This is a genomic window from Nocardia suismassiliense (genome assembly GCF_900269665.1).
GTDB classification, from domain to species: Bacteria; Actinomycetota; Actinomycetes; order Mycobacteriales; family Mycobacteriaceae; genus Nocardia; species Nocardia suismassiliense.
Map to the genome: position 1 here is coordinate 1 of NZ_LT985364.1, position 44,107 is coordinate 44,107.

The window sequence follows — 44,107 nt, forward strand, 5'->3', positions numbered from 1 at the left end:
GTGGCCAGCAGCTGCTCGAGCTGGGCCTGTGCCTGGGTGGTGTTGGCGGCGAGCACCGCGATCCGGGTATCGAAATGACGGCGGCCGGTCGCCGCCGAGAAGCAGATGTCGGCCCACGCGTCGCCGGTGACCGCGAGGTGCTCGGCGTAGCGCTCGATGCCGGCGCGCAACGCTTCAGAGCTGCGCGCCGAGATCGGCAGCAGATGCCGGGCCCGCTCGAGGATCGCCGGGGTGGGCGGTGTGGGTGGTTCTTCGAGTACGAGATGGCAGTTGGTGCCGCCTATTCCCAGGGCGGTGACTCCGGCGCGGCGCGGCTGGTCCCCGTGGGCGGGCCAGGCGCGTAGTGCGGTGTTGACTTCGAACGGGCTGTTCTCCAGTGCGGCGGCGGGGTTCGGGGTGCGAAAGTGCAGGCTCGGTACGAGCCGGCGGTGATAGAGGCTCAGCGCGGTCTTGATCAGGCCAATGACGCCGGCCGCTTCGTCGAGGTGGCCGATATTGGTTTTCACCGACCCGATCGCACACCAGCTCCCCTGCCGGCCGGTGCTGGCACGAAACGCCTGCGTCAGGCCCGCGATCTCGATCGGATCGCCCAATATTGTTGCGGTGCCGTGTGTTTCGACATAGGTGATATCGGCGGCAGTGACGCGAGCATCCTGATGGGCGCGGGCGATCACCTGGGCTTGAGCGTCGATGTTGGGGCCGGTGTAGTCGACCTTGTCGGCGCCGTCGTTGTTGACCGCTGACCCGGTGATCACCGCGTAGACGTGGTCGCCATCGGCCAGTGCGGCGGCAAGTGGCTTGAGCACGACCACACCGAGGCCGTTGCCGAAAACCGTACCCGCGGCCTCGGCGTCGAAGGCGCGGCAGTGCCCGTCCGGGGAGACCATCATTCCTTCACGCCACAGGTAGCCGGTGCGCTGCGGGGTGATGATCGAAACCCCGCCCGCGACAGCGATATCGCAGTCACCGTTCAGCAGTGCCCGCCGGGCCAGGTGGACCGCGACCAGGCTGGTCGAGCACGTCGATTGGACATTGACGCTGGGCCCGCGCAAGCCCAGCTTGTAGGACACACGCATCGGCAGATGGTCACCGGCGTTGCCTTGCTCGACCCGCGCCGCAGTACTGTCGTCGAACTGCCGATGGCTCAGATACGTTCCCGGCGCCTTGGCGGGCAGCACGTTGTTGATCAGATAGGTGCTGGTCGAGGATCCCGCGAAGACACCGACCTCATGGCAAGCGGGATCGACTCCGGCGTTTTCGATTGCCTCCCAGGCGGATTCGAGGAACAACCGCTGCTGAGGGTCGATCATCGCCGCATCGGCGGGACTGTAGCCGAAGAATCCGGCGTCGAATTGGTCGATGCCTTCTATCGCCGCCGCGGCACCGACGAAATCTGGGTCGCTGGTGGGGTCGGGTTCGCACCGATCCAAGGCGGCCAGCGTGATCGGTGCGATCGACTCCACTCCGCGGCACAGGTTCGCCCAGAATTCATCCAAGGTGTCGGCCCCGGGGACGCGGCATGCCATGCCGATGATGGCGACATCGCCGGATCGCTCCGCGTCCCGGCCACCGAGGTCAGCGACAACGCGCTGTTCGGACGGCTCCTCGCCGTGGTCGAGAAAGTGTGCCAGGGTCGCGATGGTCGGGTAGCGGAACAGCGTCTCGGCGGCCAACTCCCGTCCGAAGGCGGCACCGATGCGCTGGTGGGCGGTGACCAGCATCACCGAATCCGCGCCCAGCTCGGCGAAGCCGGTATGCAGGTCGACGCGCGCCACCTCCAGCAGCTCACACCAGATCTCGCACAGCCGCGCCTGCGCCGGCTCCCCCGCCGCGTCACGATCGTGGGCACTCGCAGCGGGTTCGGTCGCGGCAAGGGCGCTGCGGTCCAGCTTGCCGCTCGGTGTCATCGGCAGCGTGTCGACGAAGCTCACCTTCGCGGGGACCATGTGCTGCGGCAGGCGGGCCGCCACGGCGGCGTGCAACTGGTGCGGAAGTTCCTCGGTGTGGTGTCCGGCCGTCGCGACGACGAACGCATGTAACCGGGTGCCACCATGGGTGCTTGGTTCGGCGATCACGGCGCATTCGGCCACCGCCGCGTGCTCGGCGAGGACCGCTTCGATCTCGCCGGGTTCGACTCGGACGCCGCGGATCTTGACCTGGGCGTCGGCGCGGCCGAGGCATTCGATGGTGCCATCAGCTCGCCGCCGGCCGAGGTCACCGAGACGGTACAACCGTGAACCGCAGGTCGGGAACAGGTTCGCGACGAACCGGGCGGCGGTCAATCCGGGGCGGCCGTGATAGCAGCGCGCCAGGCTCTCGCCCTCGGCGTAGATCTCCCCCACGACGCCCTCGGCCACCGGCCGCAGCCAGGAATCGAGGATGTAGAGGTTCATGTTCGACACGTTCGCGAGCCCGATCGGCACGACGGCAGGCCAGCCGCCCGGATCCCCGGAAAGGGTATGTGTCGCAACATCTATACATTCGGTGGAGCCGTAGTGGTTGCGAATCACGCATCCGGTGCGGCGCGCGAACTCCCGCACCGCCGGGGTAGCTCGCAGCACCTCTCCACCGACGATCACCTCCCGCAACCGCCCCGGCACGGCTGCGGTCAGTGCTGCTTGCGCGACCTGCTGCAAGGTGACGAACGGCATGTACCACTTGTGCACGTCGTGCTCGCGTGCGAACTCCAGCAATGCCATCGGATTGATGCGGGTCGCTTCGGGGACCTGGACCAGCGTCGCGCCGGTACTCAGCCCGGCGATGATCTCGTGGAACGCGACGTCGAAACTGATCGGTGAGAACAACAATGTCCGAGTGCCGGGCTCGGCAAGCCACGTATCGCCGTGCCAGGCAACAATATTGGCCAACGCCGCATGCTCGACCACGACCGCTTTGGGCCGGCCGGTCGAGCCGGAGGTGTAGATGCAGTAGGCGGCGCTCTCGCCCGGCAGGTCCCCGTCGAGATCGCTATCGGCGAACCGCCCCACCGATTCCGCGATAGCGTCGAGCCGGATCGCGGTGCGCCGGGTCGACAACTGGTCGGCCACCTCGACGGCACCCCCGGTGAGCACAGCGCGTGCACCGGAGTCCGAGAGCATGAATTCCAGCCGGTCGGCCGGATAGGCCGGATCCAGCGGAACCACGGTGGCCCCGGTTTTGAGGATCGCCAGCACTGACACGATCAGCTCGATCGAGCGGTCCAGACACAGACCGACCAGCTCGCCTGGGGTGATTCCGATCGAGATGAGGTGCCGGGCAAGCTGATTGGCGCGCCGATTCAGCTGGGCGTAGGTCACCTGCTCGCCGATGAATTCCACCGCGACCGTGTCCGGATTCGCCGCGACGCTGGCCTCTACCAGCCGATGCACGCACACGCGCCGCCACGGGCTGAGCCGGGTGCTCGCGTCGGCGGCCGCACAGTGTCCCGGCGCCGGATCCACCTGTGGCTCCGGATCGGGGTCGATCGTGGAATCGGTCGTGTTCGTCATCTGTGCCCTCCTCGTCGGCGAGGGCACCCACCCCGAGGGCGGTGCAAGCGGTCTCGGGGTGTATCCGAGAAGGGGGTGCAGCCCCACATCTCCTCCGAGTCGCCCGCTCGTCGCATTCAGCCGGCGGGGGAGGCGGCTTCACGGGCTCGGTTGCGGGTGCCGAACTCAGAATCGGTGCGAATCCGCTGGAAAGGCAGGTAAGAACTGGCAGTTCGGTCCTAGAGTTCTGGTAATCGACACGCCGATATGCAGGGGTGGGGATCCGATGATCAGGTGGACCGGGATCGAAGTAGCCGCGCTGCGCGCCGTGCACGGGCTCTCGCAAGTCGAGTTCGCCGCCAAAGCCGGGATCGCCGATCGTACGGTGGGTTACTGGGAGCAAGGCAAGGCGGCTGCTGTCCTGAGCCCTCGCTTCGCCGACATGATGGAGACGTTGCTCGACTGGCTCGATGAGGAACCGCGGCAACGGTTCTATCGAGCCATCGGGTTCCGCAGTGACGGCAAACCGATGCCACTCGACCAGGACACGGTGAACTGCGCCGCCGACTCGGTCGCCTTCGCCGAGTGGGTCGCCAACGACGATCCCGGCCTCATCGTCACCAACCTGGCCGACCAACTCGCCAGTATCGCCCAACGCTTCGTGTACTCCGCGCCCCAACCACTGCTGCAGGAACTGGCCACATTGCGCGACCGGGTCAAAAAGGCTCTGTGCACCCAGCCGTCCCTGTACAGAAAACGCGAGCTGCTCTTCCTCGCCGGCGTCTCGATCGAACTGCTGGCCCAGGTCACCGACAATCTCGGCGACGCCACCTCGGCCCTGGAACACGCCATGGCCGCCGAACTGCTTGCCCGCAAGGCCGGACACGACGGGCTACGCTCCTGGTCGGCAGGCACCCGAGCACTCATCGCCGAATGGAACAACAACCCCTGCGCTGCAATGCAATTCGCGCGCGAAGCCTCCACCTGGGCGCCACCCGGCCAACACCAGGTCCGCTTGGCCGCGCTCGAAGCACGCTGCTGCGCACGCCTTGGCCGCACCTTCGAAGCCCGGGCCGCCATCAACCGCGCCGAACGAGCGGCCGACAACGCCGACACCACCGACGAACTCGCCGCATTCGGCGGCAGCATGCGCTTTCCCGCCACCAAACTGGCCTACTACATCGGCAGCACCTACCGGCTCATCCAGGACTATCCCAAAGCCGAACAATGGGCGCTCGACGCGATCACCGGCTACACCAGCGGACCCGAGGAATCGCGCTCCTACGGCGACGAAGCCATCGCACGCACCGACGTCGCCATCGCTCGGATCCTCACCGGCGCCGTCGACGGAGCCTGCGAAATCCTGGTGCCGGTCTTCACGCTGCAACCCGATCAGCGCATCTACCCCATCGTCGATGGTATGAACGCTGTTGAGGGCGCGCTGCGCATTACACGCGATGTCAACACCTCGATAGCCCGAAACCTCAGCCAGGAGATCGCCATGTTCACCGCCAACGAACTACCAGCGCTCCGATGAGCACACCAACCGGCACCAGCCACGCCCTCCACACCGCATGCCGCCAGGTAGATCTCGATTCCCGCGACGCGCAGCTACTCCACGAACGCTCCAACACCGTCTACCTGCTACCGCACGCGAACGTCATCGCCCGGATCAGCCACAACGAACACCACGGCCTCCAAGCACGTGCATCAGTCGCCATCACGAAATGGCTCGCCGAGCAAAACATTCCCGTCACCGAACCGGTCATCGACCACGCCGTCGACATCGACCACGACACAGTGACCTTTTGGCAGTACTACCCACAACACGGACGCGGCGAACCGCCCTCACACGAACTCGCCACGATCCTTCGCCAGCTCCATGCCCTGCCCGGCCCATTTCCGTTCGAGCTCCCGACCTACCTCCCGCTGGCCGGGCTCACGCAAGCACTGGCCGACCCGCACGCCAGCAGCGCACTCGATTCCGGTGACCGGCAATGGCTCACCGACCAAGCCTGCGAACTCGTCGACAGCTACCACAACCTCGACTCACACCTCGGCCGCGGCCTAGTGCACGGCGACGCCTACAGCGGTAACACCCTCTGGGGCCCCGACCGCGTCCTTCTCGGCGATTGGGACGAAATCAGCATCGCGCCAAGAGAACTCGACCTAATACACACATTCCAAAGCACACGATTTGGCCTCACCGACACCGAACTCACCGACTTCAGCACCGCCTACGGCTGGGACATCCGCGACTGGAACGGCTACACCACTCTGCTGGCCATGCGCGACCTGCACACCCTGATCAGCTACATCCGACGAGCAAGCAACCACGACCAACTCGCCCAACACGAACTCGACCGCCGAATCCGCAGCCTGCGCAACCCGAATTTTGCCGACACCCAATGGCGCGCGATCAGCTGATCGCGCAACGTTGGCTGCCCCAAGGCAACCCGCTAGCGCAACCCGCGCAATGAGGCGCAAACCGCACCGTCCGCAGGCGACGGACACGGGGCTTCCCCCTACTCAGCAAACGTCACATGACGCCTCTACGAGACCGGTCGGCCAATTGGTTTCAGTTCTCACCGTCACCAACGTCTCTATCCGGCAATCGAATCAGCGCAGCCAACACCCGAGCATATTGTTGCGGTGAACCACTCACCGCAACCTCATCGGACGCCCGTATGCCCCGACGATGAATGGGTGCCGCGCCCCCCGACTGGCGCGGTCCCCCCAACGGCCGCCGTCCCCCCGGCGGGAGCGACCCCCGCCGATGGATGTCCGCCCGGGGGCCGTGTAGCTATGGGCTAATCCCCTACCCTGCTGTCGGCGGGTCGAACTGAGGGAATGCAGTCCAAGGCTCCGCGCGAGGGTCGTTCACGGCTTCGATGTGGCGGGCGTCGTTGTGCCGAACGAGTGCCCACCGCGACCACGGCGACACCAGCGGACGCTGCTCCCATTCGGTGATCGCGGTATTGGCGACGTCGAGGGTGACATGTGCCAGGGTTGGTGGGGCCTGGCTGAAGTGCTGGGCCATCGCTATGACCGCTTCGCGATGGGTGACGAGAACCAGCGTTTGGCCGCGATGCTGTTCGGTGAGCTGGTCGATGTGGAGACCGACGCGACGCACCCACGTGGTCCATGACTCGGCGCCGAGGGCAAGAGGCACGTCCGGCGTCAGGGCCAACGGTGGGTTGTGCCGACCCAAAACGATGCGCCACGGTTGATTCACCGCACCCCCGTAGTCTGGAGCAGGCAAGTTCGACTCAACTCCGATGCCCAATGCCCACGCGATATGTGTCGCAGTTTGTGCTGCACGCTTGATCGGCGACGAGAACACCGCAGCGATGTCATCATGCTCGGCGGCCAGCCGCTGCGCGACCGCCCGTGCTTGAAGGTGCCCCAGCTCGGTTAGCCCACGGCATTCATCGACACCCGCGACAACGTCTTCGTCGTTGCACCATGCCCGCCCGTGCCGGATGACCAGCAACCGTGTCCGCAGCCGGGCGGCTCGATCGCGGCGGGCTGCTGGCTTAGTCACGGCGGCGTAGGTCATATCGTGTCCCCTGTCTGTGATGAAAACGGTTGTGAATCAGTGGTTTCAGAGCAGTTCGGCAAGCTTGTTACGTTGAGATTCGAACGCGTCGGCCACGGCCTGCCATGCCGTGGATACGGCCTGCAGCTGTGGGTCGGTCTCGGGACCGTGCGCCTTCGAGCTGTCGTCGACGTCCGCCTCGGCGAGTCGGCACTGGCCCTGGAGGAGGGCGTTGACCACGGGAGGCATCGCGGTGCCGACTCGGTCGAGCGGGTAGCCGTGGCTTCTGGTCCAGGCATCGACCTCGGCGACGGGCCGCGCGCAGTCGACTGTGGGGTCGGTGGCGCGACCATCACGGTCGCGATAGATCTGGGCGATCGCGGCCGCGGCCAACAGCACCGGGTGGTCCTCGCTGTCGTCGGCGCCGGCCCACACCACCGATTTCAAGCGCTGCCAGTCCGGTAGGACCGGGTGCCGCTCGTGGGCCGATGGTTGCATTCGAGGTGTGTGCATGGTCTGGTCTCTTTCATCTCGACGCGGTCATGATCTGTGCGGGCTCGCGGCCAGAGGGGCGAGTCATCGCTGTGGAGCGGCCTTTCGAGGCGATGGCGCGTATGCCGCGCACCACGGCAAGGTTTTGGTCGGGCGAAAGGGATACCGCTGCGGCCCACACCTGAGCTGTGACGATGTCGGCTCTGAGGTGGCTGAGCCAGGTATCGATCGTCTGCTGTCCATCGAGAGTGTCGTTCTGCCACGATGTCGGCCCCCGCTCGGAAGCATGGATGTAACCGGCAGAGCAGAATTTGCGTCCACGTGCGTCGAAAATGGTTGCTGCGCAGAGCAAATCGGCGAGGGGTCGCACTCGCAGCCGGTCTGTGTTGACTTCGCGCAGCAGATCGTCGGGAATGGATTTGGCGTCGTGTAGCAACTCCCCCATTGCGCAGAAGGCCAGGCCGAATCCCCAGGCACGGCTGCGGATTCGGGCGCTCAGCTGTGCGGTCATCTCCCAAATCGCTGACCGCTCGGTGTCTCCGGTGAAGTCGGCAGGGGTGTGAGCGATGTGAAGCGCGGATTCCTGATCACGGCCGAAACACCAGAGGTGAACAGTCTTCGATGCCGGTCGCTCGTGGGAAAAGCTTGCCCGGCGGACGGCCATCATCTCCGCCAACTGGGCGTCGATCTCCAAGGGGTCCGGGTAAGGGATCGGAGCTACGGATATGGCAGACGCTGCACGTGGAGGCTGCGTCACGACCGCGCCTCCTCATCAGCTCCGGACGGTGCCGACAGGTTGCCGCTGCGGTCGTTGGCCCAGTCGTCGTAGGAGGGCAGACCTCCCGGGCCGATCCCGCAGTCCAGCGGAAACGACCGCTCGATCACACGGCGCACTGCCCCTGCCAGCGCCGGGCCGACGCGAAGAGTTAGGAGGAAAACTGTTGCGCTCGTAAGCATCACGGCGGCCGGTAAGGATCGGCCACGGTGTCGGCGCACTGGGTCAGCGATCGTTGGTTGAGACATGTGGGCTTCCCTACTGTGCTGGTCGAATTTGCGGAGGGGTCGTCCGTGATGTGGTGCTGCGCCGAGTCGCGAGCGGCGAGCGGACAGAATGGCGATCGTGTTCATCGGATTTGTCCGACGGCGGCGTAGCAGCAGATTTCGGTGGCCATTGGCACCGCCCATAAGGCCAGACCTGGCAGGTGGTCAATGTCGGGTCGCCACCGATGTGGTGCGACCAAGCCTGGATCAACCAGCCTGGCTCCGGCGAGGATTGAGGTGACCTCTGCGCGGCTGCGCGGCCGGAACCTGATGCCGGCGTTATGAAAGATGTCCGCTGCACGGTGGACCACCGCCGGTTCGATGTCGGCGGTGATGTGACTCAGTGCTAGATACGAACCTGCCGCCGTTTCCGCAGACAAGGCGTCGATGATGCCGCGTGGGTCGTCGACGAATTCCGCGACGAAGCTCAAGCACAGCAAGACGGGCACATCGACCGCCATTCGCTTCCTGAACTCACCGAGGACGGCATCGACGTCGGTGATGTCGGCCTGCACGAAACTTGAGTGCACGAAATCTGCCAGCAGCGCCCGCCCGTGCGCGGCCACGATCGGGTCGTTGTCCAGATACAGGGTTCGGACACCCTCGGCTGCCGCCTCTGCGACCTCGTGCGGGTTCGGCGAGCATGGATAGCCGCTTCCGAGCTCCACGATCTGGCGCACACCACACTCGGCGACCACGTGATGGATCGCGCGCAACAGGAATCCGCGGGATGCACGTGCCGCGGTCTGGATGGCACGTGCATTGGCGAGCAACAGCTCACCTACGTCGGCATCGTGCGGGTAGGTGTCTTTACCGGTACCGATCAGGTGGTCGTGGATCCGTCCGCTTTGCGGCCGAGACTGGCTGGCCTGCAGGCTCGGACCAGATGATTCGGCCATGTCCTCGCCCATCACGTCGCGGGCTTGAACCAAGGACGGTCGGCTACGACACCGCAGTCTGCGACCGCGTCCAGCACCTCCGTGCCGCAAGGCCGATACGCATCCATCGGCATCCGCAGCCAGCGACGGAACCCGTCGTGCCGTCTGGTCGGGGCAGGCAAGGCGATCTGAGTGCCAGTGCGGGTCACCGAGATCTGAGCGCGGAACAGCTGCGCGTAGATCACCGGGTCGTCCGGGATATCCGGATTGACCAGGAACGTCCATCGGAAGGCGTGACGATGAGACAGGATCGGGCCTATCCGGAGGCCTCGTTCGACCATTTGGGCTTTCACGCGCACAGCGAGTTCGCCGGGCATCGCGATCGCACCGAGCGAGCTGCTCGCGACAGCCATGATGCCTTGCAGCTGCGGTTGCGGAAACGCCCTGAGCCCGCAGGTCTCTCGGTAGTAGGCACACCTGGACTCAAGATCATCGACCGGGATTTTCGGCACCAACGTGGTGATGTCGAGACCAGACTCGATGCGGCGGGCCTGGCGAGCCCGGCACGATCTGGCTCGCAGGTCCGGTCTCGGTGGAAACGAAACCACGCCCGATGGGACTACCAGCGCCTCCGGCGCGGACGCCGGCATCCTGATCGGCTTGCGCACGGACGCCGACGTGACTGCACTGCTCTCAGCAGCACTGGCCACCGCGCTCGATAGCTCCTGCTGGCTGCAGGCGGACTCACCCATGGGTGTCTCATCTCCGATGTATTGAGGGAACAGCAGATTCAGAAGTGGGCGGCTTGGTCAGAGCTCCGGTGATCGCCTCGCACTGCGGTACGCACTGATCGCCTCGATCACCGTCTTGGCCGACGGCCGGTGGCGAGTCGTGGGCACGCCGTTGAGCCACCGGGGTTGGGCCGCACCAGGCGCGGGCAACTGAACTTCCGTGCCCGGTAGCAGGATTCGCGCATCGAGGGCGCACAGCATCGCGAAGACCGCGTAGTCCGAGAGGAATTCGTCCGCCCCAGCGCCGGTGAGCAGCGTCCACTGGGTTCGTCGGCCCTCGCCCTGGTTGACAAGAACGGGACTGCGACCTACACGCCCGACGACAACTTCTCCAAGACGCGGAGACACCATGACCGCGCCGAACGCACCGACCCGCGCAAATATTTGAGCGCTTCCTTGGCGGACGAAGGATTCCAAGCCGCATAGGTGCCGGTAGTCGTCGCTCCGGGCGATCGCGGAATCCATTCGCCGCGAGATCGACTCCGCAGACCGAGCAAGACTGACCACCGCGCACCGACCAACGTCGCCTCGATGACCTCGCGCATCGTCGGCAGGAACGACCCGTGCGGCTCGACAAGCCAATGCCAACAGCCATCAGGCTCGTCAACAGGCGAGGGCAACGGGATGCATGCCGCAGCAGAACTCACATTCAGGTGTAGCAACGCCCGTGCCATCACCGACTCAAGGCCGTCTGGCGGTCCGGTCAGAATCGTCGTGCGACTTGATCGCCGGTTCTCAACGATCGGCCCCAACCGGCCGTGAGCAATGTGCCGACGAACCGCTCCCAGACGGCTCGACGACATCGTGACGCCACTGATAGTGCCCGAGTGCAGGAAGAGTCGACCTGACTCGGGCCTGAACGCCACAGAACAACCGAGTGTTGCGGAGTACTGCCTACGGCGACGATCTACCTCGTCGGCGCGCACCTCTTCGCATGTCGTATGGCCGGCGCGGACGCCGAACTGAAAGCTCTCACCTGGCATTTCGCACCCCGTCGGTCACCCGACCGGCCCATGTCTTTGCGGGCCGGAGCTGTGATCTTAGTCAAACATGCCACTGTCCAAACTGCAACATGTCAGATGTAAACTTGTCACTTAGACACATGCCATCATGATCATCGTTCATGTCAGAATGAGCGATGGGTACATGTCAAAATGACTGGTAGTCTCTGAGCTGAGACCCATGGGAGGGCACCGAAGATGGCCGAAAGCGTCGAGAACAACGACTCCACCGTCGCGAGGCGACAGCTTGGGCGCCACCTTCGCAAGCTTCGAGAAGACGCGGGCATGACAAGGGAACAGTCGGCGCCGGAGCTTGAGATATCCGTCTCCACGCTGATCCGGATCGAGACCGGCAAGACAGGGCTGAAGACGAGCGACGTCGACACCATGTGTCGCCTGTACAAACAGCCGGAGATGGCAGATGCGCTTAAGGCGTACGCTCGGGCAGCAAAGACGAAATCCTGGTATCGCCAATACAAAGATGTCATTCCCGAGTGGTTTGACGTCTACATCGGACTTGAGCAGATTGCCGCCAAGTTTCGCTGGCACGAGGGCATTTTGGTGCCCGGCATACTGCAAACCAAGGACTATGCCGCGACCGTCATCCGCGCACACAACCCCGACGTGTCAGACGACGAAATCGACCGCCGGGTGCAATTGCGCTTGCAGCGACAGGCCGTTCTGACACGTCCCGTAAGTCCACCGGAGTGGCACATCGTGCTCAACGAGGCGGTGTTGCGGCGTCAAATCGGCGGCCCTCTGGTCATGCATGAACAACTCGACCGGTTGCTCGAAGTCACCGCGCTGCCAAATGTCACTCTCGGGATAATTCCACTGGACGCTGACGTCGATTATGGAGTTCTATCCGGACCATTTCTGATTCTTGACTTTCCAACCAACGGGAACGGGCAGTCGACAGAACCCACAACCGTGTACGTCGAAGGGTTCATCGGCGCGCTGTACACCGATGACGAAGAAGAGGTCAACCGGTACCGCACTGCTTTTACCGGCATCAGTAGTGCGGCGCTAAGTCCCGGTGACTCCAAAGCCTCAATTGCGAAAGTAGCTAAGGAGATGAAGAGGAAATGACCGATGATCCTGGAATCCCAAATGATTGGCGGACATCCAGTAAGAGCAACGGGCAGGGTAACTGCGTTGAAGTAGGCTTCCTTGATAATGGAAATGTTGTCGTTCGTGATACGAAGGACCTTGGCATCGGTCCGACTCTGACCTTCACCCCAGCCGAGTGGGATGCCTTCCTCGATGGGGCACTCCAAGGCGAGTTCAACAGGCCCTGAAAGCGGCGCGACACTCCATCAACGTCCCAGCGAACCCGGCCCGGTTCGCTGGGACGTTCGTCTTCCCGCACTCTCAACTCAACCATCGAGAATACACATTACTCGCTGCGACGTTCACCAATTGGCAGTCGGTCTCTATGAGCACGCCACGCCTTACGGTGTCCATTTCAGCTTCAACTGATCATCCTTCGGACGACTCCCGTTCAGTAAGCAATTGCCTCTGAGCCACGCTTGCGACGCTGCCCGACGGAGGGACGGCATTAGTTGAGGGCACAGAGGGTTGAAACCGCATCGCGGTAGTAACAGTCTGAGTGACTGTGAACATTGGGGGTTCCGGCGGGCCGCTACCCCGCCACCAGGGACCGTGAGTGGCGGATAAGCGGTATTCCAAGCGTGCGGGATTCCAAGCGTGCAATCCTCGCAGCTCTTGGGATGTGCTGTGCCCCGTTCACGGGCCACACTACGATCAGGTGGAATCGAGTCGCGCGGCCATGGCTCATGAAAGCCCAAGTCGGTCCCTCAGCTCCGGGCCGTGATACACCAGATCTGTGTTGCCCGGCAGCGATTTGAAGTCGGTCGCGACAAGTCGGCGCCCGATGGCCTTCTCGAAACAACGGAAGCAGACCCAACCGGAGAGTCCTGAGCTCGCCCACAAATCATCGTGGACCATGTAGACATCCGCGTCGGTGCTCGAGCATTTGTCGCAGGGCGTGTACATCCGCGCGGGCGGCGCTGAAACGATTGCACTTGACCAGGGAACGGCCACGTCGGTCGCGGTCTTGGCCGAGCCACCGGGCTGGATACGGAAGTTCATCGAGAAGGATCTCCGGTCATGGGGAAATTCTCGACCAATACCCGCCGGAGGTCAATGATCCTGTTGAGAGCCGACTAGGCGGGCGGCGGAGTTGCATCAGATTCGTCATTGTTGCGTTGGAAGTGCCGCGCAGCGTTCGAACCGATGGGCAGTCTTGAATCGGCGCAGTTCAACGCGGGCGCTACCAGTCGGGTTCCGGCACTTTGACCTGGCTTGGCTCGATATCGGTTCGGATCCCTCGGAAACTCGGGTGGCGAAGGATGCCCGACGCTGTTACCTCGCGGTACTCGATGCTGGCGACGAGCACGGGGTGCACCCAGGTCGCCGTAATGAGTTCGCGAGGAACAGTCGGCCCAAGCGGGCTGCCTGGTTGAGTGATCTGGTCGAGGGCGGATCGGATTTCGCGGCGGGCGGCGTTGGTGAATCCAGTTCCAACGCAACCGATCCATCTCATGGTTCGCTGCTCCGTGTAGGCGCCGAGTATCAGTGAGCCGAAGGTCGTGGCGTGAGGACCTCGGCCGGCGAGGTGGCCGATAACGATTCCCTCGGTCTGGAGGCGCACGACCGTCTTAATCCAGGAGCGGGAGCGGCCGGGCGTGTAGCTGGAGCTGAGACGTTTGCTGAGCAGCCCTTCCCCTCCTTTCTCCTCGATGGCGGCCAGCAGCTGTTCGGGATCGACGTCGTCGGATGTCCAGAACGGAGGGATTTGGAGCCGCGGGCTTTCCAGTCCGAGGTTGCCGAGGAGCTGTCGGCGTTCGACATAGGTGCGCCCCGTGACTGGCATGCCGTCGATTTCGGTTACGTCGAAGATGATGTAGGTGACGGGGAGCTCTTGCTGGAGCTGCGCCGAGGGGCGCGGCCTGTGCAGTCGGCGCGCCAACGCGGCAAAATCCGGGATGCCGGTAGCGGGACTGAGGACGACCAGCTCACCGTCGACAACGAATTCGTGGCCGCTGCGGGCGGCGGCGCTCAACAGCCCGTCGATCACCTCGGGAAATGAAGTGGACATGTTTCGACCGCTTCTGGAATACAGGCGGCAACCTTTGGTCGTGCAGCGTGCGGCGCATCTCGCGCCATCCCATTTGACCTCGTAAGCCCAGCCATCGGTAGGCGGTCTCCCGGGGACCGCCAGCATCGGTTCTGGGACCGCGCCCACCCATGCAGCGTACTCGCAGCAACTTCCGACCGTATGGTTCCAATAGGTCGGGTTCGACGACGTCGACCGTCCCCGCCGCCGGGGCAGTGACGCGTGCATCATGGTGGTTGTCAGCGTGTGCGTCGACCTCGCCAGCCTGGGGCGTCCGGGCGGTCATATTTCTTCGGCGGCATACCAGCGACTGTTGCTGTACCCCTCAGTCCTTCGCCGTTGGTAGATCATCGCCAGCTCCCTTGAGGACCGCCGGCACCAAGGGCGAGGTCCGGAAGGCCATCGCGACTGCGACGAGCCAGCGGAGCTCGTCGGTGAACGCGAGTTGTTCGGGTTGGTGGAAGACCTCACCGCAGTCGATGCCTTCCGCGTCGTGGCGGTAGGCGCTCAGGGCAGCGGCGATCCGGGCGGCTTCGATCGCGGCGGGGCGTTTGTCGCTCGGGATGCGCAGTTCGGTTGCGAGGCGTTCAGCGCGTGCGGTGGTTGTCGGGCGAAGGTGATGTTGGAGCAGCAGCAGCGCATCGCGGATTTCGATGACACGCCGATATACCCGTGCGCGGCTGGCTCGACGCGCGGGCGGCGCCGTGCGAGCAAGATCTGGGATCGTTTGGGTCAGGGCCGACCACATCGGACGTAAACGATATAGGGCCCAACGGCTTTCGACTCCGCTGGCGGCCTGCGGTATCACCGAGGGGCATAGGTATCCGATCAGCATGATCGCCGCACCGAGGCTGGCGAACGCCGGCGCGATGGTGACGTTGAGGGTTTGTGTCGAGATTCCTGCCCACGCCCCAATCAGGGCGATCGTCTTTCCGATGCTGTAACCGATTGCGATGGTCGCCCCCGCCGACAGCAAGGCAAGGCCGCGGCGCAACCAGATCTGCTCTCGCACTTGCGGAATCCACTGGCGGCACAGCACCACCAGCCGCACTAGCCCGAAGGTGTAGGCGCAGAAGTAGACACCCAGGAAAGCGGCAACGATGCCGATGGTCCCGTAGTGGTGATCGAAATCCGTCGCGCGTGGTTGATCATGTACCGGTGAGAGGAAGAACAGGAGCACCATCGCTGCGACGACCGCGATGTTCGCCGCAGCTACCCTGCGTGGACTGAACACCGAAGTGTCCGAGGCTGATTCATGCGGTGCCACCAGGACAGTGGTCCACACGAAAGTGCCCATTACGGCGGTGGTGATGGCGGTGTAGACGATGAGGCTGGCGAGGTTGGGGATTCCGCTTGTTCTGCCGATCCACAGATAGATGTGGGGAACGGCGGCTTCGAAGCCGATTGCCGAGCATGCGATCGCGATCGCGAGAGCCCATCGTGCTGGAGAGTTCGGATTTCGTATGGCGATGATCAGCCGCCAGATGAATCCGACGATAGCCAACGCGCCGATGCTGCCATAGGTGATCGCGAACTGCACTGCTACCAGTCCCCTGTTCCCAGTGCGGCTAGCAGGCTTTGGATTTCGGCCTCGGTTGTCATGACCCATTCTTCGTGGCTAGCGGAGATGATGTGGTGCGACATGAGCAGATCGGCAATGTTTTCAGCTTCGATTTCTTCCTCGGTCAACGAGCAGCTGCGCTTGAGTATTCGTTGGACGACCGAGGGGTCGATGTTTGGTGCGATCAATCGCAGAGCGTCTGCTCCGGTGACGACGTGGGGTTGGTGTCCGGCGATCAAATGACCGAACTCATGGCAGACGATGTGATCCTGATGAATTTTGCTGGTGAGACTCTGGTAGGCGATGAAGTCGATCTCGCGGGTAACCAGTAGCCCGCCTGAGAGTCCGGCAACAGGAAATGCCGCCGACCGCAGCCGCAATGGCCGCCCACGCTTGCTGGCGAGCGCTTCGGCGAGTTGATTGACCGAGAAGCGGTTCGGCAGCCCTAGTGCGTTCAGCGTGCCGCGCAGCGTCCGGTGATTCATGAGTGGCCGCCCATCCAAGGGGCTGGTCCAGACTGCGATCCGCATGGCTCAGATCTGATCATCGGCATGGGGACGCTGCTCGGCTTCGATACGGCTTAACACGTCGTGCATCGCTGCGACGACTTCCGGCCGCACGCCCTCCCCGTGAGCCAAACGGTCGCGCAGCACCAGCTCCAGCACGGCGGTGTCGTCGGCGGTCCTCAGCCTGTGCACCAGCGCCAGTTCGGTGGCAATCCCCTCGGCGAGGACAGGGTCGGTCAGCGGATCCAGGCTTTTCAAGCCGAAGTACTTTCGCAGAGTCTCGAGCGTCTCCAGGGTCGGATTCGTTGTCTGGCCGGTTCGCAGTTTCCACACAGCGTTACCTGACAGGGTCGCGCCAGTGGCGTTGTTGATCTCCTTTGCCAGCGGCCGGTTGGGGAATTCCTCCCATTGCCCGTCGCGCAGCGTGGGCGGATGCATGGCGTTGATGAGCGTGTTGATCGCACGGGTCACCGGATGTCGCTGCGGCTCATCCATTCCAACCATCCCCCACAGGTGAAATATTCGTTAGCACTGACTGTAACGCTGCGCTCACGCGACGGCTGTCCCCCGACAAGGGTGGTCTTGACCCGATCATGCGGGTTTCACCGGCAGGGTGAGCGGACCTCGGTGGCGGAATCCTGACCGCCATGGAATCTGTTCGTCGTCGAGGACTCGTAGCCGGGGCCACTGGCTGTAGAGCTTGCCGATCATCGCTGTTGCGATCGGCCGGATCAGCGCCGTGCCGACGCAGGCGTGCGTCCCATAGCCCAGAGCCAAGTGTGGTGGCGAGTTCCGATTGATGTCGAATTCGTCGGGTCGATCGAACTTCTGGGGGTCGTGATTGGCCGAGGCCAGGCACGGCAGCACTGTTTGACCGGCGGCGATCGGCTGCCCGTCTATCTCGAGGTCGGTGACCGCGAACCGCGGGCCGGCGAGGACCTGTGGGGACAGGTATCGCAACAGTTCGTCGACAGCGCTGCTGAGGTCCGGGCGTGTGAGCAACTCGGCGAGCTGAGCTGGTCTGGTCGACAACGTGAGTACTGTTCCTGCGAGCAGGTCGATCAGCACTTCGTACCAGACGAAAAGCATGTAGAAGACCACTCCCGCGAGCTCGGCGGTGCTCAAGTTGCCAGGTCGTGCCAGCCGGGTGAGCATCGTTTGGTCCTCGCTCTGGTGGCTGTGGTCGATCACCGCTCTGATGATCTGCTGCATGCTGGCCAAGGTGTCTCTTGCACGCGGGGTCGCGGCGGGGCGCATTGTCGAGTTCGCCCAGGCGAGAAGCTGATCGCGTGCATTGGGAGGTAAGCCGAGCAGCTCGCTCAGCACCAGAGCTGGGAGCGGGACGGCGACGCGGTCGACGAAGTCGAATTCGCGGATGCCGTCGAGTTGACGCAGAGTCGGCTCGATCAGCTGGGCAGCCCGGCCGCCCCACTCGCCGACGTGTCGGGGCGCGAGTTCGGTCACGAGCACGCGGCGTAGCCGGGCGATATCGCCGGGGTCGCTGGTCTGAAACACATCGAGCGGGGCCGGGACGGGAAATCCTCGGTAGTCGCTGCCGTTCGCGAACTTCACGTTGGTGGATAGATTTTCATCGATCAGGCACTGGCGGACGGTGTCGAAACGGGTCACCAGCCACGCGGGTGGGCCATCGGGTGTGGCGACTCGGTGCACGCCTGGGTCGGCCTCGCGCAGGGAGCGCAGGACTGGCCAAGGGTTTCTGGCGAAGTCTCCGCTGAAGATATCAGGCACAATGCCATCCTCACCCGAGCCCGACACTGCACTGCTGAGTGTCGGCGTGGTGGAGTGTTCGGGAAGTACTCCGCCCGTTCGAAGGTGTTGCGCGCCAGGGCTATCCGCGACATCCTCGCGGGGAGGGGTTGTGGCGTCTCCGTCGGCATTCATGTCGGAATCTCCGCCCGGACATCATCCGGCGTCGCGACGATCTCGAAGTCCCCGCGCGGGTGGCTGGGGAACCAGCTGCGCAGGATCTTGTTTGAGGCCGCTCGACGGCCGGTGAGGTCTCGGACTCTTATCCTGTTGCTGTCGAAGCCGTGGGCAGGTGGATCGTTCTTCCACATGTAGTCGAAGTCTGGATTCTGTTGGCAGGTCAACATGATTTCTGCAAATCGTGTCGGCGACATGCCTCGCGACCAGAATCGCATCATGTACACCATCTGGTGCGCGATGACCGGCCAATCAGCGAAGATGACGCGTGACCGATCATCTGTCATCATTCGCTCGATCATGTTCGCGGGCCGCGGCGAGTCCGGCGGCGCAGGGGCGAACATCGGATAGACCTCCAGACAGGTCTGGTTAGCGTAGATGATTTCGTATTCTGGCAGTTTTCGGTATAGCGCGGGAAACGGTAGAGCCTCGATGACAGTTATGTCTTCGTCGGTAATTTTAGGCGGCCATTTTCCCATCTCTACGCGGTAGGGACTTTCGGACGCGAGCGCCATCATCTTTCGGGTTTTCCAGTCCTCTACTTCTAGCGCCCTGCACAAGGTCAAGAGATTCTCCGGAAGCGGTCGCCGCCTCCCCTCCTCCCATTTCGAATAGGCGGAAACTGACACTCCAGCCAGCTCCGCCGCCTGGACCTGAGTCAGTGTGGTTCCGCATGATGACCGTCGTGATCGCCGCAGCTCTTGGATCATGGCACCGAGCACCAACATTGGCTGCCAATTGGAACCCGCCGCTGTTGTTCCCCCGAACATAAGCCCTCCTCACTACTCCAGCCGCCACGCCGACCCGAGACTGCCAGTACCCCACGTCACTGGCAGTCTCGGTGCGCTCCTGACATCCTTTTGTGGCCGCGCCGCCGATAATCCGTCCCCTGTCCCGCGGTTTTGCGGGCCGAAGATCCCTATGGTCTACCGGTGTCACCTGGAGGTGTCAACAAAAACAAGATTCACACTTCATGTGTGATTTTTACGCCGTATGGGTGGGCGTTTTTTTTCGGATCGGGCGTGCTCCCCTAGAGAGGCTGATCACGCGGGGTTTCCGGTACCGCCGTAGGGCACAGATGGACGGTCGAGAGTGTCCGAAAACCGCCAGAGCGCCCGCAAGGCGACGGAATACTAGCGGAAATTAGTCATATGCAAGTGCATTTGCAAATTCAAATGGCCTCGAATGATCTCCAAACGGAGATCGCTCCGCCACTTTCAGCCGCCGTGAACTGCCCGTTCGCTTGAGGTGACAGGCTTCGGGCGATCCAACTGCGCAACCCGACGGATCGCCAGCCGAGCGCTTTCCCCGAAGCGATGGCTAGCAAACATGCGGCTTGGCTATCGATACCCTGTCGACAATTGATCGGTCTACGGTCCATAGCGCCAATCGCACACGCTGCACTATCGTCGACCGACGCCCATACTGAAGAGGTCCAGTGCAGCAACCACCACATCGCCGACGACACCGCATTCGACCGTGCTGGCAGAACCTTCCAGCAAACCCCAACGTTCGGCTCCCGAAGGACTCAGCGATCCCCCGCAGATCATCCCCGACCCGGCATTCCGCACACAATCAGCGCCCTTACGTCACTGCTATAGCCGCTCATCAGCAAAGGAGCCGAATGACCGCCATACCTGCGGCAGTCCAACCCGGTTTCTGCCCTGTCAAATGGTGCTACACCTGCACACCCTCTGATGACCCGGAAGACACTCCGCACCGCCACGACGATCGCGCGATCGAGTTCGAAGTCTCGAGCCCAAGACAACCGCGTCGGTTACGCGAGGTGATGCATCCGTCCAGCCCGCTTCGCCCGCCGCCACTGATCATTCAGCGATCGTGTTTGGCATACGGCGATGGAACGTGCCTGACCACAGTCGATATCGTGCGCGATGACCTGCAAGGAATTGGTGTCGGGCCAGAAGACGCCCTTGAGCTGGCCGAGGTATTACGCCGCCCAGAGCTGCACTTCGGACGCCCTGTCTTCATAGAGCTGCACGAAGCTCCCATTCAGCCCCTGCTCGTCTGGACCGAGTCGGATGAAGCTCTAGATCCCCGCGACTACACGCTGCATTTGGCCCAATTCGACGGCGGGCGGAACTATCTCGACTACTTCATCTTCACGCCCGCCGAGGCACAACAGCTCGGCCAAATCCTGAGTAAGTTCAGCTACGACGGACCGTGAGGAGCACTCCGCGCCCGAGTGACACAGCTCGGCGAGCCGGGCATCACCCCGCGACTCCTCATACAGGCGCGAACCGCGGGCTACAGTCCGACCCTGGGATCGAAACCCTGCCCACCCAAATCGGTGGAACTGCAATAACTTCCGAAGCATCATCCCGGTTGCGGTCCACCACAAGCCCCCGTTATCGGATGCCGCTCGACGGGCCGGGCGCCGCTCCCATACCGCTGCGCGGAGGGTCGTCGAGCAAATCAGCTCGACGATCTCACCGCACCCCACGGCCAGGTCGGCGCTCTAGTCCTTCGCCAGTCAGCCGGCGGCCTGACCATTCACCGAGAGCAATGGCTGCGACAATGAAGACCTCTCGGCCACAGCGAGTTTTCGCGGCGGCAGGATAGCCCGGGGGCCGCACGCCAGGAGGAATGACAAAAGATGTGGAGTACCGCGGTACCTAGGTGAAAGGCCACATGGCCGCGCGAGTATGGATGGACTCACCCCTGCTCCCCCGCTCCGCTATTTCTCGACACCGCCGAAGGCGGCGCCGGCCACAGGCCGTTCCGCCAGCGCCGCATGAGCTCGCTCGGTAGGCTCGGCGCTCGATCGCTTGCAGACAATGAGGGGGCACGACAGTGCTGGCACCGGGTGATGAGTTCGCCGGCTACCGGATCGAGCGGCAACTCGGGCAGGGCGGAATGGGGTCGGTGTATCTGGCCCACCATCCCCGACTACCGAGACAGATCGCATTGAAGCTGCTGAACCCGGGGATGTTCACCGACACCGCGATCCGCCTACGGTTCGAACGCGAAGCCGACCTGGTCGCAAAGCTCGACCATCCGAACATCGTGACCGTCTACGATCGCGGCACCGAGGGCGATCAGCCATGGATCAGCATGCCCTACATCGACGGCGCCGACCTCTCCGCGCTGGACCCATCCACGATCACCGTCGAGCGGACCGCCCGCATCATCGCCAGCGTCGCCGCGGCACTGGACTACGCACACGCCAAAGACATCCTGCACCGTGACGTGAAGCCGGCCAACATCATGGTCCAGCCCGCCGCACCTGGTCGTGACGAACAGGTGCTGCTCACCGATTTCGGGATCGCCCGCCTGCGACAGGACACAGCAGGACTCACCGCTACCGGAACCTTCACTGCCACAATCGCCTTCGCTTCGCCCGAACAGCTCTCCAGCGGTGCGCTCGGTCCAGAGTCCGACCAGTACTCGCTGGCGTGCACCTTGTATCGGTTGTTGACCGGCACCGGACCCTTCGACGCCGCGAATCCCGCCGCTGTGGTGGCCGGGCATCTTCATTCGCCTGCACCGCCAATCAGCGCCCGGCGCGACGGACTACCTACCGCGCTCGACGCCGTTCTGGCCCGCGCGCTGGCCAAACAACCCGCCGCCCGCTTCGCTTCCTGCGGGGACTTCGCGTTGGCAGTGGCTGACATCGCCGACGGGTCCTCAACCATGGCGCGCCGGAGGGCCATCACGGAGCGAAGAGGCCGCTCTGATGTCCGCGGCCAGCTCGGTCATACCAGAGCCCTCGCCCACTCAGACGCGAGCGCAGCTCAGCCCGGCGGACAGCGACCCGCACCGTCATCGGTTCTCACCTCGCCCCGTCCCGCCGGCGCGCGTTCGGCGTCACACCGCCGAAGGCGCTCCGCGCGCTGGCTGCTGGGCACCGCAGCGGTAGTGATCGTGCTCGGCGTCGCCGCGACGATCGCGATCACTACGCGCGATTCCGATGCCCCAGCAAAGGGTCCAGTTCCATCCTCCGTGCCGTCGGATCCCGAGCAGGTCGCGATGCGAAATGCCTTCGCGAATCTGGTGCCCGAACCCGATGGCACCGACCACGGCCGGATCGGCACGAACGACTGTTCATGGCGCACGCCGGGCCAAGATCTGCGGACCAACAGCGGCAACGCAGTGTGGTCGAACAATCAGTGGGTCGCGGCGGCGGACTGCGTCAGCGGCGACGCCGGTCAAACACCCACCGGCTACGTCGTTTTCGCCTACCCCTCGCCAGAAGCTGCGGCCGCCGCGATTGATCGGTTGCCGCCGAACACCCAAGCCACCGAGATCGCCGGTGGCCGCGGCTATACCACTCACCGCTGGATTGCCCCTTTCGATCCAGCATGGAATCAGGTCGGCGTGCTTGCCGGTTTTCAGGGTCAGCCCGAACGTGCCCGATACCTGCTCTACGGATACCGCGGCGCGCGCATCGACAGCTCGACCTCCTCGGCTGAGCAGGCCTCTCTGGTCTGGTTCGCCAGCCTGCCGCTGTAGCCCTGGCTGTCCGCCGGCCGCGTTGCATCGCCAGGTAGTCCGGCGCGGCCGAAACCGCTCGGATCGATGTCCGCCGCGCTGGACTGCGACGGCACAATCGAGTCGGTTCGGGTCGCGGCATCGCTACGCTCGCTCGGTGGGCATAGTGAAGGGGATCGAGATGGAGCAGGACGATCAGGGATGGAACTTCAGCACCCAGTTCGTCTGCACTGGTTGTGTCTCCGACTATGCGCTCGAGGCGGCGATTGCCGACGAGGCATCGGCCGATGAGGTTTGCGACTTCTGCGGCGGTGGTCCAGCCGCGTCGATGGATGTGCTCCTCGGAGCCTTCTTCGCGGGCTTGAGGAACGAGTACGGTCGCGCTGATGACGAGGGTGTGATCTGGGACGGTCGCGAGGGTGGCTACCAAATGGCCGCGACGCGGGACACCTGGGATCTCATTGGGGAGTTCAGCGATGTGCTTTCGGGCGACGGGCTGGTCGATGCCGTTCGGCTGCTCGCGCACGACACGATGTGGGTCGAACGGAACTTCGCCTGGCGCCGGCGCGACGAGGTGCTCGACGACGCCTGGGCGAGGTTCTGCCGGACGGTGAAATATGAGACCCGCTACGTCATTTGGCTGAACGAGCAGACCAGCTCGGAAGAAGCCGCGATGACCGGAGAGATCCCGCCGGCGCGGATTCTGCACGACATCGGCGACCTGCTGACGCGATTGCGCCTCGGAGTACGAGTTCTGGATGCGGGCTACTCGCTCTGGCGAGCCCGGACCCATGACGGTCCCGGCAAGACATTCGACGCCGGCGGACTGGGCACCGTGCCCGCGGATAAGGCCAAGCAACCCAACCGTATGAGCCCAGCCGGAATTCCGCTGTTCTACGGAGCTGAGGAGATGGACACCGCGATCCAAGAGGTGTCGGACGGCACCACTCAGTGTGTCACTGCTGGTCGATTCCAGACGTCCCAGCCGTGCACCGTCGTCGATTTCACCGCCCTGCCCGAGGTGCCGAGCATGTTCGATCCCGAGCTCGGCGCCGACTGGCGCTACCTGAGTTTTCTGCACCGATTCGCCGCCGAGGTGAGCAAGCCGATCGATCCCGGCGACAGCAATATCGACTATGTGCCCACCCAGATCTTGACGGAGTTCTTCCTGCGGATCTTCAACTCCGCCGGGGTGGACGGCATCCTGTACGACTCGGCGACCGTGCCCGGCACCGTATGTGCCGCCCTCGATGTGCCGAACGATCGGTGCGTCGAGCAAACAACGGGGTGGGACAGCAGCGGCGAGCTTCGATTGGGCCTGGTCGCTGGTTCGATCACCATGCAAAAGCTGCCAGGAGCAAGCCCGTAGATCCGCACTCCCTGCGGCGTGGCAAGCCGGGTTCGATGTGTCGGTTCTGGTACGAACCTGCACATGAGGAAACGCAGCCCTGGGAAGAAAGCACGGCGGCAGGCTCGTCTGAATAGCAGGACTCCCTCGCAAGCGAGGCCACGGAACGCGGATCCGGGATCGGGGAGCTTTTCTCCGAACTTCCCGGCGCCGAGCGTCATTCCGCTTATTACGGATTGGAAAGACCCGAGTAATGTTCGAGAGGCGCTGCTCGACGATCTCCCGGCCGATGAGTTTCCTGCCGATACCCAGCAGCTCGTCGCCGATGGCGAGGCACTCGACGCGCGTCTTCACGCTCGCGGCTGGGAATTCGACGGCACTGCCTGCGGCGAGGGCCAATCCCTGGCGTGGCGCTTCCCGCCGAGTGAACACGACCCGGACCACGATCTCGCCGAACCACGCACCTGGTTCTTCATCAGTTTGCCCGAGATGGGCCGATACACGCTGGCGGAGTTACCGATCGAGGTTTACCTCGCGGGCCACGGGGTCGAGGTCGGGGCCTGGCGCGCGGCGAACATCGAGACCTTGTTCGAACAGATCGAGGCTATCGAGAGCTACCGTGCCGGTGCGGACACCAACGGATTCCCGCTGCCGTACGTGCCAGGCTCGTGCTATCACGACGAAGACAGCGAGTACGACGGGTTGCCACGTCCAGCGGCCCTGATTCACTGAATCAAAGTCGCCCAATCGAATTCAAGCTCACTGCCGACTTATCGACGGGTTCGCACGGCGGAGGCTCGGCATTGCCGCGCGGCGCTGACCGAGTCGGCGGTAGGCGCGCGGGTCAGGGCGAGTCCGGCCCTGCCGCATCGAGATCAGGAGCGTGGAGCGCTGCGTCATTTGCTGGTGAGGCCTCACTCATCTCGATGGTGTGAGCTGGGTGTGGTGAGGGTGGCCGGCGACTCTGAACTGCAGCTGCCAGGCCGTCGCCGGTTCGGGTGGGTAGAGGCGCCGCGTACTCTTCGCGGAGGTCGGCGGCAGCGATCAGCGCAGGATGCGGAGGTGTCGCATCCATCCCCATGCGGTGTTCGCGGTCCGCGGTGCCGGAGGCGAAGCCTTCGCCCAGCAAGTCCTCGACAACTGCTCGAAGGCGCTGTGCAGGCACGTCCACCTGTCGGGTGAGGATGCCATTGGTACCGGTGCTGTGGTCGGCGAGCCATACCTCGACCTGATACTGGTCGTCGCCGGCGATCGTGAACGTGGTGCTGAAATTCGGATGCTCAGCGGTGAATGAAATCCCGTCGTGGGCTGTTTCGGTATATCGGGCGCCGATTGATTGAAGGCTGAGCAGTGCCGCGTTCGGGTGCGAGTTGCCGGTCATCGTCTCCAAGAGGCGGGAACGGCCATCGTCGAGATCAGCGGGTCTCACCAGTTCCGGTGAGTGTTCGGCGTCCGGTGTCCAGTACGGGTAAACGGCTGCCCATTCTGGCTCCGGATGGAGGCCTCGCATCCGCACGCGTTGTCGCGGCGGTGACTCTGGATCAGTGTCGTGGCCTGCCGCAGCGAAACTGAGGTTGTTCGACAGCCACATCATCGCGTCGATATCGGGGTGCTCGATCTCGATGCAACCGAGGATCTTGCCCCGCCGGTCCACAATGTCGATCGGACCTCGCACGACCACCTTGGAGTCGTCGGGGTCTGTGCCCATCAACCACGAGCTCACCTCGAGCGCGCGCTCATTGAACTGAGACAGAAGATCGTGTGCAGTGGCGGCGGTGGTGTAGCTGCCGCTGTCCAATGAATCCGCCGCAGCATGGATGCGGCTGGCGAGTTCGGTCATGTCTCGTCGAGCCAACATCTCGGTGTGCGCACTCAGCAACGCGCGCACGGTTTCCGCTCTAGACATCTTTGACCTCCGCCGTTCCGGTGTCGGAAAGCGTAGGCGCGGTGGTAGGCAACGCCTTGCCGCTCTCGCACTCCGTGTGGGCAATCGGAGTTGGCGACTATCTGCCGAGGTGGTGCCGGGCGGCCGCCTTTCGATACCACCCGGGGTGCTCAGCTCTCGCTGGAGTGGACCGGACGCACGGCGTCTGCCGGTATCCATTGGAAGAACTGGCGGCGTTCTGCGCTGTTGCGTGTTTCGTAGCGGATCTCCACTAGTCCGTACCAGCGCACCGCCCCGCCGCCCCAATACCATCGGGACCACTGGTGCAGGACGCCGTGGATCCACTCGTCGAGGATCTGCGGATCAAAGCTGTGGGCGACCACGCCCAGGCTTGGGCGGTCGCGATCCTCTCGCGGTCCTGGCGGTGGCGGCAGCAGTACCCGTGTCGAGCGGACCCATACCGGCACAGGCCCTCCGCTGCGCGGCAGTCTGATCGGAGATTGGTCGTCGTTCATGGCCGTGTCATCCGGCCAGGTGCAGGCGCGGCGGCACGATCGCTTCGTCGGGTTTCCACTGCGTCCATTGCGTGCCACCACCGCATCCGGCGAGCACCAGGCGGCCGCTGCGTGTTCGCTCATCGCGGGTGCGGACGGTGACAACTTGGTGCGCTGCTCGCAGGCGTCCGCGGCCCCGGCCGATCCCGATGTACTGCACCCGCCGGGTCGTGATACGTAACTCGGTGCGGGCCCAGCCTCGGTTCGTAGTGATCACTACGGCCCCGGATTTGCGGATCTGGCCCATGATCACCCGCGCCCTGGCCGGTGCGACGGTGAGTTCATCGAGGTCGACAACGACGACCGGGATCCCCTCGAGGCAGACGCTGACAATCTCTAAGGGGTCGGTTCCTGGCTGTGGAATCAGTGCGATCTTGTTGAGGTCTGCGCCGAGCTCGACGGCCGACAACAGCCCGATCCGCGTGCCGCCGATGATGACGGTCGCCAGGCCTGCACCGCTGGCGGCGGCGATCAGGGCATTCAGCAGCGCGCCGCGCGGGCAGGCGGTCACGGTGCCGCGGCCCAGACCGCCGCCAGGCAGCAACTCTCCCAGTGCGCCGGGTACCGCGACACCGTCGATGCGGCGAGTGCCGCCCGCGGCGTTGGTGCCCGATCGCGAGGGAACAGCATCGATCCTGGCCTGCAGCTCCTGCACACGTTCCCGTTTGGACAATGAGGCCAAGCGGGTGCGCTCGTCAGCGGACGGCGTGGCACCCATCAGCAAACCTTTCGCACATCGAACGTATGTGCTAAATAATTGCACATTCTGCGCTCCGCGTGCATCGCACGGGACGAAACAGTGGTCACGATCTCGCGACCGTCCAGGCCGCCACCCGGCATGGCGGCCCGTCGCCAGCCGAGGCCCACAACGTGTGTGACCTGGCACGCTGCACACACCGATCGGGATCTACCCTCAGCGCACCGAGCCACGGCTTCCATGTCACCGAAGGGCCACCGCACACATGTCCTACCTCTGTATCGTTGTCCCCCAACATGGTTGGCCAAAGTTTCGCGCCGCCGAACCCGTCCCCGTTTCGCACCATTCAGCAACCTCCGCCGCTCCCGGGCAGGGCCGGTGAACGCACTCGGACCAAACGCCGTGCCGCGCCCAACCGGGCTCGTGACGCCGCAAGGCGGTGCGGGCGGCGTTACGGTGGCGCGAGCGGTGGAGATGGTGACCGATGGCACGATGGCGCTGCGGATCACCGCGTTCGACGGCTCAGCAACCGGTCCGGTCGACGCCGTCGTGGGGTTGCACCTGCGCTCGCGGCGCGGACTGCGCTATCTACTCACCGCGCCCGGCGAGCTCGGGCTGGCCCGCGCCTATATCTCCGGGGAACTGGAGCTGATCGGCGCCCATCCTGGCGATCCGTATCCGGTGCTGGCCGAGCTGGCCGCCGGCCTGGCGTTTCACCGGCCGCCCACCGCTGATCTGGTGCGGATACTGCGCGGCATCGGGTGGCAGTCGCTGATGCCGATCCCACCACCCCCGCAGGAAGTCGCTCCGCGCTGGCGCCGACTTGCCGCAGGTCTGTCACATTCGCGCGCTCGTGACGCCGCAGCGGTCGGGCATCACTACGACGTGTCCGCCCGATTCTATCGAAATGTGTTGGGCCCCAGCATGGTCTACACGTGTGCGGCCTATCCTTCTGTGGACTCCAGCCTCGAGGTAGCGCAGGAGAACAAGATGCGGCTGGTTTTCGAGAAGCTGCGCCTGCGGCCCGGCGACCGGCTGCTCGATCTCGGGTGCGGGTGGGGACCGTTCGTCCTGTACGCCGCACGCCGCGGGGTGCGCGCGGTGGGTGTGACCTTGGCCGCCGAGCAGGCCCGGTTCGGGCAGCGAGCTATCGCCGAGGCAGGCCTGGACGATCTGGCCGAGATACGCCACGGCGACTATCGCGACCACACCGAAACCGGATTTGACGCAGTCTCGTCGATGGGGATGACCGAACACATCGGAATCGCCCAGTACCCCACCTACTTCGCGATCATGCATGCAGCGCTGCGTCCCGGTGGGTTGATGCTCAACCACTGCGTGACCCGCCGCGACGGTCACGCCCGCACCAGAGCCGGTGCGACCGCGGATCGCTACATCTGGCCCGACGGGCAGCTGGCCAGCGTGGGCCGCATCGTCAGCGCGATCCACGACGCAGGATTCGAGGTGCTGCACACCGAAAACCTGCGCGAGCACTACGCGCTCACTCTGGCGCACTGGTCGGCCAATCTGGTCGAGCACTGGGACGATGCCGTCGCCGAGATCGGAGCCGAACGCGCGCGGATCTGGGGGCTGTTCATGGCCGCGGGTCGTCTGCGGATGCGCCGCGGCCGGCTACAACTTCATCAGGTGCTCGCGACCAAGCCCGACCATGCTGCTCACCCAGTACCGCTGGGACCGTGGTGGCAACGGTGATGACATCGCTCGAGCCGGATTCCCTACTGCCCCTGCGGGATCTCGATGTCAGCGTAGAAACTCCGTGAGGCCGACGGCAGTGAGAGGCTCCGCGCACAAACCGATGCAGATTGCGAAGCTCTAGGCCAATCCCTCTGCAGTCCAAAGGGACTGGCCGAATCAGCAATTCGCCGACTACACCGGTGCCGACGACATCTGCCGATGGGTTGATCCGGTTACGTTTCGTCCCAGGCGGCTAAAAGGGCCGGTACACCACGGGCGACTTCGATCGAGCGTCTGCGGAATCTCCCACCGGGTGTGGGACCTCGCCGCCTACCGTCGCGTTGCGCCGACAGCATTGCTGCCATGCCGAGTTCATTGCGCCCCCGACGATTCCGCGTCGAATCCTCTGCGTTGTCGACCGCCCGAGTGATCGTCGGCGTTCTCGCCTCGGCGCTGACGATCACCGCGCCTGTAATCGGCCCAGCGTCCGTGGCGTCCGCAGCGCCCGCGTGCACGTCCGGAGTCGAACTGGTCGTCGCGCGGGGAACGCGGGAGCCCGGCTATCTCGGTGCCGAGATCGGCGATCCGCTCGCTCTGGCACTGCCGAGGATGGTGGACATCCCGGTCACCACCTACCCGGTGGCCTATCCCGCCGAACTCCTCGATCCCTCCTCGATCAGCCGAGGTACCGCCGATCTGGTGCAACATCTGACCGAGGTGTCCGCCGCTTGCCCCGAGATGCGCATCGTCGTCGCCGGCTACTCCCAAGGCGCGGCGGTCGTGCACTCCGCGCTCGGCGACGGTCTCGCCGCCGCGATTCCCGGAACAGTCCGCATTCCGCCGTGGGTAGCACCCCGGATTCAGGCAGTGCTGTTATTCGGTGATCCGCTGCGCCTGGTCGGCAGCCCGGGCCTGCCCGGCCCGTGGCGCACCGGAAGCTGGTGTGTCGCTGGCGATCCGGTATGCCAGATCGGCGGGCTGCAGCCACTTGCGCACGTGGCCTACGGCGATGACACCATCCAAGCTGCCGCCATGTTCGCTGCCAGCGCGCTGTGACGGCGGTCGGCGCGAGCACGAAGGCGACATCGCTCAGGATCTTCTGCCAGCGACGGCGATCCACTACCCCGATTCGGATTCCTCGGCGTCGGTGTCGCCACCGTCAACGTCAGGCGTCGACTCCTTGTCGGCAGATCTCTTGTCATGCCGCGAGTTAGACTGCACACCCGATGTTTTCGGTCCATCGGCAGTCTTTGAGACTTGGGATCCCTGACCTATCCCGAGCCTTAGACTGCTCGGCTGCGATTTCAGGATGTCGCCGAAGATCCGATTGAGGGCGCCGCTCCGCTGCATCTCGTCGAGAATCGGGTTACGAATGTCGTCAAAGATCCGGTTGAAAACGCCGCTCGTACGGATCTGGTCCATGGCCGGATTAAACACGCCACTCACATGGAGCTGGTCCATTGCGGGATTGAAGACGCCGCTCATACGCATCTGGTCCATGGCGGGGCTGAAGATGTCGCTCATACGCACCCGGTCGAAAACCGGGCCCCAGACAGAAGTCTGGTCGAGCAGGAACGAGGCGGACGAGCTGGCGCGGCGCCGTCGATTCTCCCATCGCACACGCATCGCATCGTCCGGCAGAGCCTCCGCCGACGTCACGACCAAGTCCCGAACCGCCCCGTCTGACGCGACCGCGACATCACCGAACAGCCGGAGCGGTTTCGTGATCTCGCTGACGGTCTGATCCACCCCGAACATCGACAGATCGACTTCGGATTCCACGCTGAATCGCGCAGTCCAGCCTGCCTGACCACGCCGGGCACCTTCACTGAACTGCCACCCGCCTTCTGCCTCCCGCACGCCAGCGATCTGGGCCCCGACGATCTGGAATGGAAGCGCTGCCAACTCGGGATCAACCACGAGTTGCGTGGCCGACTCCCCCAGGTGACGCAGGAGTTCGTCCATCTCGATCTGGTTGGCCAAGTCGCCAAGGGCAGCATCGGTGATCGGCGCATACTGCGCGGCGAGGTGCTGTTCCAACCGCTTCACGCTGATCACATAGCGCACACGCTCGGTCAGCTCGTCGCGGTCGAGGTCCTCGACCAAGTGCTGATGGAACGGGATCGAACAGTCGTCGAGTTCATCTGTGTTGGGGTTTCCCCCTCGACCGAAGTCGGTGTGGTTGTCGCTGGCGAACCATACTTGCTCGTCGGGGTTCTCGCGGGCGACAGCCATCGCGGTGAGCCAGATCAGAGTGTCGCGAAAGCCGTCCTTCTTCGCCGACTCGTTGTACGGGGCGCGCACCTCGGACGCTCGACGCGCGAGTTCCATCAAATCAGTGGGTGGCGGAGGTTCGATGGTTACATCGTGCTCACGGAGGAAGTCGCACAGCCATTGCTCATATTCTTCCCAAGCCTTCCTGATCTCGGCGAGCATCGAATCGCGCTGCTCGTCCAAGCCGAACTCTCCAAGTTTGACCTTGAGCAGGCTCCCGATCTCGGTCTGCCAGCGACGTCGGACGACGTTCACCGTCTCGAGGAACACGACCTCGGGCACCACGAGTCGCACATCCCAGTCGTCCTTGTTCTCGAGCAGGGACTCCCACTCCTTGCTCCGCAGCCTCGGCGAGTTGACGAGCATGTTGGTGTCGACGACGATAATTGCCACGCTTCATATTGTCGCCCCACGCACCGACGTACACTGCGATACAGCAACATCGCGGCCACGATATCGGCACCTTCTACCTGCGCGAATATCGCAATGCGCGTCGCGTTGGCTATTACGACCGGCTGCTAGCCAAGCGAATGCTGTGGTCGCCGGATCGACACTCAGCTGTTCGCGGTAACCCGCGCAGGCGGCTGACGGCTCCTCAACGCCCACGACCTTGTCGGGGTGTCCGGACCGGTTCACACGAGCACCGCGGCTTTCGATGGTGTATTCCACAGGGCGAGTTCGGTGGTCCGGAAAGCCCAGGCCAGATTCGGTTGCCCTGCAGTCGATTCGATAGCCAGCATGCCAGCGATTGTTGGATTGCCGAACCGTGGCCGACCGGTCAGACGCCTCCGACTCCGGGTCCGGAGTCGGAAGCGCTTTCCTGGGCCGGTTGGTCGGTGAGAGGATGGGCAGTGGTTCCATCGGCGAACGCCGAGGCGCTGCGGGCAGGTGCGGACGATCGCGCCGCCTGCAGTCCGCTCGCTACCGACGAGCTGGCAAGGTCATACCCGTGGACGTTGTCGAACCACGAGTCGTTTCCCTCGCTCCGGTTGAGGCCGTCGAGCCACGAATCGTATTCCCCGCTGCGGCCACAGATCAGCGCCCGGGCGCTGAGGGCGGAGTCCAGCAAGCCGGACTGAATGGCCGAAAGGACGCGCTCACCGTGGGCCTTCTCTACAGCGAGGAACGCTGGGTCCGGTGCGCGGAAGGTGCGAGCGACCTGATCTGCGAGCGTGGCGGGCAGCGCGCCGTCGCGGCGATCGAACGTGCTCAGAACATCCTCGCGGGACATTGTCGGCCCTTCGCTGTCCCGATGTGCCACCAGGCCGGGTGCGTCAGGAAACGCACCCGGCCTCGCGGTTAGCGCAACCCAATCGCTGTCGCTCAGTTCGTTTTCCCGCCAAGCCTGCATCAACCGCTCATCCTGAACACGCTCGGCGAGATACCGTGGATCGCCATCGCCGAGCAGCGAGTCGACGACCTCGACGACATTCTGTAGTTGCCTGACATGGTTGATGTCATCGGCGGCGCTGAGGCTGTCGCGGGCGGCGCCCAGCACCTGTTTGGCCTCAACGACCAATGCGGTCGGCAACGGCCGATCGGGATCGACCGCCCGACTGCGTGTGGCGTGGAACCCGAGATCGTGTACCACGCTGAGTAGATAGCTGTGACGGCTGCCGTTGAGGCGCGATAGCGTCCCGGCAGCCCGCTCGGACTCGACATACGCCGAATCTGCGGCGTCCTCGATGAGCCACCAGGCAGGAGCGGGCAGCCCGCCGCCGTCGGACAGCACTTGCAGCCATACTGCCGCGCGGGCGCGTTCGGCGTCATCGCGCAGGACACCAGGGATGGTGGCAGCGCGCTGCAGGTGGGACAGGGTGTTGGTCATCGAATCCCAGAACTCCACACGCTGAGCCAAGGTGCCGTGGAGCAGGTACTGTTCGGCGATCCGCTGATCGATGATTTCGACGATCGAACGGAACTCTGTGCGATTCATCGCGATCGGGGCGACCTCATCGCTCGTGGTGCCGGTGATCAGGCGTGCCTGTCGTGCGGTGAGCACCTCAGTGCATGCGCGGTCGTTGTCGATCATCTCCTGTGGTGCCACCGGCTCGCCGCGGGTGTCGAGCACTCTTTCTTGCCGAGACAGCATGGACAACAGAACCGATGTCCGGTAGGTCTGCCCAGCGTTCAGCTCGACCCGGCGCTCCCGCACGAGCGCGCGGTACTGCTCGGCACTGCGTTGCACGACGTTTCGCCAATCATGCTCTTGTTCCGGGGTGAGCGGGCCGGCGGAGACCTCCGCGGCCAGGTCAGCGAGCATCTTGTCGAACTCGACGCGGGTCCTTGGGATGTTGGGACCGGGAGCCGACGAGAATCCGTTGTCGAGCAGCAGTCCAGCGTCAGGAAATCGCCCGGGGCGCCAGTTCTCCGGGATGTCGCCACCTCGGACGCGGGTGCTCCATTGCTGACTGAGCTCTACGCTGCGGATCCGGAGCCACAGGCCGTACTCGTGACCGCCTGCTGCGATGTCTGCGAGCCACCGGGCCCCCCGCTCAGCTTCCCCGGCAGTGAAGTGGCCGCTGTAGCGCAGCGCGTCGCCAAGCATCCGGCCCTCGCTCTGAAGTTCAGCATCAATAGCAGGACCGGACCGCCGGGCGATGTCGCGCTGACCGCGGAGCGCACCGATCGCAACCTCCCATTCGTACACGGCGTCGACGATCCGCTGACGACTCGGCTCGTCAGCGAGCAACACTGTCACCTCGGACATGACCTCTCCTCTTAGACGAGATTGGGAATGGGGCGACCGCCCCTCTGTGGCAGTGAGCGCGGGGCGTGCTGCCGGTCGACGAGTAAGTGCGCATTGCTCCAATAAACGTGTCGAAGTGGCGCGCCTGGGCGGACAAAACGGTGAACTAACGCTGACGGTAAGACAGAACGTGCTAAGCGCTATCGCGAACTCACACCCGCAGTGTGGGTCCGGCCAAGCAGGATGCGACCGGGCCCAGCGTCCAAGCGTGAGGTGCCGCCGTCGGTTCCGCCGCACGCGACCGGCGGCGTGTCCATCCGCCCCCGAAGGCGGCGGGTCACCGTGGCGCCAAGCCTGGGCGGCACATGCGGGCAGGACTTCCGGCTGAGTGTTTCGCACCACCAAGGATTTCGTGTCTGGTGCTGGTGTGACGAGGTGCGGGTTGTCGGTGCTATCGGGCATGCTCGGGTACACGATCTCTTACCACCCCGCCCTGGAGCGCGCCGTGCCGTCTCACCGCCCGATGTCACAATCGTTGTCGCACAACAATATCGAGCGTATTGCTGTCTATGCTGTGGCGGGCCGCAGACCTACGGTGATTTCACCGCGGCAGCGGTGATGATCGAAGAAGCGCTCTCCGGCGAAACCGAAACCCTCAGCACCACGAGCCCATAACGCGACAGCCGATCGCTCACAGGAGGCCGCAATGTCCGACAAGCAGTCCGCGCATGAGGCAGCCAACGTCGTCGCACAAAAAGGCTGGCCTGCGGAGAAGGTCATCTGGGATTGGATTGACACAGCGAAGCAGGGCCTGGCGTTGCCCGGCCCGGAACCATTGCGTGTCACCTGGCCGTCTCTGGGCCGACCGTCTACATCGCCTGTTCTCCGCACTGTGGGCGTGCACGCCGCGCTGACTGTCGAGCGCGCCGTAGCCCAGGTCCTCGCCGCGCACGAAATACCGACCACGCACATCATTTCCGTGATCGACCCTGTCCTCTCCGACCTCGAACATGCCCTCGACCCGAAAGTGGCTCGCCACCGATTACAGTCCGGCCCGGACATTCGCAGTGTTGCCGTCACGACCCTCGGCGGCATCGCCATAGTAACGATCACCGACCGATCAACGGTGCTGGCCGACGACATCCGAATCGCGGCAGGGCGGCTGCCCACCTTCCCCGGCACCCCCGAACAGTTACACATTGCAGCCCGCACCGCCGAAGCAGCCGCCCGGGAACTTTTTTCGCTCTACCGTGCACTCGCACAACAGGTTCGAGGCAACCCCACTCCCGGACCCTGACACACCGCTGCGCAGCATTGCGCCTCGATAGCCTTCAACCCGGCCCGGAAGCTTGTGCCGGATGTGCTGTGGTGGCATGGGGTTTTGGTCTGTGCCGCCAGTTGTATGTCGAATAGCGTGTGCTGCCTGGGCGTGGTCAGTGTGGGGTGTGCAAGGCCGTGCGGGCGGTGTCGGCGTGCACGCTGTATTCGACAACCTGGCCGTCGGCACCGCTCATCCCACCTTCGCAGTACCGCACCTGCCACCAGATGACCTCGCAGGCATCGGGAAGGGTGAAGCGATGGCGATGCAGCCAGCAGTCCCGGGTCCACCCGAGTTCGGGGATGCTGCGGCGCCCGACGGTTTCGCTGTGGTGGGTGAGCGCGGTGCGCAGCGGATGCCAGTGTCTGGTATCGGGGATCAGCTCGTCACGGTTGCAAGCACCGGCCATCAGCGTGAGCGCAGCGACCGCGGCCGGTGGCAGAGATTGCGGGGGCGCCTCGTCGGCGCTGTCGATCCAGTGGCCGGCGACGAGCTCGCCGTCGGCGGTCAAGGCCCACCCCCGTGGTTCGACGGGTACGACGGTGGCGTGGTCGGCGGTGATCGTCGCATCCCACAACTCCGGGAACCGGTCGAGGTAGCCGCGGGCCAGCGCCGGATCGGTGGTCACAAAGGCAGGTGCTCCGATGATCGGGTCAGGCTGCGGGGTGATGATGATGCGGGTCGCGTCCTGCGGCACGGCCGGTGGAGTCGCGCACAGCATCGCTTCCACGCTGCAATGGCCTGCCTCGGCAAGAGCGCGAGCCCGGGCGCTGGTGATCCCGGCATCGGCCAGGCGGGCGGCACCGGCGGGATCGAATCGCCAGGGTGACCAGGAAGGACTTGCACCCCAACCGGCCGCGCCCCATTGCTCGGGGGTGAGGGCCAGCAGGTCGTGCGCGTCGCCAGCGGTGTCGATACGGAAATCATCAAGCACGATCGGCGGATTCGCGGCCACCCAGCCGGCACCACTGAGAACTGCAGCCGCCGGCGCGGCCACCAGATGGCGTTCCCACTGCTCAATGTATTCCATCGCCGTGCCTATCCTGCTCGGGATCGTGAGTCTTCACTGTCGCATCTGGCACCGACAACACTGCCCTCGATCTCAGCGCTGCTGTGCCTCGCGCGCGCATGCCCAGTTCTCACCAACGCTTCGGCAGCGAGCAGCCTGGCCGCCGGTTCGTCTAATCTCTCGCTGGTTCGAGGTTGTGCGCCACAGTCGACGGCGGTGAACTGCTGAATGACCGCCAACCGTCCTACGCCACAACGGGACTCACCTCTGGTCTGGTCTGAGATGGTGCGGGTTGTCGGTGCTGTCGGGCATGCTCGGGGCAAACGATATCTGACCATTCGTCTCGGAGCGTGCTGTGCCGTCCCCTCGTGCCAAGTCAAAGTCATTGTCGCAGAGCGATATCCAGCGCATCGCGGTCGCTGTCGCGGCGGGCCGCACACCTACGGTGTATTTCACCGCAGCCGCGGAGATGATGGAAGAAGGGCGCTCCGGCAAGGTGGTGGCCGTCGCCGAGACATCCCAACCTGATCCTTTGCATGTGCGTCCGTCCCGGAGTAACGACACATTGGCGTTCTCGCCGAACGAGCTCACGCTGACCAAGCCGGTCCGCCGGACCCGCGCCTCTCCGCGGCCGGGCAAGGCCCGAAGCTCCGAAGTCCAGGGTCGGAATAGCGGCAGCAGCACGGCCTCGGAAACGGTCAGCTAGCCGATCAGCCGTGTGCGGCGTCACCCGTCCTGTAGCTCCCTACGCACGTCTCCTCTCCAGCGCTACTTGCGGTTCAGTTCGTCGAGCACGCCTGGGCACAGGAGATCGCTCAGGTCGGTTCATCAGCGCCCAGCGAAGTCGCCTCGGATGTGGACCTGGGGGAGATTACGAGGTAGGTGCCGCGCCGACCGCGACGCCGAACGTGAAAGGTGGTGCCGCTTTGCAAATGACGCCTGCAGCTCACGATGCACGGCTGAGTCCATGAGTTTGCAGCGGGTCACAGGCCTGCATGTATCGCTGCAGGTGGTTCGACGGACAGTTGCGGTGGTGCGGCCACGATGGCGGTTGTGGTGGTGTGGGCAGGCGCTGCGCCGTGCCCGGCTGCGGCGGCCGAGATTTCCACTGGCGTCGAGTCGGATTGCTGGTGAGGTTCGGTGCTGGTGTCAGAGATCAATCCTGCGGTGATCATCGCTTGCTGTTGCAGGGTGTGCTCGTCTGCTATCGCGGTGTGCAGCCGGTCGATCTCAGCTTGGAGCTGGTTCAGTTCGCCGCGTTTCTCCTGAAGTTGCTGCTCGGGCGTCGGAGTCGCAGGTTGGGTGCTGCCCGTTGTAGGCGTGCTGGCAGGAGGCGCGGCGGCGGGCGCTTTCACCGGTGGTGTGGTCTGTTGGGCCTTCTCCAGCCGCCTTACCTCGGCGGCGACTGCAGCCTTGTCCTGGTTGGCGATGATCAGGTCACCGAGCATGGCTTCTTCGCGTTCCTTCGACCGCGCGAGCGGGCGGAACGGGTTCTCATCGCTCGTGGGATCGGCGGCCAAGGAGTCAAGCTCCTGGGTGTCGCTGGCGATGTATCCTTCGACGTCGTCCAGGTCGCGGTCGAGCTTGGACAGCACCCGCTCGAGCGACATCACCAATTCCCGCCCGTCAGTGGGCGCTCCGGATTCCGGGTACCACCACGGGCACCGATCACCGCCAGGGACCTCCCAGCCGAAGCTCAGCCGAACCATCCCCGGCGAAGTCGATTCCACGTGCAATGGCAGTGCGCCGAGGACGCCGAGTGCGATCGGCCCATCGGTCAGGTCGGTGTCGGTGATCTGGGCCAGGCGAGCCAACAGCGCTGCTCCCGCCTCCGCACGGTCGCGGTAGGCGTCGCCGTCGATGGTCATCACGAAGTCCTTGCCGCTGGTGGGTTGGCGGGTTTGGGCAGCTGCGCGCATCAGCTCCGCGGCTGGCACCGCCTTGGCCAGGTACCGTTCGCGCTCACCGATCAGACGGGATCGCTTCGCGGAATCCTCGTCGTGTATCCGGGCCAACCCTTCGTAGTGCCCGCGTGCGGCGGTCGCCTGCGCGCGCTGCTGGATCGCGGGGTCCCCGGAGGCCAGACCGTTCAAGGTGGACAAGGTGATGGTGTCCTCTCCGAGGTCTTCGATTTCGCGGAGATTAAAGCTGCGCTTTTTCAACTGTTCGATGAAGAATGCCTTCCGTCGCAGGTTGGTCAGCCGGAACTCGTCGAAAGTGCCCGCAGTGATGTAGAAGAACCGGCGAACCTCATCCGGCGTGCCGGGCACATCGGGGTAGTTGAGGTTGCCTTGGCGTTTCATACGGCCTAGGGCCTGAGCGAGGGCATCGGGGGTCCAGGAGAAGCTGACATGGTGCACGGAGTAGAAGCGGTCTTGGACATTGAGCCCGGTGCCCATCTTCTTGTCGCTGCCGAGGATGACCAGAGCCTCGCCGTTGCGTAGTTGCGCGTAGAGCCGTTCTTTTTGCGCGTCGGTTTTGGCATCGTGGATAAACTTGATCTTCTCGCGTGGGATACCTTCCCACCGGCCGTCCATGCCGGAGACGAGTTGCTCACGGATCTCTTCGTAGAGGTTCACCGGGTAGGCGGCGCCGGAGCCGGGTGTGCCTTCGTTGAGGAATACCCCATGCAGAGCGCCGGGCAGCGGTTGCGGGGTGAGGTCCTTCGCCGAGACCGGATAGACGATGTCTTTGGTCTCGTGATAGAGGGTGAGGAGGTTTTCGATCAGGCTCGGCAGTTTGCTGCCGTCCTCGGCCTCGCCGCCGGCCAGCCGCGAGTCGGTGCTGATGCGCAGGCCGATACCGAGCGCTTTGAGGGTGCCGCCTTGCTCTTTGATCCAGGGTTCGTGCATCAGCGATTGGATGAGGTTCAGTTGCCCTTCGGCGGCATCGATGACGATCGTTTCGCCTGGCTGTCCGTCCTCGCCGACGCGAATGTGCGGGAGCGGCAGCTTGAGGTCCTCTTCGGTCTGCACGTCGGCGAAGCGCCGGTACATCATCAGCAGTTCCGGCACGTTCAGAAATACCGCCAGCCGCGGCTTCATGACGTAGCCGTTGCCGCTCGGGGACGGCTCGAGGTCGGTCTTCACATCGGCATAGTTCGCAACGAACGCGTCGAAGCTGTCGATCTCGAACTCTTCGAGCAACTCGGGTACCAGATACCGTGCATGAACATAGGCTTCGGCCATTGAGTTGGTGATCGGGGTGGCGTCCGCGAAACTCACACTGCGGCCGGTGCGGCTGTGTCGACGGACGTAGTCGATCAGCATGTGCGCCTTGGTGGCGCGCGCCGAGCCGACGATGGCGGCGCCGGGAATCGCGGAAGGCGTGAGTAGGTTCTTGATGTCCTCGTGCGGTTCGTCGTAGAAGATGTAGTCGATTCCGAGGTCCTCGAACGACACTGCTTCATCGACCTGGGTGGCGATACGCTGCCGGAGCCTGCTCTCGGCGGTGTCGATCGCGTTGCCAACCCGACGCAACGTGGTGGCGTCCATCTTGTGGCCCTTGGCAGCCGTGAGCTGGCGGCGTAGCCCCGCCAGTTCACGGGCGATGTAGTCCTCTTGGGCCTTTTTGCGTAGCGGTAGGCGGTTCAGGGCGCTGTGGGTGATGATCACGGCATCCCAGTCCCCGCCCGCCGCGCGGGCCATGAATTTCGCTCGTCGCACGCCGAGATCGCTGGCGTTGATCGCGAGGAGCTTTGCATTCGGGTACAGGCGCCGGAAGTCGTTGACCCAGCCTTTGAGCCTGTTCTTCGGCACGGCGATCACAGGTTTGCCGGCGAGCTTGGTGCGCCGCAGTTCCATGGCCGCGGCCGTGAAGATGGCTGTCTTGCCTCCACCTGGCGGGTGTTCGACCAGTGTCGGTTCGGCGAGGATGCGGCGGATGGCAGAGTTCTGGTGCGGGCCCATGGTCCAGTCGCTGGCCAATCCAGGGAGCACCAGTGGGGTGTCCGGGTGGCGGGTCTCGACGAGGCAGTTGATCTTGTCGTTGAAGATGCGGGCCAGTCGCTCCCGGCGTTCAGGGTCCTTCCATACCCATCCGTCGAATGCGTGTGCCAGGCGTCGCGCCTTCTCGCGGGCCGCGGTGGTGGCCTCGCGGTCTTCGTAGACAGTGCCTGCGGGGGTGGTGTAGGTGACCCGGATCGCGGAGTCGGTTTTGGTCAGCAGCGCCTGGAACAGTTCCTGCGTGGACCGCGCCGAGGTCCCCCACGTCGTGGTGGCCAGCACCCCGCCCTTGGCTCCACGCACCTCCCAGACGGTGCCGCCGGCGTATTTGACCATCGCGTCGGGGAAACCGAGCTCGTGCAGGAACTCGGCGTACACCTCTGCGGGAACCCATTTCGCGCCCACGCGCAACCGGATGTCGCGGTAGTCCAGATCAACAGGCTGAACAGCTTCCAGCGCGACGACGTTGACCTGATAGACGCGATTGCCTTCAGCAGCTGCCCGTGCGGCGACCAGTTTGGCGCGCACGTTGCCCGACAGGTACATGTGGCGGGGAATCCACGCGCCGGACGAATCCGGGGAGCGGAATGCCAGCTCGGCTTGCTCCATTTTGACTGCGGCTTCGATTTTGCTGACGCCGAGCAGGTTCGCGACACGGTCGATGTTGAGTAAGCCGTCGGTGTCGAGGGCGATCGCGACGGCAGCTTCGATGGTGTCGGCGTGGGTGGGTAGTTCCCGGCGTTCGAGGATGCGGCCGCGCAGCACCTGCTGCTCGTCGGCCTTGCCGGTGGTCTGGTCGTAGGATTCGAGGCCGAACAGAAGCGCCGCGGTGGGGTCGTCTTCGATATAGCTGAAGGCGGTGGGAACTTTCCATTCCTCGGGGACCGACCGTATCCCGTCGCGTTTGGCGCGGGCACGGGCTTCCTTGGGTGTGTAGATCCGGTGCTGGCCTGGTTTGTTGACCGGTGGATGGGCGCGCCGGTAGGCGCGGAACGCTTCGCGCAGTTCGGTGCGCCGCGCGGCCAGCTCGGTGGTCTCCCCCGCTGTCTTGGTCGCGGTTTCGGCCGCGTAGAGCTCGTTGGTTTGGTTCTTGATCCGGATCAACGCCACGAGCTGGTCGCGTTGGTCGGGGTGGATGTTCAGGGTGACCGAGGCACCGTCTTCGATGATGGTCGGGTTACCGGCGGCATCGAGATCGAGGGTGCCGTCGGCCAGGGGCTCGGCGTCCTCGTCGACCTCGTCCTCGATGGCAACGACGGGGTCGGTGATGCGGCCGACCGCGTTCCAGATGGCGTCGATGACGTCGAGATCGGCTCCTGCGGTGACTGTCAGCTCAGGACCGAATCTGGCTGGTGCGACGTGCATGTCACCCACGACTTGCTCGGGATGCGCTACGAAGTAGGAGTTCACCCGCTGCGGTTGATCGTGGCCGGGCAACACGACTTCTTCGCTGCGCAACCAGCCATCGTCAACTGTCGGTTCCGCCGAGTCGTCTCGGCGGCGCAAGAACAGCATGTCGGTGACCACGTCGGTGCCCGCGGTCGCGCGATGGATGCTCGCAGGCAAGCGGATCGCGCCGATCAGATCGCCATAGCGGTGGATCGCGGCGCGGGAGGCTGGTTCGTGGTTGTCGAGGGTGTGACGGGTAGTGATGAGCGCGACGATGCCGCCGGGCGCGACGGCGCGGGTGGCGGTGATGATGGCCAGGTTGTGCAGGGAGTGTTTGCGTTTCGGGTTGTCGTCTTCGCTGAAGGGCCGTACGTCGACCCATGGCACGTTGCCGATCGCCAGCGCGAAACGGCCTGTCTTGACCCGGTATTCCTCGATGCCCTTGGCGACGATCGTGGCGTCGGGGAAGCGGTATGCGGCGATGGCCGCGCTGATCGGTTCGTGCTCGACACCGACTGCGGTGGCCGGGATGGAGGTGGTGGTGGGTGCGGCTTCGATGAATTTGCCGCTGCCGCAGCCAGGTTCGTAGTATTCGCCGCCGTCGAACCCCAGCGCACGGACCGCGGTCCACATGATCTGCACGAGGGTGGGGTCGGTGTAGTAGGCGGTGCGGATGCTGTCGCTGGCGGCCTGCCACTGCTTGTCGGTGAGCAGTTGGCGGATCTGGGTCCGTTCGGTGGCCAGCTGTCGCCACGTCAGATCGGCGGTTTTGAACTGGCTCTCGGAGCTGTATGCCTCGCGCACCGGCTCGTCGACGAACAGCCCCGATACCGCGCCCCAGCCGAGCCATTGGCCCAGCGCGTCCTGTTCGGCGGCGGTCGCGGGACGCTTCTGGTTCTGCAGTCGTCGCAGCGTACGTAGCGCCACGAGATTGCGCTGTGCTCGCTCTCGGGCGGTGAGCTCGGCCGTCGGCGCGGGGGGATGTGGCTGGGCTAGCTCTGCTGGTCCTCGGTTCCTGGCTCCGGGGGCAGGTAGATGCTCTCCTCGTAGACGAGTTCTTGTGCCTGTGCGTGCGTTGCCGAGCGCATTCTTATCTGGTCGGTCGGCGAGTACTTGCTCAGCAGTTGATCGGTCAGTGCCCCGATCTGCTGGCGAATCCTCAGATCCACGGTGTAGAAGAAGGTCTCCGGATCCTGCAGCTCGCTCAGCGATTTCGGCCGGTTGGTCTTCCAGTACTCCCACGCGAAGCGACCGTGCTTGCCGATCTGCATCGAGATTCCTTCCGCTGTCGTCATGACCATCATCGCCGCGCCCGACATCGCTAGCTGAGTCGGTGTCCTGAGCGGGTTCGGAGTTCTCTTCCGCACCGGGGTTCAGGCGTTGGGTTGGTGCCGAGGTGGTGGGTGAGCGATCGAGGCCGGTGCTGGTGTGGAGCCTGCTCGCGGCGGCGGGTTCGAGCGGGTAGCGCGGTGCCATCGGCAGCCGGTTCCACACCTGCTCGACAATGCGCGCAGTCAACTCGGGTAGGCGGTTGTCGTATTTGTTGTAGAACCGCAGGACGAGTTCGGCGGTGCCGCGCTCGCCGTCGTTTTCGGCTTGCTCGTGCCGCCGGTAGAGGTAGTCGTTGATGAAGTCACCGACGATCGTGTCGGCGGCTTCAGCGAAGCGGGTGCGCCCGTTTGTCGCGGCGACCTGGGCAAGCCACGGGTCGCGCAGGGCCGCGTCGATGGTTTGGGCGTCGAGTTCTTCGCCGGTAGCCGCCGACCGGGGCGCGGAAGCGCGGTCGATGTCACCGGCCTGCGCACCCAAATCATCGTGTGCTTCGCTGCGGTCCTCGGTAACCGAGGACTCGACACCGTCGACAACACCGGGTTCCGTCGCGGCCCCGCTGATGCGCGGGGGTGCCTGGACAGCCGCGGTGATGGCGGCCAGGGACGCGTTGTCTACCAGCCCGTCGCCGACGTTGATCGATGAGTCGGCGGCGGAGAACTCGGCCTCGCCGGTGGGCTGGCGCAGCCAAACTGCTTTGATGACCTGGGTGCCGCGGCGCAAGACGACAGGAAGCCGCGACGCGGGACGGTCGTAGGCGTGACGCCACTGGTACCGGGGCCGCCAGCCCTGCTCGGCGGCCTGCCTGATGAGCTGCACCAGCTCATCAGGGTCATCGACGTCGTTGTAGGTCTTCGGTAGCGGCGTGACGGAGCCCGGCAGCGCGTCAGGTTCACGGGCGAGCTCGTGGTGCTGGTCGGTCTCGGGGTGCGCCGTGGCGGGTTCGGTGGCCTGAGGTTCGGGATCGGTGTGGTGGGAGAGGTATTCGCGGATGTAGGGGACGATTTCCGCGTGGGGCATGCCGTAGGCGGGGCGGGTCATACACATCTTACGCGGCCGGCGCTATGCAGTGGGTTGGTGTTGGCGGTGGCTGCCGCACTATAAAAAAAAAAGACGAGAGGACACTGTCACGAGGCGCAGGGTGGTGCTGGGCGCGAATACGACGGTCG

General features: G+C 64.4%; 33 protein-coding genes. 13 read left to right on the forward strand and 20 right to left on the reverse strand.

Going from position 1 to position 44,107, the window contains the following annotated elements; translation table 11 throughout:
• Nucleotides 1–3,488 (reverse strand): amino acid adenylation domain-containing protein (locus tag DBO33_RS41810; RefSeq protein WP_159080826.1); only part of this gene is annotated, 3,488 nt, incomplete at its 3' end.
• Between the two features lie 265 nt (nt 3,489–3,753).
• Between DBO33_RS41810 and DBO33_RS41815 the strand changes: the two genes are divergently transcribed.
• On the forward strand, nt 3,754–5,004 hold the full coding sequence (locus DBO33_RS41815) for a helix-turn-helix domain-containing protein (protein WP_107661192.1): 1,251 nt from the start codon (nt 3,754–3,756) through the stop codon (nt 5,002–5,004).
• On the forward strand, nt 5,001–5,894 hold the full coding sequence (locus tag DBO33_RS41820) for an aminoglycoside phosphotransferase family protein (RefSeq protein ID WP_107661193.1): 894 nt from the start codon (nt 5,001–5,003) through the stop codon (nt 5,892–5,894). Before DBO33_RS41815 ends, DBO33_RS41820 begins: the two co-directional genes overlap by 4 nt.
• 391 nt (nt 5,895–6,285) lie before the next feature.
• On the opposite strand, the gene DBO33_RS41825 is transcribed toward DBO33_RS41820, so the two are convergent.
• The 5 genes from DBO33_RS41825 to DBO33_RS43405 all read right to left on the reverse strand — a co-directional run bounded on the left by DBO33_RS41825 (nt 6,286) and on the right by DBO33_RS43405 (nt 9,829).
• On the reverse strand, nt 6,286–7,026 hold the full coding sequence (locus DBO33_RS41825) for a histidine phosphatase family protein (RefSeq protein ID WP_107661194.1): 741 nt from the start codon (nt 7,024–7,026) through the stop codon (nt 6,286–6,288).
• A gap of 45 nt (nt 7,027–7,071) precedes the next feature.
• Complete coding sequence (locus DBO33_RS41830) at nt 7,072–7,503, reverse strand: hypothetical protein (protein WP_107661195.1); 432 nt, start codon at nt 7,501–7,503, stop codon at nt 7,072–7,074.
• A 28-nt stretch (nt 7,504–7,531) separates the two neighbouring features.
• On the reverse strand, nt 7,532–8,191 hold the full coding sequence (locus tag DBO33_RS41835) for a hypothetical protein (protein WP_107661196.1): 660 nt from the start codon (nt 8,189–8,191) through the stop codon (nt 7,532–7,534).
• A 430-nt stretch (nt 8,192–8,621) separates the two neighbouring features.
• A complete protein-coding gene (locus DBO33_RS41840; RefSeq protein ID WP_325050817.1) occupies nt 8,622–9,449 on the reverse strand; it encodes an SAM-dependent methyltransferase in 828 nt (275 codons plus the stop codon).
• Nucleotides 9,449–9,829: a hypothetical protein gene (locus tag DBO33_RS43405; RefSeq protein ID WP_159080828.1), complete on the reverse strand. Its 381-nt coding sequence runs from the start codon at nt 9,827–9,829 to the stop codon at nt 9,449–9,451. The genes DBO33_RS41840 and DBO33_RS43405 overlap by 1 nt, the downstream gene beginning before the upstream one ends.
• A gap of 109 nt (nt 9,830–9,938) precedes the next feature.
• On the opposite strand from DBO33_RS43405, the gene DBO33_RS41845 reads away from it, so the two are divergent.
• Nucleotides 9,939–10,193 (forward strand): hypothetical protein, encoded by a 255-nt coding sequence (locus DBO33_RS41845; protein ID WP_159080829.1) that lies wholly within the window; start codon nt 9,939–9,941, stop codon nt 10,191–10,193.
• 32 nt (nt 10,194–10,225) lie between these two features.
• On the opposite strand, the gene DBO33_RS41850 is transcribed toward DBO33_RS41845, so the two are convergent.
• Nucleotides 10,226–10,558: a hypothetical protein gene (locus DBO33_RS41850; protein ID WP_159080830.1), complete on the reverse strand. Its 333-nt coding sequence runs from the start codon at nt 10,556–10,558 to the stop codon at nt 10,226–10,228.
• 848 nt (nt 10,559–11,406) lie between these two features.
• On the opposite strand from DBO33_RS41850, the gene DBO33_RS41855 reads away from it, so the two are divergent.
• Nucleotides 11,407–12,297: a helix-turn-helix domain-containing protein gene (locus tag DBO33_RS41855; RefSeq protein ID WP_107661200.1), complete on the forward strand. Its 891-nt coding sequence runs from the start codon at nt 11,407–11,409 to the stop codon at nt 12,295–12,297.
• A complete protein-coding gene (locus DBO33_RS41860) occupies nt 12,294–12,506 on the forward strand; it encodes a DUF397 domain-containing protein (protein ID WP_107661201.1) in 213 nt (70 codons plus the stop codon). The genes DBO33_RS41855 and DBO33_RS41860 overlap by 4 nt, the downstream gene beginning before the upstream one ends.
• Nucleotides 12,507–13,002: 496 nt before the next feature.
• Here DBO33_RS41860 and DBO33_RS41865 read toward each other — a convergent pair whose 3' ends face one another.
• The 7 genes from DBO33_RS41865 to DBO33_RS41895 form a co-directional block, all read right to left on the reverse strand.
• Nucleotides 13,003–13,320, reverse strand: coding sequence for a hypothetical protein (locus DBO33_RS41865; RefSeq protein WP_107661202.1), 318 nt, complete (start codon nt 13,318–13,320; stop codon nt 13,003–13,005).
• Between the two features lie 181 nt (nt 13,321–13,501).
• Nucleotides 13,502–14,578: an ATP-dependent DNA ligase gene (locus tag DBO33_RS41870; protein WP_407670653.1), complete on the reverse strand. Its 1,077-nt coding sequence runs from the start codon at nt 14,576–14,578 to the stop codon at nt 13,502–13,504.
• A 94-nt stretch (nt 14,579–14,672) separates the two neighbouring features.
• Nucleotides 14,673–15,887 carry an MAB_1171c family putative transporter gene (locus DBO33_RS41875; RefSeq protein WP_107661203.1) on the reverse strand — a complete coding sequence of 405 codons (1,215 nt, stop codon included), beginning with the start codon at nt 15,885–15,887 and terminating at the stop codon, nt 14,673–14,675.
• A 2-nt stretch (nt 15,888–15,889) separates the two neighbouring features.
• Nucleotides 15,890–16,438, reverse strand: a complete 549-nt coding sequence (locus DBO33_RS41880) for a hypothetical protein (protein ID WP_159080831.1) — start codon at nt 16,436–16,438, stop codon at nt 15,890–15,892.
• 3 nt (nt 16,439–16,441) lie between these two features.
• Nucleotides 16,442–16,909 (reverse strand): hypothetical protein, encoded by a 468-nt coding sequence (locus tag DBO33_RS41885; RefSeq protein WP_107661205.1) that lies wholly within the window; start codon nt 16,907–16,909, stop codon nt 16,442–16,444.
• Between the two features lie 96 nt (nt 16,910–17,005).
• Nucleotides 17,006–18,163, reverse strand: coding sequence for a cytochrome P450 (locus DBO33_RS41890; protein ID WP_159080832.1), 1,158 nt, complete (start codon nt 18,161–18,163; stop codon nt 17,006–17,008).
• 149 nt (nt 18,164–18,312) lie between these two features.
• The gene (locus DBO33_RS41895) at nt 18,313–19,128 is read right to left on the reverse strand and encodes a helix-turn-helix domain-containing protein (RefSeq protein ID WP_159080833.1); all 816 of its coding nucleotides are present in this window, start codon (nt 19,126–19,128) and stop codon (nt 18,313–18,315) included.
• 854 nt (nt 19,129–19,982) lie between these two features.
• Here DBO33_RS41895 and DBO33_RS43410 point away from each other — a divergent pair.
• From DBO33_RS43410 to DBO33_RS43420, 4 genes are all read left to right on the forward strand, one after another.
• The gene (locus DBO33_RS43410; RefSeq protein WP_159080834.1) at nt 19,983–20,543 is read left to right on the forward strand and encodes a hypothetical protein; all 561 of its coding nucleotides are present in this window, start codon (nt 19,983–19,985) and stop codon (nt 20,541–20,543) included.
• Between the two features lie 626 nt (nt 20,544–21,169).
• Nucleotides 21,170–22,828 carry a serine/threonine-protein kinase gene (locus DBO33_RS41905; protein WP_107661209.1) on the forward strand — a complete coding sequence of 553 codons (1,659 nt, stop codon included), beginning with the start codon at nt 21,170–21,172 and terminating at the stop codon, nt 22,826–22,828.
• A 136-nt stretch (nt 22,829–22,964) separates the two neighbouring features.
• The gene (locus tag DBO33_RS43415; RefSeq protein ID WP_159080835.1) at nt 22,965–24,176 is read left to right on the forward strand and encodes a HEPN-associated N-terminal domain-containing protein; all 1,212 of its coding nucleotides are present in this window, start codon (nt 22,965–22,967) and stop codon (nt 24,174–24,176) included.
• A gap of 18 nt (nt 24,177–24,194) precedes the next feature.
• Nucleotides 24,195–24,887 (forward strand): hypothetical protein, encoded by a 693-nt coding sequence (locus DBO33_RS43420; protein WP_159080836.1) that lies wholly within the window; start codon nt 24,195–24,197, stop codon nt 24,885–24,887.
• A gap of 112 nt (nt 24,888–24,999) precedes the next feature.
• Here DBO33_RS43420 and DBO33_RS41920 read toward each other — a convergent pair whose 3' ends face one another.
• Complete coding sequence (locus DBO33_RS41920) at nt 25,000–26,061, reverse strand: hypothetical protein (RefSeq protein ID WP_159080837.1); 1,062 nt, start codon at nt 26,059–26,061, stop codon at nt 25,000–25,002.
• 501 nt (nt 26,062–26,562) lie between these two features.
• The gene (locus DBO33_RS41930) at nt 26,563–27,312 is read right to left on the reverse strand and encodes a hypothetical protein (protein ID WP_107661213.1); all 750 of its coding nucleotides are present in this window, start codon (nt 27,310–27,312) and stop codon (nt 26,563–26,565) included.
• A gap of 381 nt (nt 27,313–27,693) precedes the next feature.
• On the opposite strand from DBO33_RS41930, the gene DBO33_RS41935 reads away from it, so the two are divergent.
• Nucleotides 27,694–29,004: an SAM-dependent methyltransferase gene (locus DBO33_RS41935; protein WP_234391491.1), complete on the forward strand. Its 1,311-nt coding sequence runs from the start codon at nt 27,694–27,696 to the stop codon at nt 29,002–29,004.
• A gap of 345 nt (nt 29,005–29,349) precedes the next feature.
• A complete protein-coding gene (locus DBO33_RS41940) occupies nt 29,350–30,042 on the forward strand; it encodes a cutinase family protein (RefSeq protein ID WP_107661214.1) in 693 nt (230 codons plus the stop codon).
• A 63-nt stretch (nt 30,043–30,105) separates the two neighbouring features.
• Here the strand turns inward: DBO33_RS41940 and DBO33_RS41945 are convergent, their stop codons facing one another.
• Together DBO33_RS41945 and DBO33_RS41950 are read right to left on the reverse strand one after the other, a co-directional pair.
• Nucleotides 30,106–31,653, reverse strand: coding sequence for a PIN domain-containing protein (locus DBO33_RS41945; protein WP_107661215.1), 1,548 nt, complete (start codon nt 31,651–31,653; stop codon nt 30,106–30,108).
• A 385-nt stretch (nt 31,654–32,038) separates the two neighbouring features.
• Entirely contained in the window at nt 32,039–34,411 is a 2,373-nt protein-coding gene (locus DBO33_RS41950) for a hypothetical protein (protein WP_159080838.1), read from the reverse strand.
• A gap of 244 nt (nt 34,412–34,655) precedes the next feature.
• Between DBO33_RS41950 and DBO33_RS41955 the strand changes: the two genes are divergently transcribed.
• The gene (locus tag DBO33_RS41955) at nt 34,656–35,246 is read left to right on the forward strand and encodes a hypothetical protein (RefSeq protein ID WP_107661217.1); all 591 of its coding nucleotides are present in this window, start codon (nt 34,656–34,658) and stop codon (nt 35,244–35,246) included.
• 136 nt (nt 35,247–35,382) lie between these two features.
• Here DBO33_RS41955 and DBO33_RS41960 read toward each other — a convergent pair whose 3' ends face one another.
• The gene (locus tag DBO33_RS41960) at nt 35,383–36,297 is read right to left on the reverse strand and encodes a hypothetical protein (protein WP_107661218.1); all 915 of its coding nucleotides are present in this window, start codon (nt 36,295–36,297) and stop codon (nt 35,383–35,385) included.
• A 364-nt stretch (nt 36,298–36,661) separates the two neighbouring features.
• Here DBO33_RS41960 and DBO33_RS41965 point away from each other — a divergent pair, with 364 nt between their 5' ends.
• Nucleotides 36,662–36,982 carry a hypothetical protein gene (locus DBO33_RS41965; RefSeq protein ID WP_107661219.1) on the forward strand — a complete coding sequence of 107 codons (321 nt, stop codon included), beginning with the start codon at nt 36,662–36,664 and terminating at the stop codon, nt 36,980–36,982.
• A gap of 277 nt (nt 36,983–37,259) precedes the next feature.
• Here DBO33_RS41965 and DBO33_RS41970 read toward each other — a convergent pair whose 3' ends face one another.
• A complete protein-coding gene (locus DBO33_RS41970; protein WP_107661220.1) occupies nt 37,260–43,979 on the reverse strand; it encodes a hypothetical protein in 6,720 nt (2,239 codons plus the stop codon).
• Nucleotides 43,980–44,107: the final 128 nt, after the last annotated feature.

What these genes read in the sequence shown, in the direction of transcription:
- DBO33_RS41815 (WP_107661192.1), top strand. Translation starts at nt 3,754, where the DNA reads ATGATCAGGTGGACCGGGATCGAAGTAGCCGCGCTGCGCGCCGTGCAC.
- DBO33_RS41820 (WP_107661193.1), top strand. Translation starts at nt 5,001, where the DNA reads ATGAGCACACCAACCGGCACCAGCCACGCCCTCCACACCGCATGCCGC.
- DBO33_RS41825 (WP_107661194.1), bottom strand. Translation starts at nt 7,026, where the DNA reads ATGACCTACGCCGCCGTGACTAAGCCAGCAGCCCGCCGCGATCGAGCC.
- DBO33_RS41830 (WP_107661195.1), bottom strand. Translation starts at nt 7,503, where the DNA reads ATGCAACCATCGGCCCACGAGCGGCACCCGGTCCTACCGGACTGGCAG.
- DBO33_RS41840 (WP_325050817.1), bottom strand. Translation starts at nt 9,449, where the DNA reads ATGGGCGAGGACATGGCCGAATCATCTGGTCCGAGCCTGCAGGCCAGC.
- DBO33_RS43405 (WP_159080828.1), bottom strand. Translation starts at nt 9,829, where the DNA reads ATGGCTGTCGCGAGCAGCTCGCTCGGTGCGATCGCGATGCCCGGCGAA.
- DBO33_RS41845 (WP_159080829.1), top strand. Translation starts at nt 9,939, where the DNA reads ATGTCGAGACCAGACTCGATGCGGCGGGCCTGGCGAGCCCGGCACGAT.
- DBO33_RS41850 (WP_159080830.1), bottom strand. Translation starts at nt 10,558, where the DNA reads ATGGTGTCTCCGCGTCTTGGAGAAGTTGTCGTCGGGCGTGTAGGTCGC.
- DBO33_RS41855 (WP_107661200.1), top strand. Translation starts at nt 11,407, where the DNA reads ATGGCCGAAAGCGTCGAGAACAACGACTCCACCGTCGCGAGGCGACAG.
- DBO33_RS41860 (WP_107661201.1), top strand. Translation starts at nt 12,294, where the DNA reads ATGACCGATGATCCTGGAATCCCAAATGATTGGCGGACATCCAGTAAG.
- DBO33_RS41865 (WP_107661202.1), bottom strand. Translation starts at nt 13,320, where the DNA reads ATGAACTTCCGTATCCAGCCCGGTGGCTCGGCCAAGACCGCGACCGAC.
- DBO33_RS41870 (WP_407670653.1), bottom strand. Translation starts at nt 14,578, where the DNA reads ATGATGCACGCGTCACTGCCCCGGCGGCGGGGACGGTCGACGTCGTCG.
- DBO33_RS41880 (WP_159080831.1), bottom strand. Translation starts at nt 16,438, where the DNA reads ATGCGGATCGCAGTCTGGACCAGCCCCTTGGATGGGCGGCCACTCATG.
- DBO33_RS41885 (WP_107661205.1), bottom strand. Translation starts at nt 16,909, where the DNA reads ATGGATGAGCCGCAGCGACATCCGGTGACCCGTGCGATCAACACGCTC.
- DBO33_RS41895 (WP_159080833.1), bottom strand. Translation starts at nt 19,128, where the DNA reads ATGTTCGGGGGAACAACAGCGGCGGGTTCCAATTGGCAGCCAATGTTG.
- DBO33_RS43410 (WP_159080834.1), top strand. Translation starts at nt 19,983, where the DNA reads ATGACCGCCATACCTGCGGCAGTCCAACCCGGTTTCTGCCCTGTCAAA.
- DBO33_RS41920 (WP_159080837.1), bottom strand. Translation starts at nt 26,061, where the DNA reads ATGTCTAGAGCGGAAACCGTGCGCGCGTTGCTGAGTGCGCACACCGAG.
- DBO33_RS41930 (WP_107661213.1), bottom strand. Translation starts at nt 27,312, where the DNA reads ATGGGTGCCACGCCGTCCGCTGACGAGCGCACCCGCTTGGCCTCATTG.
- DBO33_RS41940 (WP_107661214.1), top strand. Translation starts at nt 29,350, where the DNA reads ATGCCGAGTTCATTGCGCCCCCGACGATTCCGCGTCGAATCCTCTGCG.
- DBO33_RS41950 (WP_159080838.1), bottom strand. Translation starts at nt 34,411, where the DNA reads ATGCCCGATAGCACCGACAACCCGCACCTCGTCACACCAGCACCAGAC.
- DBO33_RS41955 (WP_107661217.1), top strand. Translation starts at nt 34,656, where the DNA reads ATGTCCGACAAGCAGTCCGCGCATGAGGCAGCCAACGTCGTCGCACAA.
- DBO33_RS41960 (WP_107661218.1), bottom strand. Translation starts at nt 36,297, where the DNA reads ATGGAATACATTGAGCAGTGGGAACGCCATCTGGTGGCCGCGCCGGCG.
- DBO33_RS41970 (WP_107661220.1), bottom strand. Translation starts at nt 43,979, where the DNA reads ATGACCCGCCCCGCCTACGGCATGCCCCACGCGGAAATCGTCCCCTAC.